We start from the raw sequence: 47571 nt of genomic DNA, 5'->3' as shown, positions 1-47571 counted from the left end.
CGGCGTCCCGCAGGGCGCGGCGGGTGTGATGGTCGAGCCCGGCGGCGTGGGCTTCTCGGGCTCTGCGGTCTTGGTAGTCCAGCAGTCCGGTCAGCGCCTGGGCTTCGGTCTGGCGGGTGGTGATGATCAGTGCTCGGGCTTCGGAGAGTTCTGGTTCTTGGGCCAGGTGCGCGGCCCGGGCGGGCCAGAACACGGAGCCAGCCGCACCGTCGTCGTTGTGCTGGCCGTGCTGGCTGTGCCGGTCTGGGTGCGGGTTCACCCCGTCCTGGTCCTCCATGTCTCCCACGCTATCCACCTCCTCTGACGTCTCTGCCGGGGTGCCCGTCTCTGCCGTACCTGCGGGGGAGCCCGTCCCGGCTGCCCTCTCGCGGGGGGGTCCTTCCCCGGCTCCTCCTGGTGCTGTTCAGTCTTCCGGCGCCCTCTGACACATCCCGGAGGAGCGGGACCAGACGGCCAAAACGCACGGTCAGATCCGACCCCAGCCCGGCGGTGGCTCCGCTCAGGCCTCCGGTGTGCTCCTGACACTTCCAGCACGCACTGACATACCTTCGGCTCCTGCCGCCACCCCGCCCCTCCCTCACCGTGACTCCGATCACATGTTGCTCCGGATCGGAAGAACGCCCCTTCCCCCACCGTTGTTCAGATTTGAACGAGAACCTGCACGCCCCCACCAGCTGAGGAGCCCCATGACCTCCACGACCGCCGAGACCACGATCGTCGAGCGCGAGACCCTGCACCAGCTCTTCGAAGGCGCCCGCACCACCCACCGCTTCACCGACGAGCCGGTGGACCTGGACATCATCCGCCGGGCCTACGAGGACCTGCGCTGGGCGCCCACGGCCTTCAACAACCAGCCTCTGCGGCTGACCGTTGTCGCCGGTGAGGAGGCCCGCCGCGCCGTCGTCGAGCACCTGATGTCCGGCAACCAGGAGAAGACGCTGACAGCCCCGCTCACCCTGGTGGCGGCCTATGACCCGCAGTGGCATGAGCACATGCCCTTCCTCACGCCGGGCATGCCCGGTCTGCGGGAGAACTTCGCGGACAAGCCCGACGCCCGGGCGGCCATGGGACGTGACAATGCCCTCATCCAGCTCGGCTATCTGCTGGTCGCGCTGCGCGCCCACGGTCTGCAGGTTGGCCCCATGACCGGCCTGGACCCGGCCGGCGTCGACACCGCCGTGCACGCGGAGAACGGCTGGAAGACGCTGGCCGTGATCAACGTCGGCCACGCCCCGGACCCGGAGCACGACGACGCCCAGCACCCCCGCGGCGGCCGCCTCGAGTTCGAACACGCGAGTCAGGTCCGCTGATCCGCGTCCGGCGATCCGGTGTAGGGTGGTGCGAATTCTCGCCGAGCTCACCCAGCCGGATCGCCCGCCGCTCTGCTTCGGCCGGCAGCAGGTCCGGCGCACAGCCTTCCGTGCTCCTGCGCTCTGACACGGCGATTCCCCTCCCCCGACGAACGGACCCGCCGCCATGCCGCAGGACACCCCTGCTGAGCCGCACCCTCCGAGGCCCCACACCTCCACCGCCACACTGCTGCCCCAAGAGGCCGAGCGCTTCCCTGAGAATCCGCAGAAGCCCGGCATCTCGCTGAACGCGGTCTTCTGGACCGCGGTGACGCTGATCGTCGCGTTCATCGCCGTGGCCGGATTCTGGCCAGAGCGGATGAACGCGACCGCTGGTGCGGCGATGAACTGGGTGACCGCCACCAGCGGCTGGTCCCTGCTGATCATTCCGCTGGCGCTGATCGCCCTGCTGTTGGTGCTGGCGTTCACCCGATTCGGCCGCATCCGCCTGGGCCCGGACGACTCCCGCCCTGAGTACCCCACCTATGCGTGGATCGCGATGCTGCTGGGCGCCGTCATGGGCATCGGCCTGATCACCTACGGGGTGGCAGAGCCGGTCTCCCACCTGTTCGACCCGCCGCACGGGCTGACCGAAGCGGGCAGCCAGGAGGCCGCCGTCGACGCCCTGCGATTCACCTTCTTGGACTGGGGCATCCACGCCTGGGCCGTGTTCGCGACCTTCGGGCTCGCCATCGGTTACTCCACGCACCGGCTGGGCCACAAGGGGCTGGTCTCCCCGATCCTCCGCCCGCTGATCGGGCGGCACGCGGACGGGCTCCTCGGCAAAGCCGTGGACGTGCTGGTGATCCTCTCCACCCTCTTCGGCACGACGACGTCGCTGGGCCTGGGTGCCGCACAGATCAGCCAGGGGCTCAGCCAGATCACCGGGCTGCCGCTGACCACGGCGTCGGTGCAGATCGGCATCATCGCGCTGATCACCCTCATCTTCACCGCCTCCGCCATGAGCGGGGTGGGCCGCGGCATCCGCTATCTGAGCCAGACCACCATGGTCCTGGCCGCCGCGCTGCTGATCTTCGTGCTGGTGGCCGGCCCCACGAGCTGGCTGATCAACATCTTCTTCCGCTCCCTGGGCTCCTACGCCGGCGGGTTCGTGGAGATCAGCCTGATGCTGCCCACCGACGCCGATGACCTGCAGTGGATGCAGTGGTGGACCTACTTCATGATGGCCTGGTGGATCTCCTGGGGCGCCTTCGTGGGCGTGTTCCTGGCCCGGATCTCCCGCGGCCGCACCATCCGGCAGTTCGTGCTGGTGGTGCTGGGCGTGCCGTCACTGGTGTTCTCCCTGTGGTTCAGCGTCTTCGGCGGCGCCGCCATGTGGATGGACCTGGAGCGCGGCACCGGCATCGGGGAGGCCGCCGTAGAAGACGTCAACACCGCCTTCTTCGGCCTGCTCGACCAGCTGCCGCTGACCCTGCTGACCTCCGTGGCCGCCGTCGTGCTGGTGGTGCTGTACTTCGTCACCGGCGCGGACTCGAACACCTATGTGCTCTCGGTGATCTCCTCCGACGGCCGCATGGACCCGCAGCGCTCGGTCATGGCCGTCTGGGGCGTGCTGACCGGCGCGACGGCGGCGGCACTGCTCTACGCCGGCGGCCTGGAGGGCCTGCAGACGGCGGTGATGCTCTCCGCCGCACCGTTCATCTTCGTGATCCTGGCCCTCGCGGTGTCGCTGGTGATGATGCTGCGCCGGGATCCACTGGTGGCGCCGACGCACTGAGGCGGCACTGGACCGGCACTGAACCGGCACGTCAGGCGCCCGGACGACGCCGGCCCCACACGGAGGCCAGCAGCCCGCCGGAGATGTTGTGCCAGACGGAGAAGATCGCACCCGGCAGGGCTGCCTCGGGGGTGAAGTGGGCACCCCCGAGACCTGCGGCGAGACCGGAGTTCTGCATGCCGACCTCCACGGCGATCGCCCGCCGGGTGGGCACAGAGCCGCGGGTGAGGAAGCCGGCCAGGTAGCCGATGCCGTAGCCGCAGCAGTTGTGCAGGATCACGCCGAGGATTAGCAGCACGCCGGCGGAGGCGAGCACGTCATGGGAGCCGGCGACGACGGCGAGCACCACATAGGTGATGCCCAGCACCGAGACCCACGGCAGCGCCGGCTGGATGCGGGCCACGATCCGCGGCAGCAGGAGACGCAGCACGATCCCGCCGACCACCGGAATCAGCACGATCTGCACGATGCTGGAGGCCATGTCGCCTGCCGCCACCGGCAGGTACTGGCCGGCCAGCCACAGGGTCAGCAGCGGCGTGAGCACCGGGGAGAGCAGCGTCGAGATCGAGGTCATGGTCACCGAGAGGGCTACGTCGCCGCGGGCCAGGTAGGTCACCACGTTCGACGACGTCCCACCGGGCACGCACCCCACCAGGATCAGACCGGCCGCCAGCGCCGGGGGCAGCTGCAGCAGCACCGCGATCCCCAGGGCCAGCAGCGGCATGATGCTGTACTGGAAGACCACGCCCAGCAGCACCGGCAGAGGCCGCTTCACCACCAAGGCGAAGTCAGGCAGGGTCAGTGTGAGGCCCATGCCGAACATGATGATCATCAGCGCGTAGGTGACCCCGGCGCCCAGCGGCGTGAACGTGCCGGGCAGCAGCAGAGCGGCCGCGGCCCCTCCGAGAATGAGCAGCGGGAAGACGGTGACGGCGAGCCTTGCGCTGCGCGGGCTCTGATCCGCGGCCGGACGCGCCTGCTGAGCCGAGTGCGTGGGAGACATGGTTCACAGGGTGCGTCGCGCCGGTGATGCTGTCAACGACGTCGGCCCGGGCGTCCAGCATGTGGTCTGGGGCGCCGATGCGCGACGCCCCAGCCCACACGGCCGTTCAACTGTTCAGCGGCTCAGTCCCTCACTCCACGAACACAGTGGTGGCGCGCGCCGGGGCGGTGAAGGTGCCGGCCTCGGCGTCGAAACCGGCCTCGGCGAAAGCTTCGTCCACCGAGTCCTGCAGCACGGGGTGCAGGTCCATCGCAGCGCCTGCCCGTTCGGGCACGGTCTGCTCCACCCGCTCCGGGGTGGGGTTGATGATGACCGTGACCTGCTCGAAGGCGTCGTCCAGTCCGGACATGTCGATGGTCATGGTGATCACGCCAGGCTCGCCTGCGCCGTCGAGCGGGAACTCGACCCGCTCGGCGACGTCCTCGAAGGCGCCCAGGCTGAACGCCCCGGTGGAGGAGGCGATGCGCAGCTGCTCCAGGTGCCGGTCACGGCTGAACTCGATCTCGTCACAGGTGGGCGCCTCGACGGCGTTCAGCGTCTCCTCCGCCCACGGCCACTTGGCCTCGCTGGTCCAGGCCGGGGGCAGTCCGACGCCGAACCCGTTGGTGGAGTCCCCGAACTCCTCGGCGGCCCCGCACTGCCAGCGGATGGCGTTGAACCAGTCACCCGAGTCATAGGAGTCCCGGTCCAGGGACTTGGACCGCATCAGCTCGGAGCCTGCGGTGACGAATCCGATCCCCTGGCTCAGCGTGGCCAGGGAGAGGTTCACCGACTGCATGCGGGCCCGGTCGAGCCCGGCGACGTCGTGGTCCAGCTTGTAGGCCAGCAGGTCGAAGAGGATCTCGTTGTCGTGGGCGTCCACGTAGGTGACCGCCTCGCCGGGCTGTTCGGTGTAGCCGGCCGGGGCTCCGTTGTAGTCCAGCTCCGAGCCGGGGACGGTCTCGCCCCCGGCGGTGGTCAGCGTGTAGTCGGCGAGGTTGCCGACCAGCCCGATGCGCACCAGGTCCGCGGCGTGCAGCAGCTGGTCGAGCTGCTGGCCCTCGTCGCCGGTGAGTCCGGAGCCGTTGTCCTGGGTCCACAGGCCGGTGCCGAAGCCCTGCATGCGGGGGTCCTCGTCGAACGGCCCGCCGCCGTGGGCGGCGTCGCGCAGGCGGTCATTGAAGGTGGCCACACCAGTACCGCCCATGGTCAGCTGGCTGGCCTGCTCGAACATGGCATTGCCGGCCACCTCTCCGAAGTCCCAGCCTTCGCCGTAGAGCAGGAAGTCCGGGTCGATCTCCTCCACAGCCTCCTGCACGGCCAGGATGTTGTCCTTCGGGTGATGGCCCATCAGGTCGAAGCGCATCCCGTCGATCCGGTAGGCCTCGGCCCACAGCTGGGCCGACTCCACGATGAACTTGTCGAACATGGTGTGCTCCGGGGCGGTGTTCTCACAGCAGGTGGAGCGCTCCACGTTCCCCTCGGCGTCGAGGCGGTGGTAGTAGCCGGGCACGATCCGGTCGAACACGGAAGTGTCGGACAGCCCGGAGCCGGAGGTGTGGTTGTAGACGACGTCGTTGACCACCCGCAGGCCCATGTCGTTGAGCGCCATCACCATCTCCCGGTACTCCAGGATGCGCTGGGCGCCGTCGGCGTCCGTGGCGTAGGAGCCCTCAGGGACGTTGAAGTGCAGCGGGTCGTAGCCCCAGTTGAAGGCGTCGTCGCCGCGGACCTCGCCGATGCAGGCCTGCTGCTCCGGAGAGTCGGGGGCGAACTCGGTGAGGTCGCAGTCCGGCTGAGCCTGGTCGACCTCGGGGATCGTCGCGATGTCATAGGTGGGCAGCAGGTGGACGTGGGTCAGTCCGGCCTCGGCCAGGTCCTCCAGGTGTCCCACGGAAGTGGAACCGCTTTCAGTGAAGGCGCTGTAGGTGCCGCGCAGGTCCTCGGGCATGGTCTCGTCCGCCACCGAGAAGTCTCGGACGTGGACCTCCCAGATCTGCGCGGCCGCGGGGTCCACCGCCGCGGGCTTGTCCAGGCCTTCCCACCCCTCGGGCATGAGGGCGGGGTCCTCGAGGTCGACGATCTGGCTGTGCGTGGAGTCGGCGGCCAACGAGACCGAGTACGGGTCGGTGACCGAGTGGGTCTCCACCTGACCAGTCTCGGGATGCCAGACCTCCACCCGGTAACGGTAGAACTGCCCTTCCCAGTCCTTCTTGCCCTTGACCGACCAGACGCCGGTCCTCTTGTCGTGCTTCATGCGGTGGACCGTCGGCTCGGCGTCGGGCGTGGTGTGCAGCTCCAGCTCCACGCTGCGCGCCGTCGGGGCCCACACAGCCAACTCCGGCTTCTTGTTCTTCCAGGTCAGGCCCAGGTCCTCGTCAGCGGCGTCGGCGTAGACGTCATCGAGCACCCCGGCGATCTGCACACCGGTGGCCTCCAGCACGTCTCCGGCGGCGTCGAGGGCGACAATGGTGAGCCCCCCGCGCAGAGCCTCATCCACGTTCACGCGGCGCGGCACGGTGAAGGTCGCGTAGTCGGCATACCGACGGTGCGCGTCGGCCTGGTCCTCGGTCATGGCTCCGGCGGGCGCGAGGACATAGGCCTCGTCGTCGCCGAGCTGAAGCAGGACCTTGTCGACGTCGGAGCCGACGTCGACGGCGACGGTCTCCGCGTCGATCCAGTGCGCACGCTGCGCCTCGGCCTCGACGGCGACCGGCGACGCCGACGACGGACCACCCTCGGGGGAGGCGCCGGGCACTGAGGAGGCGGGTGTCGCGACGGCCGTGAGCAGCAGCGCCGCGGACAAGGTTCCGGCGATCAGTGGGCGGGAACGTGGAGAGGGCACGGGAAGACTTCCTTCCGAGGGATGTCGAGTGATGTGATTCACAGCACACTACGGATCTCTCCAGTTTCCTGCAAGCGCTTCCAGTATCGGTGCGGTCCGATCGGCTACTCTGAACGACACGGATTCGCCGAGCCGAGGGGACGCCGCCATGATCACCAGAGACTCAGCCGGCAGAGACTCAGCCGCCAGAGACTCAGCGGCCAGACACTCAAGACGGCCCGTCGTCGGCCTGGCGGCGGTGGGGCTGCTCGCCGCCGGCTGCGGCGCCGACGACGGCGAGGGAACCACCCCGGAGCCGGAGACCACCGCCGCAGCTCCCGCTGCAGACCCCGAACCGGAGCCAGAGCCGGAACCTGAGCCAGAGCCCGAGCCCGAGCCCGAGTACGAGCCGCCGTCCATCGGCAAGCACGCCGCAGAGGCCACCTGGCAGTTCGCCCCGCGCGGGATCAATGCCCCGCTGGAGATCCACCTGACCGACGGCGAGGCCGAGGACCTCTACGTGGCGTACCGGCACCGCCCTGACCTGGGCGAGGAGATGAATCCGGACGTCCGCTCCGAGGAGCGCGACGCCGTCTACACCATGGGCGAACCGATCGAGGGGGACCTCACAGGTGACGGCGTCACCGATGCCGTCATCCCGCTGACCGCCACCTTCGGGGAGGACTCCGAGACGCTCTGGTACGTCTGGTTCGGCACCGAGGACCCCGGCGACGGCGATCCGGTCGCCGAGCAGCACCCGTTCCCGGTGGCCGCCGCGCAGGAGTGCGGCAACGACGTCGCCGACGTCCGCATCGAGGACGGCGCCCTCCACCTGGAGGTCAGCAATGTGGTCAACTACCACTCCGACTGGGAGTGCGACGGCCCCTTCGCCCCTGACGAGCATGACCACCAGCACCTGCCCCGCACCGTCGAGGTCGAGGAGTTCCACGGCGAGCCGCTGCTCGTGCAGACCGCGCCGGTGCGGGCCTGGGGAGGCGTCTGCCCCGGCACCGACTCCCCCGAATGGTTCCCCGGCGGGGACCAGGCGGTGACCCTGACCCCGGACCCGGACAGCGAGGTCCTCGACGGCGGTCCCGGTGTGAATCTCTGGCTGGGCGGCTTCTTCTTCGGCGAGGACCCCCTGATGGACGTCAGCGACGACATGGTCTTCATGAGCTACACCCCCAGCGAGCACCAGCAGGAGCAGGCCGCCGGGGGCTCCCCGCTGGCCGGCTGCGGCTGGGTCATGCGGTCCAGCTGACCCGACAGACTGAGCCGGAGGACTGAGCACCCGCGGACCCGACTCGATAGGCTGGGCCCATGAACTCACCGGCGCATGACTACGAGCCCTCCGCCCACGAGCAGCACTACGTCGGCCAGCTGCGCCGCCAGCGGCTCACGGCCTCGCGGCTCTACGTCTGCACGGACCTGCAGCGGTTCATCACCGACCCGGAGGCCGGCCCGGTGGACGAGCTGGACTTCGACGCGCTGCGCGACTTCTTCGTGGCCGCCTACTCCGGCGGAGTGGACATCATCCAGGTCCGGGACAAGCACGTCACCGTGCAGACCGAGATCGCCGCGCTGACGCTGCTGCGGCAGGTCGCCGACGAGTACGCGGGCCTCTCCGCGGCCAACGACCGCGCCGACGTCGCGCGGATCACCGGCGTCGACGTCTTCCACGTCGGCCAGGAGGACCTCTCCACGGAGGAGGCGCGGCTGATCCTCGGCGACGACATCATCATCGGCCGCTCCTGCCGCACCGAAGACCAGGTGTGGGAGGCCGCCAACGACCCCGGCCTCGACTACTGGTGCACCGGGCCCATCTGGGAGACCCCCACCAAGCCCGGCCGCGCCGCCGTCGGGCTGGATCTGCCGCGCTATGCGGCCCAGCTGGAGACCCCGAAGCCGTTCTTCGCCATCGGCGGCATCAATGCCGAGAACATCGGCCAGGTCACCGAGACCGGCGCCTACCGGGCCGTGGTGGTCCGTGCGGTCACCGAGGCCGACGACGTCGCGGCGGCCGCCCGCGCCCTGCGCGAGCGCCTCCCGGCCTGACCTGGGAGCCCCGGCCGCCGGTCCGGCCGCCCGTGCCGCCGGTCTGCCGCCGTCCTCCCGACGGCCGGCCCGATGACCGCCCCGACGTCGAGCCCTCGAGCTCGGAACGCCCGGAGCCGGCCTTCCTCCCGCGCGCGACGCCGATGAACTCCTGGATGACCTCGTCATCGCGGTCCTTCAACCAGCACAGCCCCACCTCATAGCCGGGCAGACCCTCCACAGCGCGGATCACCACGTCCTTGCGGGACAGGGCGCGGGCCACCGAGTTCGGCAACAGCAGCAGACCGGCCCCGGAGGCCGCCACCTCCAGCGCCATCCGCTCGGCGGCGGCCAACTCGCCCCCGGCCTTCGGCTCATGGACGGCCGCACTCGGGTCCACATGAATCGGAGCCATCTGGGTCGGGTCGAGGAAGGCCTCCTCCGCGATATCCTCCCAGCTCACCGTGTCCTCGGCGGCGGCGACCCAGTGCTCGGCGGCGGCGCAGACCACGGGCAGCTCCTCATAGAGGCGCACCCGGTAGAAGCGCTCGTCAGTGAGTACCTCCCCGGCCGGCAGGCGCAGGTAGCCGAGGTCGGCCAGCCCGGCGGCCACCCGGTGCAGCTGGTCGGAGCCGTCGGGGGCGCCGTCGTCGTAGTAGTCCACGGCGATGCGGATCTGCGGGAATCGCTGACGCCAGCGCTGCAGCCACTTGTCCGGGGTGGCACCCGGGATCGCCGCCAGGCGCAGCGTCACGCGGTCCCTCCGAAGGTCACCGGGCGACGCATGGCGGAGGTGGCGAACTTCAGCGTGAAGCCCAGGCGCTCGTAGATCCGGGTGGCCCCCGTCAGGGAGTCGGAGTCGACGTCGAGCTCGATGAGGTCGTAGTCCCCGGTGGCGGCCGCTGCGGCGATGCTCTCGGCCAGCACCGCGCTGCCGAGCCCGGTTCCACGCGCAGAGGGGACCGTGCCGACCAGGTCGAGGTAGGCCGCGCGCTCCTCCCACTGGCTGGCCAGCGCGTAGGCCAGCACCGCGCCGTCGTCGTCGACGGCGAGGCGGGAGACCTCGTGCCGGGCGCTGCGGGCCGTCCAGCTCTCGTGCCACCTCTCGGGATCCGGCGGTGCGGAACCCCAGTGATCGGCGAAGGCGGCGGCGTGGGCCTCACGGACCGCGGCCTCATCGTCCGGCCCCGGACGGCGGAACCTCACCCCGGGAGGGGTGGCGCGCCCGTCCAGGACGTCGGCGGCAGTCTCCCCGGGAGTGAGGGGCCGCGCCATGAGGTTGAACCACCGGGCCACCTGGTAGCTACGGGACTCGTGGAATGCCTGCGTGCTGGATCCGGCGCGCGCTCCTCCGACGCCGAGATAGCCCTCGGCCTGGCCATGGAGCCGGCCCGCCTTCTCCACAGCTCGGGTCTCCAGCCGGGACATGAGCTCCGTACCGATCCCCCGCCGGCGGTCGTCGGGGTGGACGCCGCCGTCGAGCAGCGCACCGATCAGTCCGTCGCGGTCGGCCGCCGTCTTCACCGACACCTTGCCGAAGGCCACCAGGCGGTCGCCGTCCCAGACGGCGATCGTGTCACGCGCCGGATCAAGCTGGGAGGAGTCCAGCTCCTCGGCCAGGTCCTCGGCCTCGTAGAACTCCTCGGTGCCGTCGGCCTCGGCCAGGTGATTGACGAGGTCGGCCCACGCCTCGACGTCGTCGCGGGTGATGGTGGACCAACGGTACTCGGTGTCCACGGTCAGACCACCCTGGCCTTCAGGAAGTCGACGGCGCGGCCCCAGGCCAGCTTGGCCTTCTCGGCGTCGTAGGTGCCGATCAGGTTCTCGTCGTTGTGGAAGGCGTGGCCGGCGTCGTAGTAGTGGAACTCCACCTCCGCACCGGACTCGGAGCGGATCTGCTCCTCCTGGGCCTGCGCCTCCTCCACCGGGTACATGGCGTCCTGCTCCGCGTAGTGCCCCTGCACGGCCGCCTTCACGCCGGTGTAGGTGTCCGGGACGGCCTGACCGACGCCGTAGAACGGCACAGCCGCAGAGATCTTGGCCCCCTGCTGGGCGGCCAGCGCCAGCACGAAGCCGCCTCCCATGCAGAAGCCGATGGCGCCGACCGTCTTGGAGGTCACCGCCTCATGCTCCAACAGGAAGTCCGTGGCCCCGGCCAGCTGCTTCGCACCCTCCTCGGCGGGCAGCTTCGACATCATCTCACCGGCCTCGTCGCCGTCGTGGGTGATCCACCCGCCGTAGAGGTCGGGGGCCAGTGCGACGAAGCCGTCGGCGGCGAGCCGGTCGGTGACGTCCTTGATGTGGTCGGTCAGACCCCACCACTCCTGGATCACGATGACCGCCGGACCCGTGCCGGAGGGCGGCAGCGCCAGGTAGCCGTGCGCGGTGCCGCCCTCCGTGGTGAAGGTGGTGTTCTGGTGGGGTGTCTTCTCAGCCATGGTGGGAACCTCCTGTGCCCGAACGAACGTCCGGTCCCACCCTAGCCAACCAGACTGTGGAGGATCAGTCCTCCAGCTCCGCCGCCAGGTCGCGGTCGTAGAGCTCCTGGAACTCCTCCTCCAGGGACTCCAGCTCATCGGCGACGTCGACGTCCTGGGTGAGGATGCGCTGCAGGGTCTGCGCCAGGGCCAGGTCGCCGCCGGGCAGGAACACGCGGGCGTAGTCCTGCACGCGGGCGCGCTCCAGCTGCTCCACGGCGGTCTCGAACTGCGGGCTCTCCTCGTAGACGGCGGACATGTCGGCGTCCTTCTGCACCGGCACGTATCCGGTCGCCTCGGAAAAGGAGGCGGTGGACTCCGGGTTGGTCATGTGGCCCACGAACATCGCGGCGGCCAGCTGACGCTCCGGCTCGGAGTCGGAGGCGATCATCAGGCCCGCGCCACCGGTCGGGGTCTCACCGTCGCCGGCAGGCCCGCCGGGCAGGAAGGCGGTGCCCACCTCGAAGTCAGCGGTGTCCAGGATGCCGTTCAGCGAGCCGGTGGACGCCACCACCTGGCTGGCCGCACCGGAGGCGAAGTCGTCCGCCTGGTCGCCGGAGGCCACCGAGGCCCAGTCCTCGGCCGCCGCCTGGGCGAACTCGATCGCCTCGACGGTCTCCGGCGAAGACACCGAGGAGAAGTCCCACTCCTCGGACCAGCCGCCGCCGTAGCCCCACACGAGGTTGGCCATGGTCCAGGCCGGGTACTGGTCCTGCGGCGGGAAGGCGAAGGCCGAGGAGGCCACCTCGGCGTCCATAAGCTGCTCGGACACCTCGGCGACGTCCTCCCAGGTCTCGGGGACGTCGTCCTCGGAGAGGCCCGCCTCCTCGTAGTGGTCCGCGTTGTAGTAGAACAGCGGGGTGGAGCGGGCGTAGGGGACCCCGTAGTGGCTGCCTTCGTAGTGGTAGTCCTCATAGAGGGCGTCCACGTAGCCGTCGGTGTCCACCTCGGCCGCCTCGAGCAGCTCGTCCACCGGCACGAGGGCGTCGTTCAGGTGGTTCGGGAACCAGGTGGCGTCGGAGAGCACGACGACGTCGCCGACGTCACCGGTGCCCTGGGCAGTCTGGAACCGCTGGGAGGTCTCCTCATAGTTGGCGCCCGAGGTGACGACGTTGACCTCGATGCCGGTCTCCTCGGTGAACCCGGCGATCAGCTCCTCCTCCACGTCCGCGGAGCCGCCGGGATGGTTGGTCCAGAAGGTGATCTCCTCGGCCGGTTCGACCTCCGACCAGTCGACGCCCTCGACCTCGGCCTCGCCGTCTCCACCGGTGGTGTCGGGACCGCAGGCGGTCAGGGCCAGGGCGGCCACGCCGAGGACGGCGGTGCCGCGGACAGCTCGGGAACTGGTGATCCTCATGATGTGCTCCTCATCGGTGGTGCGGTGTGCAGTGGTGCGTTCTTCGGATGCGGTTCTGGTGTGGGGACCGGGTCATTTCACGGCCCCCTGGGTGAGGCCCGCGACGATGTAGCGCTGCAGGGCGGCGAAGACGATCAGCATCGGCACGATGACCAGCACCGCGCCGGCCATCAGGATGCCGTAGCTGCCGGTCTGGGTCTCGATGGACTGCAGCAGGTTCAGCCCCACCGGCAGGGTCATCTTCTCCGGGGAGTCGATGATGATCAGCGGCCACAGGAAGCTGTTCCACTCATTGACCACGGTCACCAGAGCCACCGTGGCGATGGCCGGCAGAGAGACCGGCACTGCGATCTGGAACAGCTTGCGGAAGTGGCCGGCGCCGTCGAGCTCCGCCGCCTCGAACAGCTCCTTGGGCAGCGCCTTGAAGTGCTGGCGCAGCAGGAAGGTGCCGAAGGCGGTGCCCAGGCCGGGCAAGATGATCCCCCACAGGGTGTCCCGGCCGCCGAGGGCGGAGATGGTCAGAAAGTTGGGCAGCATCGAGACCTCAGGCGGCACCATCAGGGCCACCAGGATGCCCAGGAAGATCAGGTTCGCCCCCGGGACTCGGATGAACACCAGCGCATAGGCGGTGGTGATCGCCAGGACCACCTTGATGGTGGAGCCGATCACGGTCACGTAGATGCTGTTGCCCAGCACCGTCAGCAGCGGCACCCGACGGGCGACGTCGCTGTAGTTGCTCAGGGTCGGGTCCTGGGGCAGCAACGTCGGGTTCAGGGTGACGATCTCGCTGGGGGGCTTGAAGCTGGAGAGGATCATCCACGCCAGCGGCAGCACGATGATCAGAAGGGCCACCAGGATCGGCAGGTAGCCGGTGAGGATGGTGTCCAGGAGGTTCTCGCGGCGGAAGGCGTCGGCCCAGGTGCCGCGGCGGCGCTGGCGGCGCTGCTCCTTGGTGAGGCGCTGCGTCGGGGCGATGTCACGCATAGTGGACCTTCCTCTCGACGTAGCGCAGCTGCACGGCGGTGATCAGGAACAGGGTGAAGAACAGCACCACGGCGATCGCGGCCGAGTATCCGGCGCGCTGGTAGGCGCCGAAGGACTGCAGGTAGATCTCGAAGATGATCGTGTTGGTGCCGTGCCCGGTGGGAGTCATGGTGCGCAGGATGTCGAAGGCGTTCGTCATGGAGAAGATGATGTTGGTGACGAACAGGAAGAACACCGTGGGTGTGAGCAGCGGCAGGATCACGGAGAAGAAGCGTCGGGTGGCGCCGGCCCGGTCGATGATGGCGGCCTCGAGCAGGTCCTTGGGGATGGACTGCAGTCCGGCCAGGAACACCACGGCACAGTAGCCGAGGTTCTTCCACACGTAGACGATGATCACCATGAACAGCGCCCAGTCCTCGTCCAGGTACCACTGGGGAGAGCTGATGCCGAAGGCTCCGAGGATGTGGGCGAGCCCGCCGCGGTTGGGGTCGAAGATGAAGTTCCACACCAGGGCCACGCCGACGCCGGAGAGCACGTACGGAGAGAACACGGCGGTGCGGGCGGCGGTGCGGCCGGGGATCTTCTTGTTGATGACCAGCGCGATGAGCAGGCCCAGGATCATGGACCCCAGCACGGCGCCGGCGGTGAAGATCCCAGTGACCCGCCAGACCTCGATGCCGGAGGAAGAGGTGAAGAAGTTGACGTAGTTCTGCAGGCCCACCGGGGTGGCTCGAGGCGAACCGAGCCGCCAGTCCAACGTGGAGTAGTACATGTTGGACAGCAGCGGATAGTAGATGAACGCCAGGATCAGCAGAATGTTTGGGCCTGCGAAGAGCAGGAACAGAGACCAGTTCCGGGACTTCGCCCGACGCCGGGCCCGCTTCCTGTTGGCCTCCAGTTCAGCCTCCGTCGGAGCGGGGCGCGCGTGATCTGCCGGTCTGTCATCTTCGGAGGAGGATGTGGCGCCCCTCACGGATCCGACAGACGTGGATCCTGATCCGCCTGATGCGGTCATCGGTGATCCCTTTCTGCCTCGGTGCGAACAGGGTCGCGCACCGAGCAGGTTCCCTCGACGTCGATGCGCAAACCTGGTTCATCCTAACCACACAGGAGTCGCGAATCCCTCGAATCCGTGAATCCGAGATGAACGCCGGGCGGCGGATGCGCGCGCTGAAGGGCTCAGGCGGTCAGCGGACCATCCGGATCTCACGGAGGCCCTCGGCGTCGTCGTCGACGACCTCCGCACCGTCCGCGCGGAAGCCCTGACGCTCGTAGAACCGGCGCGCCCGCGGATTCTCGGCGGCCACCCACAGCTGAGCGGGGGGACGGACGATGATGCGGGAATCCATGGTCCGATCATTCCAGGGCCGTGTTGGGTACTGTGGGCACGGAGAGTCTGACCTGCAGGAGCGCACCCCGCCGAGGAGTCCGATGCTCGATCTCATCCTGATCGCCGTCTTCCTGGTCCTGCTCGTCAATCTGGTCGTCGCGGCCTTGGTGGGCACGCGTCAGCGGGGTCGGGACAGCTGGCTGCTCATCGTGCTGCTCAGCGGCACCACCGGTGCCGCACTGACCGCCGTGCTGGCGCTGTCCGCCTCTCCCCCGGATCTGAGGATGCTCGACGTCGGGCTGATCCTCACCGCCCTGGCGGCGTTGACGGCCGCCGTGCGCACTGTGGGGCTGCGCCGCCGCTCTCCGCAGGCAGGACGGAGGTCCCCCGATGGTGCCCCTTGAGCTGCTGCGTGAGATCGGCGGCGCGCTGCTGCTGATCGCCGGCGCGTTCTTCTTCACCGCCGGCACGGTGGGGCTGATCCGCTTCCCCGACGTGCGGAGCCGCCTGCACGCGCTGGCCAAGGCGGACACCCTCGGGCTGGGGCTGGTCCTGCTGGGCGTCGGCGTGCTGCTGGGCAGCTGGACGGTGGGCGTGGTGCTGCTGGCCACCTGGATCCTCGCCCTCGGGGCGGCATCGGTCAGCGCCCACGTGCTGGCCCGCCTGGAGCGGGAGCAGCGGGAGGGGGCCTCATGACGGTGGTCGACATCGCCCTGGGCCTCGCCGTCGTCGTCACCGCCGCCGCGGCCCTGCTGCCCCGCCGACGCATGACCATGGTCATGGGTTTCCTGGTCATGGCGGTGATCATGGCGCTGGTGTGGCTGCGGCTGGGCAGCGTGGACGTCGCCCTGGCAGAGACCGCCCTGGGCACAGGGCTGCTCAGCGCCATCCTCGTACTGCTGGCCCGTGGCTGCCACGCAGCCCAGCAGCCCCAGGAGTCCCCGCGCGACGACGGCCCAACCGGTCGGTGGCTGCGCCGTCTCGCCCGGATCGGCGCCCCGGTCTTCGCCTGGGCCGTGGTCACGGCAGTCTTCATGAGGGTGTGGCTCGAGGTGGAGCGCCTCCTGCCCGCCTGGGAGGAGCAGCTGCCGGCGGCCATGGGGCCGACCGGTGTCGACCATGAGGTCACCGCCGTGCTGCTGACGTTCCGGTCCTATGACACGCTGCTCGAATCCGCGGTGCTGATGCTGGCCGGGGCGGCCGTGCTGGCCGTGACGGGCACGGAGGTCGGGGGCCGCACGGCCGCCCCGGGGACCACGATGAGCTGGTGGACCAAGGTCAGCGCCCCGGTCCTGGTGGTGGTGGGCCTGTGGCTGCTGTTCGCCGGGAGCTCCGGGTCCGGCGGGGCGTTCCAGGCAGGTGCCGTGCTGGCGGGCCTTCTCATGCTCGCCGACGCCTCCGGAGCGCGGTCGCTGCCTGATCTGCGGCGGGCGATGCCGTGGGGGCTCGCGGCGGGGGTGCTGGTGTTCCTGGCCGCCGCCGCACTGGGGCCGATGACCGGCCGCGGGTGGCTCGACTGGGAGCCCTCCTGGGGATTTCCGGTGATCCTCACCGTCGAGATCGCCCTGACCGTGGGCATCGCCGCGGCGCTGCATCTGCTCTACCTGGGTGTCCGCGCCCGGCGGGAGGTGGTGGCATGATGCCTCTCGCCGCCGACCAGTGGTACGGACTGATCGGGATCGCCGTCGCAGTCGCCGGGCTGGTGCGCCTGGTGACGGTCCAGGATCTGGTCGCCCGGCTCGTCTCCCTCAACGTGATGGGCGTCGGCTCGCTGCTGCTGCTCATGGCGGTGGCGTCCCGCGGCGCCGAGGTGGATCCGCTGCTCTCCGCCCTGGTCATCACCGGGCTGGTCATCACCGTCGCGTTCACCGGCCTCGGGGCGGTGCTGATCCGTCGGCTGGAAGGGCCCGACGGCGGGGAGGACGAGCTCCCATGACGCTGCCCGAGCTCGCCCTGGGCGCGGTGGTACTGCTCCCGCTGCTCGCCGCCACGCTCTCCCTGGCTCTTCCTCATGCGGCGCGCCGCTGGGTCGGGGCGGTCTCGGCCGCGGGCACGGTGCTGGCCACGGCAGCGGTGGTCTCCGCCGTCGCCGCAGGACAGGTGCAGGAGCTGGCGCTCTCCGGGCACGGCCCTCCGCTGGGCATCATGCTGCGGGCGGACGGCCTGAGCGCCCTGTTCCTGGCAGCCGCCGCCGTGGTCGGGGCGCTGACCACCCTGTATGCGGCCGCGCTGCCGTGGGCCACCGGCGTGACGAGCGACGACGCACGCGCCGGGCACCCCGCCTTCTGGCCGCTGTGGCTGGGCTGCTGGTCGGGGCTGAACGCGGTCTTCGTGTCCGGGGATCTGTTCAACTCCTATGTGGGGCTGGAGCTGGTGGGGCTCACGGCGATCGGCCTGGTGGCCCTGGGCGGTTCGGACGCCCTGGCCGCGTCCCTGCGGTACCTGTTCATCGCCGTCGCCGGTTCCCTGCTGTTCCTGCTGGGCGTGGGACTGCTGCTGGCCGCCACCGGCCATCTGGACGTGCTGCGTGTGGCCGAGGCGGCCGCCGACGTCGACGGCGCCCCTGTGGTGCTGGCGATGGTGCTGATCAGCGTGGGACTGGCGCTGAAGACGGCGCTGGTGCCGCTGCACCGCTGGCTGGTCCCCGCCCATGCCGGCGCGCCGGGGGCGGTCTCGCCGCTGCTGTCCGGGCTGGTGATCAAGGCGGCCCTGTTCGTGCTGCTGCGCTGCTGGCTGTGGATCGCTCCGGAGGTCGCCGCCGACGGCGAGGCCGCGCTGCGGGTCCTGTCCTGGGGCCTGGCGGTGCTGGGTGCGGCCGCGCTTCTGGTCGGCGGCGCGGCGGCCCTGCGACAGACGCACCTCAAGCCTCTGGTCGCCTGCTCCACGGTGGCGCAGGTGGGCTACTGGATGCTGCTGCTGCCGATCATCACCGACCCTGAGGCCGGCGACGTGGCCGCCGGAGCGGTCGGCGGCGCCGTCGCCCTGGCGCTGAGCCATGCCCTCGCCAAGGCGTCGTTGTTCCTGGCCGTGGGCACGCTGAAGGAGATCCACGGCACCGATGAGATCTCCGCGCTCCGGGGCGCCGGACGGGACCATCCGGTGCTGGTGCTCACCATGGGGCTGGCGGCGCTGAGCCTCATCGGACTGCCGATCTCGCTGGGATTCCTGGGCAAGTGGCAGCTGGCCACCTCGGCCGTCGCCGTCGCCCAGCCGGTGGTCGTGCTGGCGCTCGTCGCGGGCACGCTGCTCTCGGCCGCCTACCTGCTGAAGGCGGTGGGGCCTCTGCTGGTGGAGGCCGAGGATGACGAGCAGCCGGTCGGTCCTGCCCGGGGCGGGCTCGGCACTGTGCCGCACACTGCGCAGGGCGTCCCTCTGGCGCTGAGCCTGCTGACGGTCGGCACCGGGCTGCTCGGGGCCTGGACCGACGCCGTGCTGGGGGTGGGGGCGCCATGGTGACGGCCGAGGCGACGCTGCAGGGGTCCCTCCACGAGACCCTCGGGGGCATCATCTCCTGGCTGCCGCTGGTGATGATCCTGATCTCGCTGGTCGCGGCGGCGGCGATCTTCCCGCTGGCCGAAGGACGCGTGGGCACGCGGTCGGCGATCAACATCACGGCGGCAGCGGTGAAGGTCGCGCTGGTGGCCGCCCTGGTGCCCCCGGTGGTGGCCGACGGCGTCCGGCCGGAGGTCTCGATGCCGTTGCTGCCCGGCATCGACCTGGTGCTGCGGGTCGACCCGCTCGCCCTGTTCTTCGCCGGACTCTCAGCGATCCTGTGGCTGCTGACCACCATCTACGCGATCGGATACCTGGAGGGCAGCCCGCACCGGAGCCGATTCTTCGGCTTCTTCAGCCTGTGCGTCACCGCCACGGTGGGGATCTCCTTCTCCGGCAACCTGATCACCTTCCTGGTGTTCTATGAGCTGCTCACCGTCGCCACGTACCCCCTGGTGGCCCACCGGGGCACGCCGAAGGCCCTGCATGCCGCCCGGATCTACCTCCGCTACACGCTGACCGGCGGACTGGTGCTGCTCACCGGCGTCGTCTGGCTGACCATGCTGGCGGGCCCGGTCGACTTCGCCGAGGGCGGGGCCGAGTCCGTCGCCGAGCTGGCGCAGGCCTCACCGCAGGTCGCCACCGTGATCTTCGGGCTGCTGATCGGGGGACTCGGGGTCAAGGCCGCGCTGGTGCCGCTGCACGGGTGGCTGCCGCTGGCGATGATCGCGCCGGCTCCGGTCTCCGCCCTGCTGCATGCGGTGGCCGTGGTGAAGGCGGGAGTGTTCGGCATCGTCCGGATGGTCGATGACGTCTACGGGATCGAGGTCGCCGACCAGCTGGGGGTGCTGACTCCCCTGCTGGTGGTGACCGCGGTGACCGTGGTCTACGGTTCGCTGCGTGCGCTGCGCCAGTCCGACCTCAAGCGGCGCCTGGCGTACTCGACGGTCTCGCAGGTCAGCTACGTGGTGCTGGGCATCAGCATGCTGGACATCACGGCGACCGCCGGCGGGGTGGTGCACCTGGTCCATCAGGGGATCATGAAGATCACCCTGTTCTTCTGCGCCGGGCTGTTCGCCGAGACCCTGGGAGTGCACCGGGTGGAGGACACCCGCGGGCTGGGGCGGCGGATGCCGCTGACCTCTGCGGCGTTCACCGTCGGCGCCGTCGGCATGATCGGCCTGCCGCCGACGGCGGGGTTCATCTCCAAATGGCAGCTGGGGCAGGGCGCTCTGGACTCGGAGCACAGCTGGGTGCTCGGGGTCCTGGTGCTGTCCTCGCTGCTGAACGCCGCCTATTTCCTGCCGGTGGTGATCCGTCTGTGGGCGCCCGTCGACGCCGCGCAGCCGGGCTCACCGGTGCGGGAGCCGCGGATGCTCATGGTCCCCGCGGTGACCACTGCCGCATTCACGGCCCTGGTGGGCCTGGGGGCGTCGCTGCCGTTCGCGCCGCTGCGCGTGGCGGAGTTCATCGCCGAGGGGGTGTTCGGCTGATGCTCCTGCTGCTGTGCTGTGCGCTGCCGCTGCTGCTGGGCGGTCTCCTGCTGGCGGGCCGGGCCCTGCCGGAGCCGCACCGAGACCGGGTCACGACGACGGCGGCGCGGCTCGCACCGTTCGCCGCCCTGCCAGCCCTGATCCTTCCGGTCGCCGCCCGTGGAGGCCCGGGGCAGTCCGCGGTGGAGGTCCCCGGTCTGCTCCTGGGCACCAGCCTGGCGCTGGACGAGACGAGCAGGCCGCTGGTGGTGCTGACCGCACTGCTCCACGCGGCCGCCCTCGCCACGATCGCCTGGCGGCCGGCACCCGGGCCGCGGGACCGCTCGTTGCCCATGCCCGTGCTCAGCGCCTTCCTGCTGCTGTGCCTGGGCGGCACGCTGGGCGTGTTCCTGGCGGCGGACCTGGTCACGTTCTATGTGGCCTTCGCCGTGATGAGCTTCGCCGCGGCGGGGCTGGTGATCCATCACCTGGACAGGGCCGCGGTCCGGGCCACCCGCGTGTACCTGGTGCTCTCCGTGCTCAGCGAGACGGCTCTGCTGGCGGCTGTGCTGATGGTCGGGGCCGCCGGCGGCCTGCACCTGGCCGAGGCGCCCGCCGCCGTCGTGGGCTCGGACCACACGGGGCTGATCCTGGCTCTGCTGGGCTTCGGACTGGGGATCAAGGCCGGCGTGGTGCCGCTGCACCTGTGGCTGCCGCTGGCCCATCCCGCCGCTCCCCCGGCGGCCTCGGCGGTGCTGTCCGGGGCGCTGGTCACGGCTGGGCTGCTGGGGTTCCTGCGGTTCAGCCCGGAGTTCGCCGAGCCGGGCGCCGGAGCCGCCCTCATGGTCGTGGCCGCCGCCGGCGGGCTGCTCGCCGTCGCCGTGGGCGTGCTGCAGACCGACCCGAAGGTCGTGCTCGCCTATTCCACGGTCTCGCAGATGGGCCTGATGACGGCCGTCGCGGCGGTGGCGGTGGTCGAGCCCTCCGTCGCCGGGGAGGTCACGGCGGCCGTGGTCGTGTACGCGGTGCACCATGGCCTGGTCAAGGGTGCCCTGTTCCTGGCCGTGCCGCTCCTCAGCGCCGGGGGTTCTCGGCTGGTCCGGGGAGCAGTGGCCGCTGGAACGCTGCTGGCCGGGCTGTCTCTGGTCGGCGCCCCGCTGACCACGGGGTGGGCCGCCAAGTATGCGACCAAGGACGCAGTCGCCGACGATGCGCCCGCCCTGGAGGCGGTGCTTCCGTTCTTCGCCCTCGGCTCGGCGCTGCTGATGGTGCGGCTGGTCCGGGTGCTGCCCGCAGCAGGGGCCCGGAACGCCAGGAATCCGGGGGCGGGTCCGCTGGGGGCCTGGACCGTCATCGTGTTGGGCGGTGCCGCCGTGCCGTGGTGGATGGCCGCAAGCTCTCCTGAAGTCTCGACCCCAGGGTTCGATGCCGCCGCGGTGGGCGAGGGCCTGTGGCCGCCGGCGGTGGCCGCCGTGCTGAGTCTGGCGGGGCACCTGGTGGGGCGTCGGATCTCGACGCCGGCCGTGCCCGCCGGTGACCTCGTGGTCCCGGCGGAGTCTGCGGTGGCTCAGGCCACCGACGCCACCGATCGGGGGCTGCGGACGCTGGGACGCGCGGCCGACTCCGCCGCGGAGGCGTGGCGGCAGGGCTGGTCCCGTGCGGCCGCGGCCGCCCGCGCTCTCGGGCAGCGCGCCGACTCCAGCCTGGAGGACTGGATCCGCTCCGGGGCGGCCCTGCTGGCGCTGCTCGCCGCCGGTTCCCTGCTGGTGCTGCTCGGTTCAGGAGGTGGCGGCGGATGATCGTTCGCTGGGTGTCGGCCGCGCTGCTGCGCGGCCTCGTCGTCGGTCTGCTATGGACGGGCCTGACCCAGGCCGCCCCGGAGAAGCTGGTCTATGGGGCGGTGGCCGTCGTCGTCGGCGTCGGCGTGAGCCTCTGGCTGCTGCCTCCACGGCCGGCGGTGGCCGGGGGAGGCCTGCCCCGGCGGGCGGCGGCGGTGATGCGGCTCGGAGCGTGGTTCTTCCGGCAGATGGTCGTCGGTGGGGTCGATGTCTCGCTGCGCGCCCTGGGTCCACGCTCGGCGGTCCGCCCCGCGGTCGTGCGGGCGCCGCTGCGCCTGCCTCCGGGGGCCCGCCGGGAGATCGCCCTGCTGCTGATGAATCTCATGCCGGGAGCCCTGGTGCAGGCCGTCATCACTGGAGAGGATGAGGACCGCGAGGGCTCCGGCCACCACCACGGGTGGGTCGAGATCCACACGGTGGCGGAGTCCCTGCGTCCCGAAGAGCTCTGGGACCGGCTGGTGGAGCTCACCGGCGCGCTGCACCGGTAGAGTCCGCCCCGACGGCACAGGAGGAAGGAGGACGATGAGCCCGCACAGCGCACACATCGCCCGGGTCTATGACCAGATCATCGCCAGGAACCCCGGAGAGCGGGAGTTCCACCAGGCAGTCGAGGAGGTCTTCGAATCCCTCCATCTGGTGCTGGAGAAGCACCCCGAGTACATGGACAGCTCCGTGCTGGAGCGCATGTGCGAGCCGGAGCGGCAGATCATCTTCCGCGTGCCGTGGACCGCCGACGACGGCACGGTCCACATCAACCGCGGATTCCGGGTCCAGTTCAACTCCGCCCTGGGCCCCTATAAGGGCGGCCTGCGGTTCCATCCTGACGTGCTGCTGGGCACCATGAAGTTCCTGAGCTTCGAGCAGGTGTTCAAGAACAGCCTGACGGGTCTGCCGATCGGCGGCGGCAAAGGGGGCAGCGACTTCGACCCCAAGGGACGCAGCGAGACAGAGATCATGCGGTTCTGCCAGTCCTTCATGACGGAGGCGTACCGCCATCTCGGGGACACGGTCGACGTCCCGGCCGGAGACATCGGCGTGGGCCGCCGGGAGATCGGCTTCCTGTTCGGCCAGCACAAGCGCATCACCAACCGCTATGAGGCCGGTGTCATCACCGGCAAGGGCACCACGTGGGGCGGGTCGCTGCTGCGTCCGGAGGCGACCGGGTACGGCACCGTGTACTTCACCGAGCACATGCTCCGCAGCCGTGGGGAGAGCGTCGACGGGCGGCGGGTCATCGTCTCCGGGTCGGGGAACGTGGCGATCCACGCGATCGAGAAGGTCCAGGAGCTCGGCGGCACGGTCATCGCCGCCTCCGACTCGGCAGGCTGCGTCCATGACCCCGACGGCATCGATCTGGAGCTGCTGCGGGAGGTCAAGGAGCACCGGCGGGCACGCATCTCCGCCTACGCGGAAGCTCGGCCCCGGGCGCGGCACATCGACGGCGCGGTCTGGTCGCTGGCGGCGGAGGAGTCGGCGGACATCGCGCTGCCGTGCGCCACGCAGAACGAGATCGACGGCGACGCCGCGCGCGCCCTGGCCGAGGCGGGGATCCGTGCAGTCGCCGAGGGCGCCAACATGCCGTGCACGCCGGAGGCGGTGGACGTCTTCCAGGAGGCCGGGGTGCTCTTCGCCCCCGGAAAGGCCGCCAATGCCGGCGGGGTGGCCGTGTCCGCGCTGGAGATGCAGCAGAACGCCAGCCGTGATTCATGGACCGCCGAGTACACCGACGAGCGCCTGGCCGAGACGATGGAGCACATCCACACCCTGTGCGCCTCCACGGCGGAGGAATACGGCGTCGCGGGGGACTATGTGGCCGGGGCGAACATCGCCGGGTTCCTCCGTGTGGCCGACGCGATGCTGGCTCAGGGGGTCATCTGAGCAGGTGATCGGCGCCTCCCCTCAGCCGCTCACCACCTGGACGGTCCCCCGGATCAGCGCCCCGAGCGCCCCGAGCCCGGCAAGCACCATCGCCACGGCACGAGCCTGAGCCGGGGGGACGATTCTTGCCAGCCGCCCGCCCAGCAGGATCCCCAGCAGCACGGTGATCACGATGCCGGGGAACAGCAGTCCCAGGTGCAGGTGGCCCTGCCCGACCTCCTCCACGGAGCCGAAGAGCAGCTTGGTGACCACCGAGGCGATGCCCATGGTCATGAACAGCGGCTGCATAGTCGCGGCGAAGCCCTGCTGGTCCCAGCGGGAGAGCCGCGAGTAGATGACCATCACGGGCGCGGCCACTCCGGAGGTGGTGTTGAAGAACCCACCGAGGATCCCTCCGACGACGCCGGTGGTGCGCCCCTCCCAGCGCGGCAGCTGCGGCAGCGTGACGGTGGACAGCAGCGCACAGAGCACGATGGCGCCCAGGATGATGGACAGCCATCCGGCAGACAGCTGTCCCACCAGCCAGGCGCCGGGGATCGCCCCGATCACGGTGACCGGGCCGAGCACCCGGTAGCGAGCCCAGTCGATGCGCGGCCACACGGCGAGCATGATGAGGAACCCGGAGACGATGGTGGTCATGTTGGTGATCAGCACGCCCAGGCCGGGTCCGAGCAGGATGGAGAGCACCGGGGCGACCACGAGCCCCACGCCGGAGCCGGAGACACGCTGCAGGACGGTGCCGACGAGCACTGCGGCGGCGATGACGAGCAGCGGGGTCAGGACCGTCAGGGACACGCAGGCCACTGTACTCCCGTCCGGCGCTCCCGCCTGGTCAACGGGGCTCAGTGCGGTTCAGCGGCGCTCAGGGTTGGGCTGCTCCCCCGCGGCCAGGTGGAACCGGAGGTTCATGACGAAGGCGAGGCTCGCCACCGCCACCACGAGGGCCACCACGGCGACGGTCGCCGTCTCGAGCGAGACCACAGAGGTGAGCCCACCGATCATCAGCACCGGCACGGCCAGGGAGGCCTGCGCCGCGATGAAGAAGGAGGCCACGCCCTGCGCATGCGAGGAGTGCGGTAGGCGCTGCACCAGCTGTCGGAGGCCGCCCATCAGGGTCATCCCGGCGCCCACTCCCCCGACGACGGCTCCGAGCCCGAAGACCCAGGTGCTGGGTTGCAGGAATCCGCCGAGCACCAGTGCCATGGCGACGACCAGCAGGGGCAGGCCGATCAGCACGTTCCAGCGGGGCGGGCGAGAGCGCAGGGTGAGCTGGGCGACCACGCCCACCTGGAAGAGAACGAAGGTGGCGGCTCCCGCGATCAGCAGATCGTCAATGTCGAGCGTGTCACGGATGAACCGCGGCGTGAGGCTGGAGAAGAATCCGAGCAGCGTGAAGGTCGGCACGGCGGCGATCGCGGAGCGCACATAGACCCTGCGGGCCTCGGCCGGGACCCCCACATGCGGGGTCCAGTCGATGGGGCCCCGACGACGCCGGGTGCTCGTCTCGGGGATGAAGAAGGTCAGCGCGGTGGTGAGCACCACCAGACTGATGAACAGCACGAAGACCGTCGTGGTCGGGTGCGGCAGATGCTGGGCGGTGGCACCGGCCAGCAACGGGCCCATGCCGAGTCCGCCCATGTTCGCCGCGGTGGAGATCATCGCAGGGAAGGCCTGGTTGTCGCCCCGGTACACCTCGGCGAGCGCCGCCGTCGCCGCCGAGGTGATCAGCCCGACGCTGATGCCGCTGAGGAATCGGGCGATGAGCAGCATGGCCACGTTGCCGGCGAGGATGAATAACAGGGTGGAGACGAACGCCGCGCCGAGTGCGACCAGCGCCAGGGGGCGTCGGCCCACCTGATCAGAGAGGCCGCCGAAGACCACCAGGGCCATCAGGGTGCCGAACACGTAGACGGCGAAGACCCAGGTGGTAGTGGCCGCACCGAAGTCCAGCTGCTCGCCCCAGAGCGTGTATAGCGGGATGGGGATGGTGCCGCCGGTGGTCATCAGCGCGAAGGTCAGCGCGATGACCACGAAGGAGATCCGCGGCCCAAGGGTGGGCAGTGCAGGCATCGGACTCATCGGTCCTTTCTGTGACGTGCCAGCGGGGAAGTGCTGGCGTGCAGCAGCCAGCGCATGGCCAGCCCTGCTCCCACGCCCCCTCCGACGGTGCCCAGTGCAATAAGCAGGGGGGGGCGCGAAAGACCCAGGAGCGCGTCCAGGGATAGGGAGCCCGGCCCGGCGAGCGCCAGAGCGGCTGCACCCACGATGAGCACGAGCGGGTACTCGTAGCCGCCGTGGTGTGACCAAAGGCCGTGGCGGTGTTTGACCGTCACGGCGAGGGTCATGACTCCGGCGACGATCATCGCCGCCGCCGGAGTCATGAGACCGAGGGCGAGGAGCAGACCGGCCGCCAGCTGGGAGGCACCGGCCGCTACCGCCGTCGCGCGTCCTCCGATAAAGCCGTCTGCCGCGAACTCGCGGGATCCGCCGTCCAGTCCCTCGCCGCCGAAGAGGCGGCTGACCTTCTGCGCGCCGTGTCCGGCGATCAGAAGCCCCAGGACCAGCCGGAGGATCAGCAATCCGATGTCCTCACCCATAGGTCCGCCGCCTCAGCCGGCTTCTCCGCCGATAAAGTCACCGGCGAAGTACATGCCCAGGCCGTAGGCACCCCCATGGGCCTTGACGATCTCGGAGACCGGACCGTAGGTCTCGGTCCGAGCCCAGTCACGCTGCAGCTCCAGCAATACCTGGATCCAGGTGACCGGAACCGCGCCGGCCTGCACCATCCGGGTGATGGCGTGCTCGTGGGCGGCCTCGGTGACACCGCCTGAGGCGTCGGTGACTACGTAGACCTCATACCCCTGGGCAAGCGCGGAGAGCGCCGGGAGGACCAGGCACACCTCGGTCCACAGTCCGGAGAGAACGATCTTGGTCCGGCCGGTCGCCTTGATCGCGTCCACGACGCGCTGGTCCTCCCAGGTGTTCATCGTGGTGCGGTCGATGATCTCCTGGTCCGGGTAGAGCTCCGCCAGCGAGGGCAACAGGTTCCCCGCGAAGGACTGGGCGGCGACCGTGGTGAGCACAGTGGGGACGTCGAAGGTCTTGGCAGCCTTCCCCAGAGCGACGGTCGAGTTGATGATGGAGGTCCGGTCGTCGCTGCCGACGCCGAAGAACATCTGGGGCTGGTGATCCACGAAGAGGAACACGCTGTTGTCCGGAGTGATCAGGTCCGCGCTGGGTGCGGCCGTCACCTTGTCGAAGTCCACGGTGGCCATGGTTCTGCCTTTCCTGTCGGTTGTCCGGCTCCGCCTGACGGCGGGCCGCTCTCCCACTCGTCGAGCGGAGAAATCTTCAGTGGGTGTGGGTCTCGAAGGCATCGGAGGCAATGCGCCCGACGGTCTCACCACGAGCCGCACGCCAGGTGGCCTGCTCCTCTGAGTCACGGGCCGCCTCGGCCAGCAGCTCGGCCTGGCGGGCGCCCGCCGTGGAGGGCCGGGGGGTGGCGTGGTAGCCGCCGAAGCGGGCCACCGGGCTCCACTCGGGGGAGATCGGCGGCAGCTCCTCGTCCTGGCCCTCGTACTCTCCAGTGGAATAGACGATCCGCCCGCCGACGACGGTCACGAGGGACTCGATGTGCGGGATGTCCGCCTCGTCCACGGTGAGGAAGTCCTCGGAGAGGATCGCCAGGTCTCCCAGGTAGCCCTCCCGGAGGATACCCTTGCGGTCCTCCTCGCCGGTCAGCTTCGCGCCGGCGATGGTGTAGAGCTCCAGGGCCTTCTCCCGGTCCACCCGGTTCTGCGGCGGGTAAATCACCAGGCCGCCGAGCGTCTGCCCCGAGACCAGCCAATGGAGTGAGACCCACGGATTGTAGGAGGAGACGCGGGTGGCGTCGGTGCCCGCCCCGACGGTGATGCCTCGGTCCAGCATCCTGCGGATCGGCGGCGCCTCAGCGGCGGCCCCGGCTCCATAGCGGTTCACGAAGGCCTCCCCCTGGAAGGACATCCGGTTCTGCACGGAGATGGATCCATCCAGAGCCGCGACCCGGTCGAGGCTGGCCTCGGAGATGGTCTCCGCATGGTCGAACAACCACCGGTTGCCACCGGGGAAGAGGCCTTCAGCCGCGAGCTTCTCGAAGACGGCCAGATCGCGCTGGATCGTCTCGTCATAGGTGGCGTGGAGGCGGAAGCCCCAGCCGTTCTCCGCGAGCAGGCGGACAGCCTTCTCGAACTCCACCTCGTAGTCGGCGGCGAGCTCGGGGCGCGGCTCCGAGAAGTTCTCGAAGTCCGCGGCGGCCCAGGTGATGTTCTCACCGGCGCCGTTGAGCCTCAGGTAGTCGTCGCCCTCACCCGGGGTGACCATCTCGATCCACCGCTTAAGGTCGTCGATCTCCTGGCCGGCGACCTGGGGGAACAGATGGTAGGCGATGCGCACGGACAGCCGTCCCTCCTGGGCGAGCTCACGGACGGTCGCATAGTTCTCCGGGAAGTTCTGGAACCCGCCGGCGGCGTCGATCGCCGAGGTGAGGCCGAACCGGTTGAGCTCGCGCAGGTAGTGCTGGGTCGAGTCCTTCCGGTCCTCCTCCGGCAGCATCGGCGCCTGGGCCAGCGTGGAGTAGAGGATCAGGGCGCTGGGCGCGGCCAGCAGCATGCCTGTCGGCTCACCCCCGCGCCCGACGACCACCTGTCCGCCGGGGAAACGGGTCTCGGCGGTGTAGCCGGCCGCCTGGACCGCCGCGCGGTTCATCAGGGCGGACTGGTAGAGGTTCAGCACGAAGACCGGGGTGTCCGGCGCCGCCTCGTTCAGCTCCGCCAGAGTGGGGAGCCGCTTCTCGGCGAACTGTTCCTTGGTGAATCCGCCGACCACCCGCACCCACTGGCCCTGCGGCGTCCGGGCCGCCTGCTCGCGGAGCATCTGGAGTGCCTGGCGGAGGGTCGGAACACCGTCCCAGCGCAGCTCCAGCACGTAGTTGAGGCCGCCCCGGATGACGTGGAGATGGGAGTCGTTGAGGCCCGGGATGACACGCCTGTTCTGCGCGTCGACGACCTTCGTCGCCTCGCCGACGGTCGGGATGATCTCGGCGTCGTCCCCGACGGCGGTGATCCGACCGTCCTTGATGGCCACGGCGCTGGCGCTCGGCCGAACAGGGTCTCCCGTGAAGACCTTGGCATTGCGGACGACGAGGTCGGCGGCGTCTGCGCCGGCCTGCGCTCCGATTCCGCGGACGGGCATCGTGGGCATGGCACCCACCTCCTTGTGATCTGATCTGCGTCCTCGTTGATCTTACACATTTGAACTACTTGCGAGCAAGCAGTATTCCGGGAAAGTTGAGATTCATGACGCAGATAGGCCGAGATGACTGCTTGCTGGACAGCATCTTGCGGAGGAGTAGAATGGTCGGGTCCACCATCCTGCGACCCCAACTCACGCCATGCATGACCACGCCGACGACATGTGGGCGGACTGGACCACCATCCGCTCCTCCGTCGAGAAGCTCCAGGCGGATCTGTACGCCAGCGTGGCGGCCACCTGTGACGCCACCCACGCCGAGCTCGACGTGCTGCTGCTACTCCACGGGACTCCCGAGGCGCGCATGCGCTTCGCCGCACTGGCCGAAGCGGTCAGCTTCACCACCGGCGGGTTCACCAAGGTCGCCGACCGTCTCACCGACCGGGGCCTCGCCGAGAGGGTGCGCTGCGCCGCCGACCGCCGCACCGTCTACCTTGAGCTCACAGCGGCGGGCCGCACGATGGCCACTGCGGTCCGCGACGAGATGAGCGCCTACCTGGGGCGGCACTTCGTGCAGGTCGTGGGCGAGCCTCTGGCCCATGACATCGCCTGCGCGATGGGCCAGGTGCTCCGGGGCAGGACCGCCGGCGCCGACCCCCAGGAACCCTGACCTTGAGGAGCAGCCTCAGATGACCCCGCACTCCTCCGCCCACCCCACGGCGGACTCCCCCGACGCACCGAAGCCCGGACCGTGGGCCCCATTGGCGCGGCGGGCGTTCCTGATGCTCTTCATCGCCCAGTTCATCTCCAACGTCGGCACCTGGATGCACACGGTTGGCGCACAGTGGTACCTCGTGGAGGAGACCGGAAGCTCCGCATTGGTGGCCTGGGTGAGCACAGCGACGACGTTGCCCGTCATCTTCCTGTCGATCTTCGCCGGGGTGGCCGCCGACATCCTGAACCGACGGCAGCTGCTGCTATGGACCAGCGTCGCCGCCATGGTCCTGGCTGCCGTGCTCACCGGCCTCACCTTCGCGGATCTGCTCACCCCGCTCTGGCTGCTCGGCCTCACCCTGCTGCTGGGCTGCACCGCCGCCGTCATCGGACCGGCCTGGCAGGCGATCCAGCCGGAGCTGGTCTCACGTGAGGAGCTGCCTGCAGCCGCCTCACTGGCGACGGTCACCGTCAACGGGGCGCGCGCCATCGGGCCGGCGCTGGCCGGCATCATCGTGGCCGCCCAGGGGCCGGCCCTGGTCTTCGCCCTCAACACGGTCTCGTTCGCGGTGGTCGCCCTGGCCCTGCTGGCCTGGCGACGTGCCCCGGTGGCCACGGCGCACACCGAACGTGCCGCCGAGGCGATGATCGCCGGCCTCCGCTACATCTGGGCGGCACCGAGCATCCGCCGGGTCCTGTTCCGGAGCCTGCTGTTCACCTTCCCGGCGAGCGCCCTGTGGGCGCTGCTGCCGGTGGCCGCGAGCACTCTGCTGGACGCCGGGGCCGACGGCTACAGCGCGCTGCTCGCCCTGATGGGCGCGGGCGCCGTGGCCGGAGTCCTGATCAATCCTTGGCTCCGCGAGCACTTCTCCAGCTCGGCGCTGACCTGGATCTCCTGCGGCCTCTTCGGGGCCGGCACCGCCGCGACGGTGCTGCTCCCCTTCGTCGGCGCGGCCGCGGGCGCGTTCCTGGCCGGCGTCGGCTGGGTCATCGCTCTGACGCTGGTCACCGCGGGGATGCAGCTGCTCCTTCCGGCATGGGTGCGGGCCCGCGGCATGTCGGTCTACCTGCTCGTGTTCATGGGCGCCCAGGCCGTCGGTTCCTTCTTCTGGGGCGTGGTGTCCGAGGCGGTGGGTGTCCGGATGACCCTGCTGGTGACCGCGGGCCTGCTGGTGGTCGTGGCGGTCACGACGCTGCGCTGGCCGCTGCCGGCCACCATCGGCGCCCTGGATCGGACGTCGGTGCCGCTGTCCTCGGACCAGGCGCTGTGGATGCCGGCCGACGAGGAGGCGGACCGTCCCGTGGAGATCCAGATCGAGTACACGGTCGCCCTCGTGGACGCCGACGCCTTCGAGGACGCCGCCGCCCCGCTGCGTCTAGCCCGGATGCGGACCGGCGCCCGGCAGTGGAGGCTCGTGGAGTGGGAGCGGTCCCCCAAGCATGTGGTGTACCGGGAGAGGTTCCTCACCAGCAGCGGCCGGGACCACGCCCGCCAGCACAGCGACCGGTGGACCGGGAGCGACGCCGAACTGGTCGAGCGTCTCCGCAGCCTCTCTACCCGCCCCGTCCAGGTCAGCCACCACATCGTGAGGATGTGACAGGCCTGCTCCGGACGCACGGAGGCCCCGCACCGAACCGGTGCGGGGCCTCCGTGCGGAAGGGTCGCTGCGTCAGCAGATCACTCGCCCTGCAGGCGGACGAAGGCCGCCTCGAAGTCGATGGCGACCTTGTCGCCGACGAGCACGCCGCCAGCCTCGAGGGTCGCGTTCCAGGTCAGGCCGAAGTCCTTGCGGGAGATCACGGCGCTGGCGGAGAAGCCGGCCCGGGTGGCGCCGAAGGGGTCGACCGCCTGACCCCCGAACTCGACGTCGAACGTCACCGGGCGGGTCTCGCCGCGGATGGTGAGGTCGCCGGTGAGCTCGAACTCCTCGCCGGCCGGGCGGAAGTCGCGGGCCACGAAGGTCAGCTCGGGGTGGTTCTCGGCGTCCAGGAAGTCCTCGCCGCGCACGTGGGCGTCGCGGTCGGCGTTCTTGGAGTCGAAGGAGGCGACCTTGACGGCGGCCTCCACCGCGGAGGTGCCGTCCTCGGCCACGGTGAGGGTCGCGTCGGCGTCGGAGAAGACGGCGCGGACCTTGGAGATGCCGGCGTGGCGGACGGTCATGCCGATCTCGGAGTGGGCGGCGTCGAGGGTCCAGGTTCCGGGGGTGGGTGCTGCCATGGGTGTGCTCCTCTGGTCGATGGGGTCAGGCGGTGGCACGTGGCCTGACGGTCTCACGTGTCGTCTCGGTCTCTTGATGCGCCGGTGGTCCCGGCTCATGAGGGTGCAACACAGCCGACCACGCATCTATTTCAAAACTGAAGCACTTAAGGGAGACTTTTCTCCGCGCCCGCGCTCAGGCTGAGGTGCGCCGCACCAGCTCCGTGTCGATCAGCACCGACTGGGCCTCGCCGCCCTCCATCAGGCGCAGCAGCATGTCCACCGCCGTCGTCGCCAGCGCGGCCACCGGATTGAGCACCGTCGTCAAAGGGGGTCGGCACAGGGCCGCCGCCGAGGAGTCGTCGAAGCCCACGACGGCGACGTCCTCCGGCACGCGCCGACCCGCCGCCTGGAGGGCATGGACCGCCGAGACGGCCATCAGGTCAGAGGCGGCGAAGACCCCGTCGAGCTCCGGGCTGAGAGCCAGCAGACGCTGCATCGCCTCCCCGCCGGAGGCCGCGGTGAAGTCACCGACCTCCGTCAGATCCTCGTGCGGGTCCGTCGAGATCCCAGCCTCGGCCAGTCCCTCGCGCCAGCCTGCGAGGCGATCCGCTCCGGGGGTCATGTCCTGCGGACCGGCGATGGTGGCGAGCCTCCGGCGCCCTTGCGCGATCAGGTGCTCGGCGGCCAGCCTCCCGCCGGCATGGTTGTCCACATCCACGAAGGGCAGGCGGGGCTCCCCCGCAGGGCGCCCCACATAGACGGCGGGCAGCTGCGTCTCCCGCAGCACCTCGCCGATCCGGTCGTCCCGGTGGTGGGAGACCACGATGGCGCCGTCGGTGTATCCGCCGCGCAGGTACTTCTCGATCTTCTCCCCGCCCTGGCCCCGCCGCCCCATGGCCAGCAGCACCTGGGCCGGAGAGTCGGCCAGCGCCTGGGTGATGCCTCCCAGCATCGCCGCGAAGAAGGGGTCGCCGAACACCCGATCCTCCGCCTCGGGGACCACCACGGCGATCGAATCGGCCTCTCGGGTCACCAGCGAGCGGGCCGCTCGGTTCGGCCGGTATCCGAGCTCCGCGACGGCGGCGGCCACGGCCTCGCGGGCACGGGGTCGCACGCGAGGGTCCTCGTTGACCACCCGGGAGGCGGTGGCCCGGGAGACTCCCGCGCGGGCCGCCACGTCTTCCAGAGTGGGGGCTCGTCGACTGCGCGTCTCTCTGCTCACATGCCCACGGTAGCCCCTCGAGGCGCGTTTGAAGCGTCCCAGGCCAGGTGAGACAGTAGACTCTTCGAGAGACTGCCCTTCATCCGGGGCGGCCATGACGACGGAGAAGGAGGTGCCGATGGGTCTGCTGGACAATCTCGAGCGCGGCATCGAGAAAGCCGTCCGCGGCGCCTTCTCTGGACGCGGAGGGAGCCTCGGCCCAGTGGAGATCGCCACCGCCGTACGCCGGCACATGGACCGCGAGTCCTTCACCATGTCCCAGGGGCGCAGCTTCGTCCCCAACGTGTACCGGATCCGGCTCTCGGAGGAGGACTTCGCGGCCGCCCGGAAGTACGGCGTCGCCCTCGCGGAGGAGCTGTGCGAAGAGATCATCCGACACGCCGACTCCCAGGGGTACACGCTGCTGGGTCCGGTGAAGGCGACCTTCGTGAAGAACACCGACCTCAAGCGCGGCCAGCTGGGCATCGAGTCACAGACGGAGAAGGACGCCGGACAGGCGCCCTCCAGCCAGGCCCCGGCCGGCCAGGCCGCGCCTGCGGCTCCCAGCGCTCCCAGCGCCCCCCAGGCTCCCGCCGCACCGGAGGCCAGGGACATCGCCCCCACGGTCGCGCAGCCCGCCGTCCCCGCCCAGACCCCGCCCGCCCAGGCCCCGGTCGCGATGCTGGACCACGAGGGTCGCCAGCATGACCTGCGGGCGGACAGCACGGTGATCGGCCGCTCCACCTCCGCAGACATCACGATCCCGGACACCGGGGTCTCCCGGCGCCACCTGGAGGTCTACCGAGACGGCAGCCGCTGGATCGCCCGGGACCTCGGCTCCACCAACGGCTCCTACGTGGACGGCGAGCAGCTGTCCGGCTCCCACGACCAGGTCGAGCTCTTCGACGGGGCGCTGATCTCCCTGGGCAACGCTCGGCTGCGCTTCCGTCTCACGACCAGGGAGGTGTGATGAGCGAGCTCGCCGTCACGGTCCTCCAGTTCGGCCTGCTCCTGCTGCTGTGGATCCTGATCCTGTCGATCATCGGCGCCCAGGGACGTGACCTCATGGTCTCCAAGAAGTCCCGGACCCGGGCCCACGCGTCGGCGGCACGCCGCAACGACGGCGGCTCCGCCCCAGGGGCCCAGTCCGGATCCCAGGCCCCACACACCGGCCAGACGCCACGCCCCCGACCCCGGAAGCTGGTGGTCACCGAGGGCCCGCTCGCCGGCACCGAGCTGGATCTGGGCTCGGCGCCCATCATGCTCGGCCGCGCCCAGGAGTGCACCCTGGTGCTCGAGGACGACTACGCCTCCGGCAAGCACGCCCGGCTGTTCCCCCAGGGCTCCCGCTGGTTCCTGGAGGACCTGGGCTCCACCAACGGCACGTGGCTGGGCGAGGAGCAGCTCACCCGGGCCTCGACGGTGGAGCCCGGCGAACGCATCCGCATCGGCAAGACCGTCCTGGAGCTGAGGACCTAGCCCGTGGCCCTGGTCTTCCGCTTCGCAGCCCGCTCCGACACCGGAGTCGTCCGCTCCAAGAACGACGACTCCGGCTACGCCGGACGCTACTTCGCCGTCGTCGCCGACGGCATGGGAGGTCATGCCGGCGGGGACGTCGCCAGCGCCTCCACCGTGCTGGACCTCGCCCACCTGGACACCCGGGGCTTCGCCGAGCCGGACACGGTGCTGCCGGACGAGATCCAGACCGCCAACGCGTTCCTGAACAAGCTCGTCCAGGCCAATCCGAAGCTGGCCGGGATGGGCACCACCATCACCTCGCTGCTGATCACCGGCGACCGCCTGCAGTTCGCCCACATCGGCGATTCCCGGGCCTACCGGCTCAAGAAGAGTCGGTTCCGGCAGGTCAGCAAGGATCACACGTTCGTGCAGCGGCTCGTGGATGAGGGCCGCCTGGACCCGGACGAGGCCGAGTTCCATCCGCACAAGAATGTCCTGATGCGGGTGCTCGGGGATGTCGACGCTTCCCCCGAGCTGGACATCACCTCCTTCCCCCTGGAGGCCGGGGAGCGCTGGCTGCTGTGCTCCGACGGTCTCAACGCCGTGGTCTCGGACCGGCTGATCGAGCAGAAGCTGCGGTCCCCGCAGTCGCTCGAGTCGATCGTGGAGGAACTGGTCGACCTCACGATCGAAGGCGGCGCTCCGGACAATGTGACCGTCATCTGCCTGGAGGTCATCGAAGCCGGCGAGGCCGATCTGACCCCTGACCGACGCCTGCCGCTGACCCAGGCGGCCGTCGAGGCCGCCGCCGAGGGGTACAGGACCCCCGAGCGGCCCGCCGCAGACAGTGACGCCGGCGACGCCGAGGAGACCATGGAGCTGGTCCCCGTGGTCAACGTGGACGCGCTCTCCGAGCACCCGCCGGAGGAGGACGACGAGCTCTCTCCGCTGACCGCCTCGATGCTGGGCCAAGAGCTGGAGACCCGACCTCACCTGCTGGTCGGCGCCGCGGACAAGGCCACCGAGACGGGCATGATCCCGGTGGTGGCGCGCAATGTGGACGAGCATCCGATGGCGGTGCTGCTCACCGGCCAACCGCTGGTGCCGGTGCGGCACACCTACTCTGAGATGCTCGGGGACCACAGCGGCGAGAGTGCGGCGCGCGGCACGTCGCAGGGCACCGACGGCGAGGAGAGGGCCGACGGCTCCGGCACGTCCAGCGCGCCGGTCGGCGCCGACGACGCCGGCGTCACCGTCGATGCCGACGCCGCCTCCGAGGAGTCCGTGAGCGCCGGTGAGGCCGGAGTCGAGGGCTCCGCGGAGGACGAGGAGCCCGACCTCTCGGATCCGGCGCTGACGGAGGCGGACCTGACCGGGGCGGACATCGACGTCGCTGACGTCGCCATCGCCACCCGGGCGTCCCGGCGTCGTCGGTGGTTCCTTCCCACCTTCGTCACCCTGCTGGCGCTGCTGCTGGGCGTGGTGACCTTCCTGGGGTACATCTGGACCCAGACGCAGTACTACGTGGGGCAGGACGACGGCGAGGTCGCGATCTACAACGGCGTCTCGCAGTCCCTGGGCCCCATTCGGCTCTCCGAGGTGGACGAGCACGCCGGCTTCGACGTCGAGGAGCTCTCCCCCTACCACCGGGAGCGCGTCCTGCGGGGCATCCCGGCCGATGACCGCACTCATGCGGAGACGATCGTGGACCAGCTGCGGGCCACCACCGGCGCGGACGCCGACGACGACGCCGACGAGCCCACAGACGAGCCCACAGACGAGCCCACAGGTGATGAGGACGGAGGTGAGGAGCAGTGACCCAGCTGGAGACCGCGCCGAAGCCGCGCCGCAATGTGGAGCTGGTCCTGCTGCTGCTCGCGCTCATCATCGGCATCGGGGCGAAGTTCCTGGTCGCCGTCGCCATGGACGAGCCCTACGACAGCACCTACTACACCGAGGCCGCGCTGTTCGCCGGCATCACCTTCGCCTTCCACATCGTGCTGCGCCTGCGGGCGAAGTACGCGGACCCGTTCATCCTGCCGATCGTGGTGGCGCTCAACGGGCTCGGCATGGCGATGATCCACCGGTTGGACCTGGTCACCGGAGGGCCACCGGCGGAGGACCGGCAACTGATGTGGACCCTGGTGTCCATGGTCGCGGCGATGGCGCTGCTGTGGTTCCTGCAGGACCACCGTCGCCTGCGTCAGCTGACCTACATCTCCCTGGTGGTCAGCATCGTGCTGCTGTTCCTGCCGCTGATCCCCGGCTTCGGCATGACCATCAACGGCGCCCGGATCTGGGTGAACCTCGGCTTCGCCTCGTTCCAGCCGGCGGAGATCGCCAAGATCACGCTGGCGATCTTCTTCGCCGGGTTCCTGGCGAACAACCGGGACCTGATCCTGCTGGCCGGTCGGCGCATCGGCCCCCTGCAGCTTCCCCGTGCCCGGGACCTGGGCCCGATGTTCATCGCCTGGATCGTGGCGATCGGCGTGCTGGTGGTCCAGAACGACCTGGGCACCTCGATCATGTTCTTCGGCCTGTTCATGGGCATGATCTATGTGGCCACCTCGCGGCTGTCCTGGATCCTGATCGGTGGGGGCCTGGTCGCCGTCGGCGGCGTGCTGGCCTACCTGTTCGTCCCCCATGTGACCCGGCGGGTGGAGATCTGGCTCAACGCCTTCGACCCGGAGATCTACTCGCGGGCGATCGGAGGGTCGGACCAGATCGTCCAGGGCATGTTCGGGCTGAGCAACGGCGGGCTGACCGGCACCGGATTCGGGTCGGGTCTGCCGCAGCGGGTGCCGCTGTCCAACTCGGACATGATCATCGCCTCCTTCGGCGAGGAGCTGGGCTTCATCGGCCTCTCCGCGATGCTCATGCTCTATCTGCTGCTGTTCAGCCGGTTCATGCGTGCCGGACTGGGCACCCGGGACGCGTTTGGCAAGCTGCTCTCGGTGGGCTTCGCCGTGGTGCTGGTGCTGCAGATCTTCGTGGTGGTGGGCGGCATCACCCGGGTCATCCCGATGACCGGTCTGACCACTCCCTTCCTCGCCGCCGGCGGCTCCTCCCTGCTGGCGAACTGGATCATCCTGGCACTGGTGCTGCTGATCTCCCACGCCGCCCGTCGCCCCATCGTCGTCGGCCCCATGGTCAACGCCAGCGGCACTGAGGCCGCCGGCACCGAGAACCCCACCCATGAGGAGGGACCGGAGGACGCCGAGCCGAAACGTCCGGTGGCCAAGCCGCTGTCCGCCGCGGAGCGCACGCAGCGTCACGCACCGGCCCACGGGGCACCGCCCTCAGCGGCGGAGACCTCCCCGGACAGCTCAGGGGGTGCCCGATGAACAATGCGATCCGACACGCCTGGGTCGTCAGCGTGGGGCTGTTCCTGGTCCTCTTCGCCGCGCTCAGCGTCATCCAGGTGGCCCTGACCGAGGAGCTCAACTCCCACCCGGACAACGTCCGGCAGCTCTACCAGGATCGGGGCGCACCCCGAGGCGCGATCACCGTGGACGGCAGCGCCATCGCCGAGTCGGTGCCCTCCGAGGGGACGAACTTCGAGTACCAGCGGGTCTACCGCGACGCCGAGCTGTACTCCGGCATCACCGGCTTCTACTCCATCGCCGCCCAGTCCACGGGGCTGGAGAACTCGATGAACGAGTACCTCACCGGCCAGGCGGACAGCCAGTTCTTCGATCGGCTGACCTCCTTGTTCACCGGGGAGACGCTGGAGGGCGCCCAGGTGGAGCTCACCTTGGACCCCGAGCTGCAGCGGCTGGCCTATGACACCATCCCGGACGGCACCCGAGGCACCATCATCGTCACCGATGTGCAGACCGGAGACATCAAGGTCATGGTGTCCAAACCCAGCTATGACACCAATGACCTGGCCGTGCACTCGACCAGCGAGTTCCAGGAGAACATGGAGCAGCTGAACGAGGTCGAAGGGCTCAGCGCCTATCGGAACCAGGCGGTGTTCAACACGATCGCCCCGGGCTCGACCTTCAAGCTGATCGACCTGGCGGCGATGCTGGACTCCGGCGACTACGACGCCGACACGGTGCTGGACAACCCCTCGGAGATCGACCTGCCGCAGTCCGACCGCACGCTGCGGAACTTCTTCGGCGGCATCTGTGAGCAGCAGTCGGAGGCGGACCTGCGCTTCATCACCGCGCAGTCCTGCAACACGCCGTTCGCCGAGGCCGCCATGGAGCTGGGCGAGGACCCCATCCGCGAGGCCGCCGAGGCCTTCGGTTGGAACCAGGACTTCGACTTCCCCCTGGAGGTCTCGCCGTCGCAGTTCCCGGAGGTGGACTCCGATGCGATGCTGGCCTACGCCTCCATCGGTCAAGGCAGCGTCACCTCGACGCCGATGCAGATGAACATGGTGGCCATGGCGATCGCCAACGGCGGCACCATGATGACTCCGAACCTCATCGAGTCGGTGCGGGGAGCGGATCTGCAGATCATCGAGCAGCCTGAGCCCCAGGTCCTCCACGAGCCGATCTCGGAGGACGTGGCTGAGGAGCTCACCGAGCTGATGCTCGGACCGGTCGAGTCCGGCACCGCCTGGCGGGCGGAGTCGGACCGCTTCGACATCGCCGCGAAGACCGGCACCGCGCAGATCGACGGCACCGACCAGGTGAACTCCTGGATCACCGGCTTCGCCCCTGCCGAGGACCCGCAGTACGCGGTCACGGTGACCTATGAACGGATCGACTACGACACCGGCTCCTCCCTGACGGGGCCGAACCTGCGCACGATGCTCGAGGCGGTGATCGACTGATGAGACCAGCTGTGGGCATCCTGATGGGCGACCGCTACAAGCTGACCGAGCGGATCGCCATCGGCGGCATGGGTGAGGTGTGGAAGGCCTCCGACGAGGTCCTCGGCCGCACCGTGGCGATCAAGATCCTCAAGGAGGAGTACACTGGGGACGAGGCGTTCCTGCGGCGGTTCCGCGCCGAGGCGCGGCACACGGCCCTGCTGAACCACCCCGGGATCGCCGACATCTACGACTACGGCGAGCAGGCCGGCTCCGGGTACCTGGTCATGGAGCTGGTGCCCGGCCGTCCGTTGTCGGTGCTGCTGGAGAAGGACCGGACCCTGTCCTGGGAGAAGACGCTGTCGATCATCGCCCAGACGGCCCGCGCCCTGCAGGTGGCCCATGACCAGGGACTGGTGCACCGGGACGTGAAGCCGGGGAACCTGCTGATCACGCCCACCCGCCGGGTGAAGATCACGGACTTCGGGATCGCCCGCCTGGCGGACCAGGTCCCGCTGACCGCCACCGGTCAGGTGATGGGCACCGTCCAGTACCTCTCCCCGGAGCAGGCCACCGGCCAGCACGCCACCGGGTCCTCGGACATCTACGCACTGGGCATCATCGGCTATGAGGCTCTGGTGGGGCACCGCCCCTTCACCGGGGAGTCGCAGATCGCGATCGCCCTGAAGCAGGTCAATGATGCGCCGCCTCCGCTGCCGGACTCAGTCCCGGAGCCGGTGCGCGCGCTGATCATGTCCATGCTGGCCAAGGACGCCGGAGACCGGCCGATGAACGCCACCAAGCTGGCCGAGGCCTCCGACGCTCTGCTCCGCCATGATCTGGACGCCGCGCTGGAGGCCGTGCCGGCCATGCGGAACCACATGACGCTGCCCTCGGAGCAGGACGACTCCACCCAGGTGATGCCCGCCGCGACCAAGCCGACCGCCGTCGTGCCTCGGGCCGACGCCGCCGGTGACGGCACGCAGAAGGTGACGCCGACCCCCGCGCTGTCGGCGCGGACCCCGGAGCAGCCCCATGACGACGTCTGGGACGAGGGTCCGGGCGGCTCGGCGGGCGGTGCCGGCTCAGCCGACAAGGCCGGCCGCAAGGAGCAGCGCCGGCAGTCCTCCTCCGGCGGTTCCCTGACCCGCTGGCGCTGGCCGCTGGTGGTGCTGATCGCCCTGGTGCTGCTGGCGCTGTTCGGCTCCTGGGTGCTGCCGAGGCTGACCAGTGCGGAGCCGGAGCCCCAGCCGACCGTGACCGAGACGTTCACCGCCGAGGCGGAGACGGTCCAGGTGGATGAGGGTGACTTCATCGGACTCACCGTGGAGGCGGCGAGCGCAGCGCTGCAGGATCTCGCCCTCGAGGTGGAGACCCAGGAGGTCGAGTCCGCCCAGCCGGCCGGCGTGGTGGTGGCTATCGGTCCCACCGGCCAGGTCCCGGTGGGCGCCACGGTGACGCTGTCCTATTCCACCGGCAGCGAGACCGCTCCTCCCCCGGAGGACCAGCCGTCACCCGCTCCGGACACGGACGGCCCGGGCGGCGGCACGGGAGGAGACACGGACGGAGGCCCGGACGAGGGCACCGGCGGCACGGGCGAAGGCGGTGGTGACACCGGCGGCGACTCGCAGGAGACCGACGGCACCGGGACCGCGGAGGAGGACTCGCCCAGCCCGGAGAGCACCCCGAGCCCTACGCCCGAGTCCCCCAGCCCCGCCGAGGAGGACGGGGACGAGGACGTCGACGACTCGCCCGCGCCCGCCGAGGAGGGCGACCAGACCGACGACGGCGGCACGGGGGCCGCTCCCCGCCCTGAGACGGACCAGGAGGGCGGTCAGGACGCCGGGGAGGACACCGAGGACGCGGACGAGGTCGACGACGCCTCGAGCGGGGGCTCCGATGACACGACACGAACTGGACAGGCATGATGACTGAGAACGGACACCGCGTGCTCAACGGCCGCTACCGCATCGAGGCCCTGATCGGGCGCGGCGGCATGGCCGACGTGTACCTCGGTCATGATCTCTCGCTGAACCGCCAGGTGGCGGTGAAGATGCTGCGTCCGGACCTGGCACGCGACCCGCAGTTCCAGGGGCGGTTCCGGCGTGAGGCCCAGTCCTCGGCCTCGCTGAACCACCACAACATCGTCGGCGTCTATGACACCGGCCGGGCCGACGTCGAAGACTCCCACCATGCGGAGGTCAAGACCCCCTACATCGTGATGGAGTACGTGGACGGGGTGACCCTGCGGCACATCATGCACGGCACCCCTTCCCATGAGGGCAGCGGCGACGTCGACGACGAGGCCGCCACCCAGCTGCAGTCTCCGGCCGCGGACCGCACGGTGGCCGACGGGACCCGCCCGGAGGAGCATTCGGACCCAGATGTCCTGGCCCTGGGTGACACGGGCCGCACCGAGGCGCAGGAGCATGGCCCGGCGGCCGACGTCGGGGAGCCGCTGCGTCGGAAGATCGATGAGGCGCTGGGCAGACCCGTGCCGGAGCCTGAGGCCGCCGAGTATCTGGACGGCATCCTGGGGGCTTTGAGCTACAGCCATGAGAAGGGCATCGTCCACCGGGACATCAAGCCTTCCAATGTGATGGTGGCGCAGAACGGCGCCGTGAAGGTCATGGACTTCGGGATCGCGCGCGCCCTGGCAGATTCGGCGTCGACGATGACGCAGACCTCCGCCGTGGTGGGCACGGCCCAGTACCTGTCCCCGGAGCAGGCCCGCGGCGAGGTCGTGGATCACCGCAGCGACCTGTATTCGGCCGGCTGTGTGCTCTTCGAGCTGCTGACCAACCGGCCCCCGTTCCAGGGCGAGTCGCCGGTGTCGGTGGCGTACCAGCATGTGCGGGAGGATCCGCCGCTGGTGTCTGACCTGAACCCTCAGGTCTCCCCGGCGATGGAGTCCGTGGTGGCCAAGGCCCTGGTGAAGGACCCTGCCGAGCGGTTCCAGAACGCCGATGAGTTCTCCGCCGCGGTCAAGGACGCCCTGCACGGGGTGCCGGTGGAGGACGCCACGGAGGCGATCCCGGCTGTCAGCGACGGCCGTGGCTTCGACGAGGTCGTCGGCGCGGGCGCGGCAGGGCTGGGCACACCGCTGTCCGCCCGGACCCCGGAGGACCCGGACCTGTACGCGGAGTACGAGGAGGACGTGGAGGAGCCGCGCCGCCGGCGGCGGTTCGCCTGGCTGTGGGTGGTGCTGCTCATCGCCCTGGTGGCCGGCGGCACGTGGGCGCTGGTGCGCATGCTCGACACTCAGGAGCTGATGGTCCCTGAGGTGGAAGGCATGAGCCGCGCGGAGGCCCTGGAGGAGCTGGCGAACGCGAACCTCGAACCCGCAGAGATCGAATCCGTGCCGGATCAGGACGTCGAGGTCGACCACGCGATCGGCACGGAGCCGGAAGCCGGGGAGCGCGTGGAACCGGGGGACGAGCTGGTGCTGTACCTCTCCTCCGGGCCGGACGGAGTCGTGATCCCGGACGGCATGCAGGGCGAGACCGAAGAGACGGTCCGGGCCGAGCTGGAGGCCCTGGGTCTGGAGGTCGGTAACGTCTCCGAGGAGGACCATCCGACGGTGGGCGCCGGCGAGCTGGTCTCCACGGACCCGGAGGCCGGCACCACCGTGGAGGCCGGCTCCACCGTGGACCTCACCGTGGCCAGCGGACTGTACCCGGTGCCCGACGTGGCGCTGCTCTCCACCGCGGAGGCGCGGTCCGAACTGGAGCAGGCAGGGTTCACCGTCACGGACTCCACAGTGGACTGGGAGACCTCCGAGTACGACCCCGGCACTGTCGGCGGCACCTTCTTCGACGGCAGTCTGATGGCTCCCGGCACCCCCATCCCGCAGGGTGCGACCGTCTCACTGTCGGTGGCCGTCGCGCCTGAGCCGGTGGAGACTCCGGAACCGGAGGAGCCGCGGGACCCGGAGGACGAGGATGAGGACGGCGAGGACTCTGAGGAGGACTCCGACGACGAGGACGAGCCGGAGGACGAGGAGTCGCCGACCGACGAGCCGACGGAGGATGAGGACGAGGGCGACGGTGACGACTCCGACGACGACTCCGACGACGACTCCGACGACGACTCCGACGACGACTCCGACGACGACTCCGACGACGACTCCGACAATGGCAACAACGGCAACGGGAACAATGGAAATGGGAACGGCAACAACGGCGGAGGCGACTCCGACGACGAGTGAGCCGATGCGGCGGACCAGTCGGCACCAGGCGCTGCCGTTCGCTCGCAGTTGTTGAGGCCCGCCGCGAGCTTCTCAGGCCTCACAGCGGGCGGCCAGGGCACACTATGACTCGTCGAGCTCAGTCGTCCCAGTTGGCCTCCTGGGCCTCATACATCGACTCATCATCAGAATGCCGGGTCGAGAACAACGCTGTGATCCCAGCACCTGGCTTGAGCTGCCGGATCATGAAAAGCCGCCCAGACTCCTCCTGCCCACCAGACACCCGCAACGGAGGATTCTGGTCCTCGTCATAGGGGACTGATGCAGGAACGGGTGACAGGTTGGGTTTCCTGTTCAGGCCGCTAGAGTCAGCGCCTGCGTGAGCAGTTTCTCCTCGTAGGCGATCGGGGTCAACTTCCCCAACGCCTTCTGCTTCCTCCTTCGGTGATAGGTCCTCTCAATCCACCGGACGATCCGCATCCGCAGCTCCTCACGGGTCCGCCAGGGCTGGGCGTCGAGGACGTTGTTCTGCAGCAGGCTGTAGAACGACTCCATGGCCGCGTTATCCCCTGCGGCACCGACTCTGCCCATGGATCCGACCAGGCTGTGGTGCTCCAGGGCCCGGAGGAACTTCTTTGAGCGGAATTGGCTGACGCGGTCGCTGTGGACGATGCATCCGGCGTGAGCAGGCGTCCTTGACCGCATAAAGGTAGAGCTTGCCCTCACCGGTTTGGTGCTCGGTGATGTCAGTCAGCCAGACCTCGTTCAGCGCCTTCACAGTGGTGAACTGCCGGCGCACCAGATCATCGTGGACCGGTGGACCCGGGCGGGTGCCCTTACCCTTCTTCCGGCGGCTGATCACCGAGAACACCCCCCCGGGAGGCACAGAGCCGCCAGGCAGTGCGGTGGGCCATGGGGTAGCCGGCTTCTTCTGCTTCGTCGGCAAGGTACCGGTACCCAAACTCAGGATCATCCCGGTGAGCATCGATCAGCACATTGAGCCGATGAGCTTCATCCCACTCAGCATCGGTGATAGGGCCGGCCAGGCTGCTGGACATGGTGCCGCGCCGGTCCTAGGCCGTGTTCACCACCTGGCTGGACGCCCAGAACGAGGACTTCCGCAACGGCATCGAGGTCGTGGCCATGGACGGGTTCTCAGGGTTCAGGACCGCCACCGCCGAAATGCTCCCTGACGCCACCGCGGTGATGGATCCCTTCCACGTCGTTGCTCTGGCTGGAGACGCGTTGGACCAGTCGCGCCAGCGGGTCCAGCGTGAGACCACCGGCCACCGCGGCCGTTCAGGGGACCCCCTCCACGGAGCACGGCGGACCCTGCGCACCGGGGCTGACCTGCTCACCGAACCCCAAGACCGCAGGCTCCGGAAGGTCTTCGCCGCTGATGAGCATGTGGAGGTCGAGGCCACCTGGAGCGCGTATCAGAAGATCGTCGCCGCCTACCGGTGCGCCTCCAAGCCCGCTGGCAAGCAGATGCTCAACGAGGTGATCAACTCGCTGCGCCGCGGGGTCCCGGCCAGGCTGGTCGAGCTGAAGAAGCTGGGCCGGACGCTGAACCGCCGGGCGGTCGACATCCTGGCCTATTTCGACCGCCCGGGCACCTCCAACGGGCCCACTGAGGCGATCAACGGCCGTCTCGAGCACCTTCGCGGCACTGCTCTGGGGTTCCGGAACCTGGCCAACTACATCACCCGAGCGCTGCTGGACACCGGAGGATTCAGACCCCTGCTACACCCTCATCTGCGATGAGCCATCAATGTGGGGCCCACGGAGAAGGAACGCAGACACGAGGAGCTCGCCCAGAAGATCGCCCGACCCCTGGAGGGCAACCACAACACCGCGATCCTCTCGCTGAAGGGCGGCATCGGCAAGACCTCCACCACGGTGGGCGTGGGCATGACACTCGCCCAGCACCGCGGGGATCTGCCCTGCGCCATCGATGCCAACCTTCACTCCGGGGACCTCGCCGAACGAGCCTTGGGCGAACGGGCCTTCCAGGCGCACCGCCCTCCCACCATCACCGACCTGCTGCGGAACCTCGACGACGTCGACTCGCTGACCTCACTGCAGACCTACCTCCACCAGGCCAGCCGCCTCCATGTGCTCGCCGGTGAGCAGGAGCCGGAGGTCTCGGACAGCCTCACCGCTGACGAATGGCTGCGCATCCACCGGGAGTTCGCGAAGTACTACCCCGTGCTGCTCACGGACTGCGGCACCGGCGTCACCCAGACGCGACGAGGGGGATCCTGCAGACTGCGGACAACCTGGTCATCGCCGCGGGATTCGCCGTCTCCGGTGCCCAGCGGGCACTGCAGACGCTCACTTGGCTGGCCGATCACGGCTATGAGACCCTCGCCCAGGAGTCGGTGGTGGTGATCACCGACAAGGAGCGCGTCTCGGAACGGGTGGACAAGGCCGCCATCCGGGAGAGTCTGCGCGGCATGTGCCGGAAGCTGGTGGTGGTGCCGTTCGACCGCGCCGTCGTCGACGGGGACCGGATCGATCTCGACATGCTCCAGGAGGAGACTCGCCAGGCCTATATGGAGATCGCGGCGGCGGTCATCTCCACCTACCGGTGAGGCTCTCCGGCTCCGCCGTTCAGCGGATCGGGTTCAGCCGGGCGGCCTTCTCCGCAGCTCCCTGCTGACCCAGTGACTCCAACCAGTTCCCCAGCATCCGGTAGCCGCCTTCGGTGAGCACCGACTCCGGGTGGTACTGCATGCCCCACAGGGGCGCCGTCCGGTGGGCCAGGCCCATGATGACGCCGTCGTCGGTGGTGGCGGTGACCTCCAGGACCTCCGGCACGGAGTCCGGGGCGACCACCAGCGAGTGGTAGCGGGTCGCGACGAAGGTCTCCGGCAGCCCGGCGAAGGACTCATGCCCGGTGTGGGTGACCTCGCTGGTCTTGCCGTGCATGAGCTGCTCGGCATGGGTGACGGTGCCGCCGAAAGCCTCACCCAGGCCCTGGTGGCCCAGGCACACCCCCAGCAGCGGTGTGCTCGCCTCGGCGCACCAGCGGGTGAGGGCGATGGAGACGCCGGCCTCGTGCGGGGCGCCCGGCCCCGGCGAGATCAGCACGCCGTCGTGGTCCCCGGCGAGGGCGATCGCCTCAGCCTCGGTGAGGTCGTCGTTGCGGATCACGGTGGTCTGCGCCTCCAGCTCCCGCAGATAGCCGACCAGCGTGTAGACGAAGCTGTCGTAGTTGTCGACCACCAGGATCTTCGCGCGGAAGGCCGCCGCAGCGTCGGAGTTCTCAGTCATCGCGCACCATGCTAGCCGTCCTGGATGGTCGAGTCGTTGAGCGGGCTGTACTGATCCACCCAGGGGAACACCACTTCCATCAGCAGCAGCACGACGGCGGCCAACAGCACCAGCGTCTGGATGATCTTCAGCCACAGCGGGCCGGGAAGATGCCGGAAGATCCATGCGTACATCTCAGCGTGCCTCCTGTGAGCTCAGATCGCCGAAGGGACCATCGGCCTGCATCTGCCGTTCCACAGTGTCGGCCACCGCAGACGGCGGCCCGTCGGACAGGGGGGCGTAGTCCACCAGTTCGGCGTGGGTGATCATCCGCTCCAGGGTCGTGTACGGCGGGTGGCAGGTGGTCAGAGTGAGCGTCGAGCCCTCGGCCTCCGCCTCGAGGTCTCCGGGCACCGGGGCCAGCACCTCGGACTGGTTCGGCTGGACGATGTAGGTCTCGGTGACGGAGTAGATGTACCAGCCGTCCGGAGACTGGACGTAGATGAGGTCTCCGACGGCGAACTTGTCCTGGTTCCACAGGATGTTGCCGTAGGTCTGACGGTGGCCCGCCAGCGCGAAGTTTCCGGGCTCACCGGGCAGCTGCGTGGAGGAGTAATGTCCCAGGCCAGCCCGGTTCAGCGACTCCGGCCCCACCCCGGGCACCACCGGCGCGGCCCAGTCGGCGCCGAGCCGCGGCGCATAGACCATCGCCATGACGCCCCCCTGGTCAGCGAAGTTCGCTGTGTGGTCGGGGCCCGGGACGACCAGATCCTCCAGCTCGACCCCGCCGCGAGACTCTTCGCCGTCACCG

Annotated in this window: 44 protein-coding genes and 2 pseudogenes; 25 read left to right on the top strand and 21 right to left on the bottom strand. The window is 69.8% G+C overall.

Going from position 1 to position 47571, the window contains the following annotated elements:
* The coding region (locus tag ABD658_RS14065) for a hypothetical protein (RefSeq protein WP_344744842.1) at positions 1-277 on the bottom strand (277 nt) is incomplete at its 3' end.
* Between the two features lie 409 nt (positions 278-686).
* Between ABD658_RS14065 and ABD658_RS14060 the strand changes: the two genes are divergently transcribed.
* The gene (locus ABD658_RS14060) at positions 687-1310 is read left to right on the top strand and encodes a malonic semialdehyde reductase (protein ID WP_344685259.1); all 624 of its coding nucleotides are present in this window, start codon (positions 687-689) and stop codon (positions 1308-1310) included.
* A gap of 166 nt (positions 1311-1476) precedes the next feature.
* The gene (locus ABD658_RS14055) at positions 1477-3087 is read left to right on the top strand and encodes a BCCT family transporter (RefSeq protein ID WP_344685262.1); all 1611 of its coding nucleotides are present in this window, start codon (positions 1477-1479) and stop codon (positions 3085-3087) included.
* 31 nt (positions 3088-3118) lie between these two features.
* On the opposite strand, the gene ABD658_RS14050 is transcribed toward ABD658_RS14055, so the two are convergent.
* Positions 3119-4090 (bottom strand): bile acid:sodium symporter family protein, encoded by a 972-nt coding sequence (locus ABD658_RS14050; protein WP_344685265.1) that lies wholly within the window; start codon positions 4088-4090, stop codon positions 3119-3121.
* 130 nt (positions 4091-4220) lie between these two features.
* The gene (gene pulA / locus ABD658_RS14045; protein ID WP_344685267.1) at positions 4221-6914 is read right to left on the bottom strand and encodes a pullulanase-type alpha-1,6-glucosidase; all 2694 of its coding nucleotides are present in this window, start codon (positions 6912-6914) and stop codon (positions 4221-4223) included.
* A 148-nt stretch (positions 6915-7062) separates the two neighbouring features.
* Between pulA and ABD658_RS14040 the strand changes: the two genes are divergently transcribed.
* Both ABD658_RS14040 and thiE read left to right on the top strand, forming a co-directional pair.
* On the top strand, positions 7063-8154 hold the full coding sequence (locus ABD658_RS14040) for a hypothetical protein (RefSeq protein WP_344685269.1): 1092 nt from the start codon (positions 7063-7065) through the stop codon (positions 8152-8154).
* Between the two features lie 59 nt (positions 8155-8213).
* A complete protein-coding gene (gene thiE, locus ABD658_RS14035) occupies positions 8214-8948 on the top strand; it encodes a thiamine phosphate synthase (protein ID WP_344685271.1) in 735 nt (244 codons plus the stop codon).
* Here the strand turns inward: thiE and ABD658_RS14030 are convergent.
* The 7 genes from ABD658_RS14030 to ABD658_RS14000 all read right to left on the bottom strand — a co-directional run bounded on the left by ABD658_RS14030 (position 8887) and on the right by ABD658_RS14000 (position 15094).
* Positions 8887-9681 (bottom strand): LysR family transcriptional regulator substrate-binding protein, encoded by a 795-nt coding sequence (locus ABD658_RS14030; RefSeq protein WP_344685273.1) that lies wholly within the window; start codon positions 9679-9681, stop codon positions 8887-8889. The two genes, thiE and ABD658_RS14030, sit on opposite strands and share 62 nt — an antisense overlap.
* Positions 9678-10664 carry a GNAT family N-acetyltransferase gene (locus ABD658_RS14025; protein ID WP_344685275.1) on the bottom strand — a complete coding sequence of 329 codons (987 nt, stop codon included), beginning with the start codon at positions 10662-10664 and terminating at the stop codon, positions 9678-9680. The genes ABD658_RS14030 and ABD658_RS14025 overlap by 4 nt, the downstream gene beginning before the upstream one ends.
* Positions 10665-10666: 2 nt before the next feature.
* A complete protein-coding gene (locus ABD658_RS14020) occupies positions 10667-11365 on the bottom strand; it encodes a dienelactone hydrolase family protein (protein ID WP_344685277.1) in 699 nt (232 codons plus the stop codon).
* Between the two features lie 64 nt (positions 11366-11429).
* Positions 11430-12761 carry an ABC transporter substrate-binding protein gene (locus ABD658_RS14015; protein WP_344685279.1) on the bottom strand — a complete coding sequence of 444 codons (1332 nt, stop codon included), beginning with the start codon at positions 12759-12761 and terminating at the stop codon, positions 11430-11432.
* A 72-nt stretch (positions 12762-12833) separates the two neighbouring features.
* Positions 12834-13745: a carbohydrate ABC transporter permease gene (locus ABD658_RS14010; RefSeq protein WP_139827776.1), complete on the bottom strand. Its 912-nt coding sequence runs from the start codon at positions 13743-13745 to the stop codon at positions 12834-12836.
* Complete coding sequence (locus ABD658_RS14005) at positions 13738-14718, bottom strand: carbohydrate ABC transporter permease (RefSeq protein WP_344685282.1); 981 nt, start codon at positions 14716-14718, stop codon at positions 13738-13740. Before ABD658_RS14005 ends, ABD658_RS14010 begins: the two co-directional genes overlap by 8 nt.
* Before the next feature lie 214 nt (positions 14719-14932).
* Positions 14933-15094 carry an N-acetyltransferase gene (locus tag ABD658_RS14000; protein ID WP_344685284.1) on the bottom strand — a complete coding sequence of 54 codons (162 nt, stop codon included), beginning with the start codon at positions 15092-15094 and terminating at the stop codon, positions 14933-14935.
* A gap of 82 nt (positions 15095-15176) precedes the next feature.
* On the opposite strand from ABD658_RS14000, the gene ABD658_RS13995 reads away from it, so the two are divergent.
* Genes ABD658_RS13995 through gdhA form a run of 9 tightly spaced genes read left to right on the top strand, consistent with a single transcriptional unit; the run spans position 15177 to position 23755 of the window.
* Positions 15177-15479, top strand: a complete 303-nt coding sequence (locus tag ABD658_RS13995) for a hypothetical protein (protein WP_344685286.1) — start codon at positions 15177-15179, stop codon at positions 15477-15479.
* On the top strand, positions 15466-15771 hold the full coding sequence (locus ABD658_RS13990; protein WP_344685288.1) for a cation:proton antiporter: 306 nt from the start codon (positions 15466-15468) through the stop codon (positions 15769-15771). Before ABD658_RS13995 ends, ABD658_RS13990 begins: the two co-directional genes overlap by 14 nt.
* Complete coding sequence (locus ABD658_RS13985) at positions 15768-16715, top strand: hydrogenase subunit MbhD domain-containing protein (protein ID WP_344685290.1); 948 nt, start codon at positions 15768-15770, stop codon at positions 16713-16715. The genes ABD658_RS13990 and ABD658_RS13985 overlap by 4 nt, the downstream gene beginning before the upstream one ends.
* Complete coding sequence (locus ABD658_RS13980) at positions 16712-17011, top strand: NADH-quinone oxidoreductase subunit K (RefSeq protein WP_311026259.1); 300 nt, start codon at positions 16712-16714, stop codon at positions 17009-17011. Before ABD658_RS13985 ends, ABD658_RS13980 begins: the two co-directional genes overlap by 4 nt.
* Positions 17008-18531, top strand: coding sequence for a complex I subunit 5 family protein (locus ABD658_RS13975; protein WP_344685294.1), 1524 nt, complete (start codon positions 17008-17010; stop codon positions 18529-18531). Before ABD658_RS13980 ends, ABD658_RS13975 begins: the two co-directional genes overlap by 4 nt.
* Positions 18525-20060, top strand: coding sequence for a complex I subunit 5 family protein (locus ABD658_RS13970; protein ID WP_344685296.1), 1536 nt, complete (start codon positions 18525-18527; stop codon positions 20058-20060). Before ABD658_RS13975 ends, ABD658_RS13970 begins: the two co-directional genes overlap by 7 nt.
* Positions 20060-21838, top strand: coding sequence for a proton-conducting transporter transmembrane domain-containing protein (locus ABD658_RS13965; RefSeq protein WP_344685298.1), 1779 nt, complete (start codon positions 20060-20062; stop codon positions 21836-21838). Before ABD658_RS13970 ends, ABD658_RS13965 begins: the two co-directional genes overlap by 1 nt.
* Positions 21835-22365, top strand: a complete 531-nt coding sequence (locus ABD658_RS13960) for a Na+/H+ antiporter subunit E (protein WP_344685300.1) — start codon at positions 21835-21837, stop codon at positions 22363-22365. The genes ABD658_RS13965 and ABD658_RS13960 overlap by 4 nt, the downstream gene beginning before the upstream one ends.
* 34 nt (positions 22366-22399) lie before the next feature.
* The gene (gdhA, locus tag ABD658_RS13955; protein ID WP_344685302.1) at positions 22400-23755 is read left to right on the top strand and encodes an NADP-specific glutamate dehydrogenase; all 1356 of its coding nucleotides are present in this window, start codon (positions 22400-22402) and stop codon (positions 23753-23755) included.
* A 21-nt stretch (positions 23756-23776) separates the two neighbouring features.
* On the opposite strand, the gene ABD658_RS13950 is transcribed toward gdhA, so the two are convergent.
* The 5 genes from ABD658_RS13950 to ABD658_RS13930 form a co-directional block, all read right to left on the bottom strand.
* Positions 23777-24550, bottom strand: a complete 774-nt coding sequence (locus tag ABD658_RS13950; protein WP_344685305.1) for a TSUP family transporter — start codon at positions 24548-24550, stop codon at positions 23777-23779.
* Between the two features lie 57 nt (positions 24551-24607).
* A complete protein-coding gene (locus tag ABD658_RS13945) occupies positions 24608-25825 on the bottom strand; it encodes an MFS transporter (protein ID WP_344685307.1) in 1218 nt (405 codons plus the stop codon).
* A 5-nt stretch (positions 25826-25830) separates the two neighbouring features.
* Entirely contained in the window at positions 25831-26352 is a 522-nt protein-coding gene (locus ABD658_RS13940) for a DoxX family protein (protein WP_344685310.1), read from the bottom strand.
* Between the two features lie 12 nt (positions 26353-26364).
* The gene (locus ABD658_RS13935; RefSeq protein WP_344685312.1) at positions 26365-27030 is read right to left on the bottom strand and encodes a hydrolase; all 666 of its coding nucleotides are present in this window, start codon (positions 27028-27030) and stop codon (positions 26365-26367) included.
* A 76-nt stretch (positions 27031-27106) separates the two neighbouring features.
* A complete protein-coding gene (locus tag ABD658_RS13930) occupies positions 27107-28993 on the bottom strand; it encodes an amidohydrolase (protein ID WP_344685314.1) in 1887 nt (628 codons plus the stop codon).
* A gap of 190 nt (positions 28994-29183) precedes the next feature.
* Here ABD658_RS13930 and ABD658_RS13925 point away from each other — a divergent pair, with 190 nt between their 5' ends.
* Both ABD658_RS13925 and ABD658_RS13920 read left to right on the top strand, forming a co-directional pair.
* Entirely contained in the window at positions 29184-29651 is a 468-nt protein-coding gene (locus ABD658_RS13925) for a MarR family winged helix-turn-helix transcriptional regulator (RefSeq protein WP_344685316.1), read from the top strand.
* A 19-nt stretch (positions 29652-29670) separates the two neighbouring features.
* Positions 29671-31293, top strand: coding sequence for an MFS transporter (locus tag ABD658_RS13920; RefSeq protein WP_344685318.1), 1623 nt, complete (start codon positions 29671-29673; stop codon positions 31291-31293).
* Between the two features lie 80 nt (positions 31294-31373).
* Here the strand turns inward: ABD658_RS13920 and ABD658_RS13915 are convergent, their stop codons facing one another.
* Together ABD658_RS13915 and ABD658_RS13910 are read right to left on the bottom strand one after the other, a co-directional pair.
* Positions 31374-31913, bottom strand: a complete 540-nt coding sequence (locus ABD658_RS13915) for a YceI family protein (RefSeq protein WP_344685320.1) — start codon at positions 31911-31913, stop codon at positions 31374-31376.
* A gap of 175 nt (positions 31914-32088) precedes the next feature.
* Positions 32089-33117: a LacI family DNA-binding transcriptional regulator gene (locus tag ABD658_RS13910; protein WP_344685322.1), complete on the bottom strand. Its 1029-nt coding sequence runs from the start codon at positions 33115-33117 to the stop codon at positions 32089-32091.
* A 94-nt stretch (positions 33118-33211) separates the two neighbouring features.
* Between ABD658_RS13910 and ABD658_RS13905 the strand changes: the two genes are divergently transcribed.
* From ABD658_RS13905 to ABD658_RS13875, 7 genes are read left to right on the top strand one after another with little or no spacing between them, the layout of a single operon-like run.
* Positions 33212-34066, top strand: a complete 855-nt coding sequence (locus tag ABD658_RS13905; protein ID WP_344685324.1) for an FHA domain-containing protein — start codon at positions 33212-33214, stop codon at positions 34064-34066.
* Positions 34066-34575: an FHA domain-containing protein FhaB/FipA gene (locus ABD658_RS13900; RefSeq protein WP_311026251.1), complete on the top strand. Its 510-nt coding sequence runs from the start codon at positions 34066-34068 to the stop codon at positions 34573-34575. Before ABD658_RS13905 ends, ABD658_RS13900 begins: the two co-directional genes overlap by 1 nt.
* A gap of 3 nt (positions 34576-34578) precedes the next feature.
* A complete protein-coding gene (locus ABD658_RS13895; protein WP_344685328.1) occupies positions 34579-36372 on the top strand; it encodes a PP2C family protein-serine/threonine phosphatase in 1794 nt (597 codons plus the stop codon).
* Complete coding sequence (locus tag ABD658_RS13890; RefSeq protein ID WP_085437831.1) at positions 36369-37898, top strand: FtsW/RodA/SpoVE family cell cycle protein; 1530 nt, start codon at positions 36369-36371, stop codon at positions 37896-37898. Before ABD658_RS13895 ends, ABD658_RS13890 begins: the two co-directional genes overlap by 4 nt.
* Positions 37895-39340 (top strand): penicillin-binding transpeptidase domain-containing protein, encoded by a 1446-nt coding sequence (locus tag ABD658_RS13885; protein WP_344685330.1) that lies wholly within the window; start codon positions 37895-37897, stop codon positions 39338-39340. Before ABD658_RS13890 ends, ABD658_RS13885 begins: the two co-directional genes overlap by 4 nt.
* Entirely contained in the window at positions 39340-41247 is a 1908-nt protein-coding gene (locus tag ABD658_RS13880) for a protein kinase domain-containing protein (protein WP_344685332.1), read from the top strand. Before ABD658_RS13885 ends, ABD658_RS13880 begins: the two co-directional genes overlap by 1 nt.
* Positions 41244-43526: a protein kinase domain-containing protein gene (locus ABD658_RS13875; protein WP_425544565.1), complete on the top strand. Its 2283-nt coding sequence runs from the start codon at positions 41244-41246 to the stop codon at positions 43524-43526. The genes ABD658_RS13880 and ABD658_RS13875 overlap by 4 nt, the downstream gene beginning before the upstream one ends.
* A gap of 333 nt (positions 43527-43859) precedes the next feature.
* Here the strand turns inward: ABD658_RS13875 and ABD658_RS13870 are convergent.
* Positions 43860-44548, bottom strand: a pseudogene (locus ABD658_RS13870) (integrase core domain-containing protein); the annotation flags it as partial.
* Between ABD658_RS13870 and ABD658_RS13865 the strand changes: the two are divergent.
* The 3 genes and pseudogenes from ABD658_RS13865 to ABD658_RS13855 all read left to right on the top strand — a co-directional run.
* Positions 44541-45269, top strand: a pseudogene (locus ABD658_RS13865) (ISL3 family transposase); the annotation flags it as partial. The pseudogenes ABD658_RS13870 and ABD658_RS13865 overlap by 8 nt on opposite strands.
* Before the next feature lie 9 nt (positions 45270-45278).
* Complete coding sequence (locus tag ABD658_RS13860) at positions 45279-45896, top strand: CpaE/TadZ family protein (RefSeq protein WP_344685334.1); 618 nt, start codon at positions 45279-45281, stop codon at positions 45894-45896.
* On the top strand, positions 45890-46099 hold the full coding sequence (locus ABD658_RS13855; protein WP_344685336.1) for a hypothetical protein: 210 nt from the start codon (positions 45890-45892) through the stop codon (positions 46097-46099). The genes ABD658_RS13860 and ABD658_RS13855 overlap by 7 nt, the downstream gene beginning before the upstream one ends.
* 19 nt (positions 46100-46118) lie before the next feature.
* On the opposite strand, the gene ABD658_RS13850 is transcribed toward ABD658_RS13855, so the two are convergent.
* From ABD658_RS13850 to ABD658_RS13840, 3 genes are all read right to left on the bottom strand, one after another.
* A complete protein-coding gene (locus ABD658_RS13850) occupies positions 46119-46781 on the bottom strand; it encodes an anthranilate synthase component II (RefSeq protein WP_311026244.1) in 663 nt (220 codons plus the stop codon).
* 11 nt (positions 46782-46792) lie between these two features.
* On the bottom strand, positions 46793-46954 hold the full coding sequence (locus tag ABD658_RS13845; protein ID WP_170922706.1) for a hypothetical protein: 162 nt from the start codon (positions 46952-46954) through the stop codon (positions 46793-46795).
* A 1-nt stretch (position 46955) separates the two neighbouring features.
* The coding region (locus ABD658_RS13840; RefSeq protein WP_344744826.1) for a class E sortase at positions 46956-47571 on the bottom strand (616 nt) is incomplete at its 5' end.

It is taken from the genome of Nesterenkonia aethiopica (assembly GCF_039534665.1).
Classification (GTDB): domain Bacteria; phylum Actinomycetota; class Actinomycetes; order Actinomycetales; family Micrococcaceae; genus Nesterenkonia; species Nesterenkonia aethiopica.
Note: the sequence above shows the minus strand (reverse complement) of the source record. Positions and strands in the feature narration are given on the sequence as shown.

What these genes read in the sequence shown, in the direction of transcription:
- ABD658_RS14015 (WP_344685279.1), bottom strand. Translation starts at nt 12,761, where the DNA reads ATGAGGATCACCAGTTCCCGAGCTGTCCGCGGCACCGCCGTCCTCGGC.
- ABD658_RS13845 (WP_170922706.1), bottom strand. Translation starts at nt 46,954, where the DNA reads ATGTACGCATGGATCTTCCGGCATCTTCCCGGCCCGCTGTGGCTGAAG.
- ABD658_RS13905 (WP_344685324.1), top strand. Translation starts at nt 33,212, where the DNA reads ATGACGACGGAGAAGGAGGTGCCGATGGGTCTGCTGGACAATCTCGAG.
- ABD658_RS13940 (WP_344685310.1), bottom strand. Translation starts at nt 26,352, where the DNA reads ATGGGTGAGGACATCGGATTGCTGATCCTCCGGCTGGTCCTGGGGCTT.
- ABD658_RS13920 (WP_344685318.1), top strand. Translation starts at nt 29,671, where the DNA reads ATGACCCCGCACTCCTCCGCCCACCCCACGGCGGACTCCCCCGACGCA.
- thiE (WP_344685271.1), top strand. Translation starts at nt 8,214, where the DNA reads ATGAACTCACCGGCGCATGACTACGAGCCCTCCGCCCACGAGCAGCAC.
- ABD658_RS13935 (WP_344685312.1), bottom strand. Translation starts at nt 27,030, where the DNA reads ATGGCCACCGTGGACTTCGACAAGGTGACGGCCGCACCCAGCGCGGAC.
- ABD658_RS14020 (WP_344685277.1), bottom strand. Translation starts at nt 11,365, where the DNA reads ATGGCTGAGAAGACACCCCACCAGAACACCACCTTCACCACGGAGGGC.
- ABD658_RS13875 (WP_425544565.1), top strand. Translation starts at nt 41,244, where the DNA reads ATGATGACTGAGAACGGACACCGCGTGCTCAACGGCCGCTACCGCATC.
- ABD658_RS14060 (WP_344685259.1), top strand. Translation starts at nt 687, where the DNA reads ATGACCTCCACGACCGCCGAGACCACGATCGTCGAGCGCGAGACCCTG.
- ABD658_RS13980 (WP_311026259.1), top strand. Translation starts at nt 16,712, where the DNA reads ATGATGCCTCTCGCCGCCGACCAGTGGTACGGACTGATCGGGATCGCC.
- ABD658_RS13990 (WP_344685288.1), top strand. Translation starts at nt 15,466, where the DNA reads ATGGTGCCCCTTGAGCTGCTGCGTGAGATCGGCGGCGCGCTGCTGCTG.
- ABD658_RS13930 (WP_344685314.1), bottom strand. Translation starts at nt 28,993, where the DNA reads ATGCCCACGATGCCCGTCCGCGGAATCGGAGCGCAGGCCGGCGCAGAC.
- ABD658_RS14000 (WP_344685284.1), bottom strand. Translation starts at nt 15,094, where the DNA reads ATGGATTCCCGCATCATCGTCCGTCCCCCCGCTCAGCTGTGGGTGGCC.
- ABD658_RS13915 (WP_344685320.1), bottom strand. Translation starts at nt 31,913, where the DNA reads ATGGCAGCACCCACCCCCGGAACCTGGACCCTCGACGCCGCCCACTCC.
- ABD658_RS13995 (WP_344685286.1), top strand. Translation starts at nt 15,177, where the DNA reads ATGCTCGATCTCATCCTGATCGCCGTCTTCCTGGTCCTGCTCGTCAAT.
- ABD658_RS13970 (WP_344685296.1), top strand. Translation starts at nt 18,525, where the DNA reads ATGGTGACGGCCGAGGCGACGCTGCAGGGGTCCCTCCACGAGACCCTC.
- ABD658_RS13985 (WP_344685290.1), top strand. Translation starts at nt 15,768, where the DNA reads ATGACGGTGGTCGACATCGCCCTGGGCCTCGCCGTCGTCGTCACCGCC.
- ABD658_RS13925 (WP_344685316.1), top strand. Translation starts at nt 29,184, where the DNA reads ATGCATGACCACGCCGACGACATGTGGGCGGACTGGACCACCATCCGC.
- ABD658_RS14010 (WP_139827776.1), bottom strand. Translation starts at nt 13,745, where the DNA reads ATGCGTGACATCGCCCCGACGCAGCGCCTCACCAAGGAGCAGCGCCGC.
- ABD658_RS14040 (WP_344685269.1), top strand. Translation starts at nt 7,063, where the DNA reads ATGATCACCAGAGACTCAGCCGGCAGAGACTCAGCCGCCAGAGACTCA.
- ABD658_RS14050 (WP_344685265.1), bottom strand. Translation starts at nt 4,090, where the DNA reads ATGTCTCCCACGCACTCGGCTCAGCAGGCGCGTCCGGCCGCGGATCAG.
- ABD658_RS13965 (WP_344685298.1), top strand. Translation starts at nt 20,060, where the DNA reads ATGCTCCTGCTGCTGTGCTGTGCGCTGCCGCTGCTGCTGGGCGGTCTC.
- gdhA (WP_344685302.1), top strand. Translation starts at nt 22,400, where the DNA reads ATGAGCCCGCACAGCGCACACATCGCCCGGGTCTATGACCAGATCATC.
- ABD658_RS13885 (WP_344685330.1), top strand. Translation starts at nt 37,895, where the DNA reads ATGAACAATGCGATCCGACACGCCTGGGTCGTCAGCGTGGGGCTGTTC.
- ABD658_RS13960 (WP_344685300.1), top strand. Translation starts at nt 21,835, where the DNA reads ATGATCGTTCGCTGGGTGTCGGCCGCGCTGCTGCGCGGCCTCGTCGTC.
- ABD658_RS13880 (WP_344685332.1), top strand. Translation starts at nt 39,340, where the DNA reads ATGAGACCAGCTGTGGGCATCCTGATGGGCGACCGCTACAAGCTGACC.
- ABD658_RS13975 (WP_344685294.1), top strand. Translation starts at nt 17,008, where the DNA reads ATGACGCTGCCCGAGCTCGCCCTGGGCGCGGTGGTACTGCTCCCGCTG.
- ABD658_RS13900 (WP_311026251.1), top strand. Translation starts at nt 34,066, where the DNA reads ATGAGCGAGCTCGCCGTCACGGTCCTCCAGTTCGGCCTGCTCCTGCTG.
- ABD658_RS14055 (WP_344685262.1), top strand. Translation starts at nt 1,477, where the DNA reads ATGCCGCAGGACACCCCTGCTGAGCCGCACCCTCCGAGGCCCCACACC.
- ABD658_RS13850 (WP_311026244.1), bottom strand. Translation starts at nt 46,781, where the DNA reads ATGACTGAGAACTCCGACGCTGCGGCGGCCTTCCGCGCGAAGATCCTG.
- ABD658_RS13945 (WP_344685307.1), bottom strand. Translation starts at nt 25,825, where the DNA reads ATGCCTGCACTGCCCACCCTTGGGCCGCGGATCTCCTTCGTGGTCATC.